Below are 57671 nucleotides of genomic sequence, written 5' to 3'. Positions count from 1 at the left end.
CCTAAAATACTGCGCACCGCTTGCTCGTCATCCCCTTCATTTTTCCACTGACTCATCCAGTCAAACACGGTTAAATCTGTTTCAAAATCTTCTGCGTGGTCTTGGGCATAGTAACCAATGTTACTGTTTTCTGACCATTTAACCATTCCGCTAGTTGCAGGCTGCTCGCCCACCAACGTTTTTAAGAATGTCGTTTTACCGATACCATTAGCACCAATAACCGCCATTTTTTCGCCAACTTCCAGTAATAAATTGATGTTTTTGAATAATGGCCCTTGATCATAACCATTGGTCACTGCTTCTAATTCAAGTGCATTTCGGAACAATTTTTTCTCTTGTTCAAAACGAATGAATGGGTTTTGACGGCTAGACGCTTTCACCTCATCCAATTGAATTTTATCAATTTGACGTGCACGAGAAGTCGCTTGTTTCGACTTAGAGGCATTCGCGCTAAAGCGGCTAACGAAAGACTGTAACTCAGCAATTTGCGCTTTTTTCTTCGCGTTATCCGATAATAGTCGCTCACGCGCTTGGGTTGCCGCAATCATATATTCATCATAGTTACCTGTGAATAAACGCAATTCACCGTAATCTAGGTCAGCCATGTGCGTACATACGGTATTCAAAAAGTGCCTATCATGGGAAATAATGATCATCGTGCAGTTACGATCGTTCAGCACTTGCTCTAACCAACGAATAGTATCGATATCCAAGTTATTCGTCGGCTCATCGAGTAATAAGATATCTGGGTCAGAAAATAGGGCTTGTGCCAACAGCACACGCAGTTTCCAGCCTGGTGCAACTTCACTCATCGGCCCATAGTGTTGTTCGACAGGAATACCTACACCCAACAATAATTCACCGGCACGAGCTTCCGCGCTATAACCGTCCATTTCACCATAAGCGACCTCTAGATCAGCCACGCGGTAGCCGTCTTCTTCGCTCATTTCAGGTAAGGCGTAGATTCTATCGCGCTCTTGTTTGACGTCCCACAGCTCGCTATGACCCATAATCACGGTATCAAGTACGGTAAATTCTTCAAATGCGAACTGATCTTGGCGAAGTTTACCAATACGCTCATTTGGATCGGTCGTACTCACATTTCCAGCTGTAGGGGTTAAATCGCCCCCTAAGATCTTCATAAATGTCGATTTACCCGCGCCATTTGCGCCGATCAAACCATAACGGTTGCCTGTGCCAAATTTAACTGAAATGTTTTCAAACAGTGGCTTACTGCCAAACTGCATAGTGATATTGTTCGTTGTTAACACTGCTATGCCTTAAATTAAACGGTGTAAAATAGCCTGCGATGATTAGAGGCCCATGACTGCGGCGTGCAAAATAACCCAAAATAATGATTTGAGCAGTAAAATGCATTCCATGCATGGTCATTAGAGTACGGCAGGTATAAATAGCGGCGCATTATGCCATATTACGCCGCTTAGATCTTGTGCTGTTTTCAGCAAATTGATTAACACGAAAGGAAAGACCGATTATATTGCCAAACTATAGTGTGATCCCCATAGTACGACTGATTTCAGTAAGCCCTTCTCGTTCATAAAACTTAATCGCTTTATGATTTTGCGCTAATACTGACAGCTCCAAGTGGCTTAGTTGTCGACTTTTCGCCCACGCTTTCATCGCAGTTAGTAATTTTTGCCCTGCTTTTTCACCACGGAAATTAGGATCAACCACTAGGTCAAAAATATAACCAAAATTTCGAGGAACAATGCAGCTATAAGGGTCAGCGATTTGCTGTTGTGCAATACAAAACCCTTTAATCTCACCGTTGAATTCAGCAACTAACACATAAAATTTATCGTCAATAATTGCATTTTCAATAAATTCCTTAGCCTGTTCAGCGGGTTGTAAGCGCTCAGGGTCAAGTAATGCCATCTCCGAAAACAAAATTTGGTAAAGTGAAAGAATAGAGTCCACATCATTTTTGATAGCTTCCCTTATCATGCATTCCTCTCTGTTATTTCAGTATTGATGCTAGTCGTAGGTTTTAATTGATGGGGCAATATAAGATTCAAAACTTTCTAATAATTCAGCAGGTGAATCATTCACAATCGCCATATGACGATATTTTTCATGCAGGAAACCTTCATCTGCCATTTTATTTGTCATATCAATCAATGGCTGCCAATAATTATTAATATTAAACAAGGCACACGGCTTAGCATGTAAACCAATTTGGCTCCAAGTAAATACTTCTGCGTACTCTTCAAGTGTGCCATAACCGCCAGGTAAAGCGACAAAGGCATCAGCAAGTTCGATCATTTTACTTTTACGCTGATGCATCGTTTCAACTTTATATAGCTCGGTTAAATTTTTATGAGAAATTTCGCGTTCTTCTAGCAATGATGGGATAACTCCAATCGCTTTTCCCCCTAATGACAAAACGGTATCAGCAATTGTCCCCATAATTCCCACACTAGCACCGCCATAAACTAATGTAATATCACGCTTAACCATTTCTTTAGCAAATTCAATGGCTTTTTGCTGATAGACCTCATTATTTCCCATACTGGAACCACAATACACTGCAATACTTTTAATCTTTCCCATCTGTTCCTCATTTTCCATTTTTATTGTGACTTTTTAGAGAATTGAATTATACGAGCCTAATGCAGAAGCTCAAGCTTCGCCCTCTGTCATAATAAAATGAGACTAATTCATGTTTATAGCACTACAATTCACCTAAACCAATATATTGACAGCCAATAGAGCACATTTCCCCCCTTATGAGCGATAGCTAAACCACAAAGAAATATAAAGCCGTGCCGTTTTATGAGATAATCTTTAAGAAATTATTTTTCACCACTAAATACCTATTTTCTAAATATTTATTATCAATTAAGTTACGTTTTCCGAGGTTTACTTATTTATGTCTGCCGATACTAAAAAGAGCGCATTTCCGCTATTGCCTATAGGGTTATTACTGCTTGCAATGACCTCTATTCAAAGCGGGGCTTCTTTAGCTAAAACTTTATTTCCCGTTATCGGCGCTCCCGGTGTTACTGGTTTACGTTTATTGCTTGCTACGATTATATTATTTGTTATTTTTAAGCCTTGGCGTTTAAAATTCAGAAGAAATTCACTGGTTCCATTGTTAACTTATGGCTTGTCCTTAGGAACCATGAATTATTTATTTTACCTGTCTCTTGAGCGTATTCCATTAGGGATAGCCGTTGCATTAGAGTTTACAGGGCCATTAGCCGTTGCAATGTTTTCTTCTCGTCGCCCTATTGATTTTCTGTGGATAGCGCTGGTTATTGTTGGGTTGTTATTTTTACTCCCTATTGGCGATAATATCGATTCCATTGACCCACTCGGCGCCATTTATGCACTTGGAGCAGGGGTTTGTTGGGGTATTTATATTATTTTCGGACAACGCGCAGGTGCTGGCTACGGTGCAGCAACAGTCGCAATCGGTTCATTTATTTCTGCCTTGATCTTCTTCCCTATTGGCTTAATGCAAACAGGAGTCGAGGTGATGTTTGACCCATCAATTTTACCTCTTGCGCTAGCCGTCGCGATTTTATCAACCGCATTCCCTTATACATTAGAAATGATCGCGCTAACTCGCTTGCCTGCTCGAACTTTTGGTACATTAATGAGCCTTGAACCTTGTATGGGCGCATTTTTGGGGATCGTTTTTCTACATGAACACTTAACGATGACTCAATGGTTGGCATTGTTATGTATTGTCTGTGCTTCTATTGGTTCAACCTCAACAGCGGTACCAAAGTCAAAAATAGAAAAAGTGTCCTAGCTACAAAATTTAATGGCAAACGAAGCCAGTTAAGGTTAATAAATTCAATATGCTGATATTTATTAACCTTTTTTCATGTAAAGATTTATTCATCAATTTGAAATAATCATTTTTTATTTTTATTTTATTATTTAATTGGTGCTATAGCACTTATTGCTAAAAACTATCAGCATTCAAGATCCACAATAAATTAACAGTTAATAAAACCTATCGAATAGGCCTATTAAACTAATCGTTTATTACATTATGACAAAGTCGGTTTATTATTTTATATTTATTGACAGATGAGGTTACTAAACAAATTCATATTTAAGAGAGGATGAATCATGAGTACAGCTAAATTATTTAAAGCATCTTCAAATGAACTTTTATATACACGCAATGATATGGAAGACAGCGTAAAATTGGAAACCATTGGAATACTTAATGTTATGGTAGTCCATTTTACCGATCTCTCTCTAATGACTAAACAAGCCCACTGGAATATGCGTGGTCGCAATTTTATCGCCGTACATGAAATGTTAGATGGTTTTAGAACCACGCTAGTTGAACACTTAGATGAATTCGCTGAACGCGCAGTTCAATTGGGAGGCGTTGCTATTGGTACAACCCAAGAAGTTAGCCGCTTCACTTCGTTAGAGGCTTACCCAATTAATATTCACAGTGTACAAGATCATTTGAAAGCATTAGCAGACCGTTATGCGGTCGTCGCGAATGATATTCGAAAAGCAATTGATGAAGTGGAAGACGAAGATACCGCAGATATGTTTACCGCGGCTTCCCGCGATATGGATAAATTCCTCTGGTTTTTAGAAGCTAATATTGAGTAATGTCGTAAATAGAGTCAATTCAAATTGACCAATGGCCACTGCAAAGTGGCCATTTTATTTACTAACAATTAGCTATATAAATCAAACTATTATTGAAATTTAAATACCTTAAAAAAACACATTAACTTAATGATAATTATTTACTGTTTTTAGATATTTCAGGCTGTTCTATCGGAAATACAGGTAATGCATTTAATAATCTTTTGCCATAATTTTTAGTTAATAACCGTTTATCATAAATAATAATTTCACCATAACATTCATGACTACGAATTAACCTACCTGCTTGCTGTATCAAATTAAATGAAGCACTCGGTAAACTTTGAACTTCAAACGGGTATCGCTTCAACGACTTCAACCAATCACCTTCAGTGATAATCACAGGGTTTGTTACTGGTGGAAATGCAATTTTATGAATATGGACCTGCGTTAAATATTCCCCTTTTAAGTCTAATCCCTCAGCAAACGATTGTAAGCCAATTAAAGCACTAGATTGCCCTTGATTAATTCTTTCACAATGTGTTTCGACTAACCGATAACGTGGTTGATCTCCTTGAACTAAAAGCTGCAAACGCAAATCTTTTACGTGCTCAAGAAAACCTTCCATTGCTCTTTGACTACTAAATAAAACCAACACGCCACGGTGAGTATTTTTAATAAATTGTTCACGAAAAAACACCGCCATTTCCGCTAAGTGTTCCGCTTCATTGTTTATCGTTGGCTCATATTCCATTTTAGGAATAATAATTTTTCCCTGCTCAACATGGTTAAAAGGAGAGGACAATGTCACAAAGCGATCATCACTTTTTTCAGACAGCCCAGTAAGTTCCATAAAACGTGAATAACTGTTCAACGACCTCAGCGTTGCTGATGTAATCACAATATGAGGAATATTTCGCCATAACAAATGTTGTAATTGCTCACTCACCCGGATCCCTGCACAATGCATAAAGAAACGAGATTGGTTTTTCTCATAACGCCGACTTAACCATTTTGACACAGGGGCACCTGAACTTTGCTCTAATGCCGCCAGCCGCCAGAGCTTCGACATATTTTCAAAGTATCCCATAGCCCTACTAGTCACAATAATCGACCGATGTAAGCGAACAATATCTTGCTTCGCAGTTTGTTCCGTCAAATCATTTAAGATAGCTTCCGCTAACCCCTGTAGGGCATCTGTCTGCTTAAATAGCACCTGACAGCTTAATTGCATTGCTTCAGGCAATACACCTAGCGGAAATAAATACTCAGTTTCTTTTGACGTTTCTGGCAATAAGGCATTTGCTAGTAATGAAAAATCACGAAATGTTTCACGCAATTTTTCTGCATGTTGCTGTAATCGTTCAGGGTTAGCTAACTTTGGTGGCTTTGCTGGACGAAATTGCCCCATATATTGCCCAACATGCTGAATAAAGCTATCAAGCTGTGCCGTTAATTGAACTAACGTAATTTCGCCTTCAACTTCAAGGGCATCCCTTGCAACGTCTGGAACATGGTGACCTTCATCAAGCACTAATAATAAATTTTTCGGGTCAGGTAATACCGACTCACTCTCCATAGCTGCCATTACCAACGCGTGGTTAGCAACCACTACATCTGCATCTTCGATTTCTCGCCTAGCAATAAAAAATGGACACCGCTGATAAAATTGGCAATTACGGCCTAAACAGTTCATTTTATCTGTGCTGACTTTACGCCATAAGCTATCGCTAAATGCCCGTTTGTGATGATCCCTTAGCCCATCCCATGCAAAGCTTTGAAAATCATGCCGCAGCTGCTGACAAATTGCCCGTTCTTCACTATTCGCAATTTCCGTTTTGTCTTCCACCAATAACATTAAATCTATTTGCTCACCTTCTGCTGCACAAATAGCTTCTAAATTACGGGGGCAAACATAACGAGCACGCCCAAATGCACCTGTATATTTTAGATCAGGAATAATTTTGCTTAATAACGGTAAATCCTTACTATAAATTTGGTCTTGTAATGCCACATTCGCCGTACTAACCACTAAGGTTTTTCCTTCTTCCCTACCAACCGCTATCCCCGGTATTAAATAAGATAGCGTTTTCCCTACCCCAGTAGGCGCTTCTATGACCAAATGGCGACCGTCATCATCCGCTAAATTTTTCGCGACTTGCGCTATCATCTGCCGCTGCGGGGCTCTTGAAACAAACCCATCAATTTGTACGGACAACCCTTTATACCACTGAGTTATTTGTTCTTTAGTTTTATTCGACAGGGACATAAATTATGCAGGTGACCAAAGTTAAAATGAAAGATAACGAAACTGACAACAATACGAAATATGAAAAAAACTCTTTTGCCAACCGCTTCGCAAAACTACTGTATTAATACCCATTATACATAAAAATTGGGAAGCTTTTTGCAAAACGCCCATTATGCGACAGAAAAAATAGCTTTTAACTTGTTTGCAACACTCATCCGGTTATACTTTGAGTTCTTACACTATTTGGATTTTTATCACTAGGCAGGCTATAGAAAATGAAAAAGGTTGTTATCGCACTTTGCGCATTATGTGCTTTTGGTTCTGTAGGCGGTATTGTTTTAGCTGGTATGAACATTTATACGCGTTCAACAACACCGCTTGAGCAAGGGCAACCGCAATCCCCTTCTGCACTGCCAGCACCAAATCAAATTCAGTAATTTTAAAATAATATATCAACCCAGGATGGAGATAGCTTATGTACAACGATTATTTCGTAACCCCACAATGGTTAAATTCACATCTATTTGATAATAACATCATTGTGCTCGATGCTTCCTCTCCACCACCAACCGCACCTTATGACTACCGCCAACAATATTTAGAAGAACATATTCCTAACGCTCAGTTCTTTCATCAAGATGAAATTGCAGACAAAAGCTGTGATTTACCCCATATGCTGCCAAGTGCTGAAGTTTTTAGCCAAGCAGTTAGTGCCATGGGCATTGGCAATGACACCCAAGTTATTATTTATTCTCAGAATAACTTATTTTCATCCCCAAGAGCATGGTGGACTTTCACCACGATGGGCTGCAAAAACGTTAAAATTTTAGCCGGTGGCATCGATGCTTGGAAAGCTGCTGGGTTTGATGTTCAGTCAGGGGAAGTCACTCCGCCAGCTGCGAAGCAATTCCATGCCACACGTAAAGACAGTAACGCACTGAATCAAGAACAAGTACTTGAGATTGTAAATCAAGGCAAAATTCAAATTATTGATGCTCGCGCAGAGCCACGCTTTCTTGCCCAAGCGCCAGAACCGCGTCCGGGTTTGCGTATGGGGCATATTCCAGGGAGCAAAAACGTCCCATGGGATCTTCTGGTGGAAAATGGTACATTCAAATTACCAGAGCAACTTAAAGCTATCTTTGCTAAGCAAGGTGTAGATATCCATGCACCTTCTGTGACGACCTGTGGTTCAGGAATGACCGCTGCTGTGGTATTAATGGCATTAACATTATTAGGTAACCAAAACGTACGTTTGTATGATGGTTCATGGGCCCAATGGGGGCAAGATAACGGCCTGCCAATCGAATCGTAACTCTCTTCTCCCATAAAAATATAAGCCACTCGATATTTAAGTGGCTTATAGAATGAGCATTTACCAAGTAGAGGAAATGGCTATTTGGCAAATATTCCGGCTAAGAACAGTACGACAATCGCACCGATGACCGCGACAACAAAACTCCCAAAGTTGAAGCCATCAACTTTTCCTTTACCAAAGAAAGTACTGATGTAACCACCCACAACGGCACCAACAATCCCCAGCACGGTGGTCATAATGAACCCCATGTGATAAGTACCTGGCATCAGCCACTTAGCTAAAACACCTGCAATTAGACCAAAAATAATCCAAGCAATTACACCCATCTTACGCCTCCCAGACTAGGTAATTTCACTATAATGTCAAAATGTTCTCATATAATAGTAGAGCTTTAAGTAAATTAAATCGCTCTCCTACTAATTAAGTAAAGACCCTATAAGTTAATTTCGCAACTATAAATTCTTGCTAATTAACATTATTCATAATTAATTGTTCACTATTTCAGTTATCACTTGTGAAATCTGTTGAGCATTTTTTAACGATCTAACTTGAGAAAATAGTTCATCTGCCTGATGATATTCTTTGCGTAAATAGCCTAGCCATTGTTTAATTCGGGCAGCATGGTAATGGCCTGTATCTCCTTGTTTTTCAAGTTCCGTATACTTTAATAGCAACTTGCCAACTTGCTCCCAAGGCATTTTAGACTCATTAAATTTGACTACCCGGCTAAGGTTTGGCGTATTGAGTGCTCCACGGCCAATCATTACGGCATCACATCCTGTGATTTCAAGGCAGCGCTGTGCGCTTGTATAATCCCAAATCTCACCATTAGCAATCACTGGAATCGACAATTTACGACGGATTTCGCCAATGGCAGACCAATTAATGTTCTCTGCTTTATAACCGTCTTCTTTGGTTCTACCGTGAACAGTAAGTTCTGTTGCTCCTGCTTGTTGAACTGCATCTGCAATCTCATAAGCAAATTCAGAACTATCCCACCCTAAACGAACCTTAACCGAAATAGGTAACTCTTTTGGAACTGCTTCTCGCATTGCTTTAGCGGCTCGATAGATTAAATCGGGTTGCTTTAATAAAGTCGCACCACCACCATGACCATTGACTGTTTTTGATGGGCAACCACAATTTAAGTCGACTCCCCAAGATCCTAATTCAGCCGCTCGGTTTGCATTTTCTGCCAACCACTGAGGGTGCTGCCCTAATAGCTGCACACGAACTAATGTCCCTGAAGGGGTGCGGCTTCCATACTTTAGTTCAGGGCATAAACGGTAGAATGTTTTTGCCGGTAAAAGGGTATCAACCACGCGAACAAACTCGGTTATGCACAGGTCATAGTCATTAACTTCACTTAATAAACAACGAACTAGAGGGTCTAAAACTCCTTCCATAGGAGCTAACAAAACGCGCATAAATGGCTCACAAAAAACGTAATAATACCTGCTTATCATACCGTTTATTTAATAGATGAGCAGAAAAACTTCTAAGGTGGGAGATACCAAAAACTAACTTAACGTGACTTTGCAAGTAGCTCTTTTTAATGCTATTAACATTAAAAAGAGCCGAAAGCTTATGAAAGGTTAGCTGTCACTTCGCCCTTGTTTAACTTTTTTCTGTGCGTTTTTCCATGGGGAACCCGCGCCCTTCCCTGAACTCGGCTTTGATGATGGTGCATTGCTACGACGTGGTGCTTTACTTTGATTCCTATCACCTGAACCGCCTGAACGACGTTCATTGCGTTGTGGTGTTTTTTGAATTGGCTCAGCCTTTATGGAAGGGTCGGGCTCATAGCCTTCAATCGCCATCAATGGAATTGATTTTTTCAATAATTTCTCGATATCCTTGAGTAACTTGGCCTCATCGATACACACTAAAGAAACTGCCATTCCAGTAGCTTCTGCGCGGCCTGTACGACCGATACGGTGAACATAGTCTTCGGCAACATTAGGAAGCTCAAAATTCACCACATAAGGAAGCTGTTCAATATCGAGACCACGGGCTGCGATATCCGTTGCCACTAACACACGAATATCTCCAGATTTAAAGTCAGCTAGTGCACGAGTACGAGCCCCTTGGCTTTTGTTGCCATGGATAGCAGCAGCTTTGACACCATCTTTATTTAAATGCTCAGCCAGACGGTTTGCACCATGCTTTGTACGTGTAAAAACAAGGACTTGTTGCCAGTTTTCACGGCCAATCATAAACGAAAGTAATTCCGCTTTTCGTTTTTTATCAACCAAATGCACATATTGAGTCACTTGCTCAGAAGCTGAGTTTCGCGGAGCAACCTCAATAGTCACAGGGTTATTGAGTAATTTATTTGCCAGTTGTTTGATTTCATCTGAAAACGTTGCTGAGAATAATAAGTTTTGGCGCTTTTTGGGTAACTTATTAATCACCCTACGAATATCATGAATGAACCCCATATCTAACATACGGTCAGCTTCATCCAGTACAAAAACTTCGACTTGAGAAAGGTCTACCGCATTCTGGTGTTCTAAATCTAATAAACGCCCCGGAGTCGCAATTAAGATATCAACCCCACCACGCAACTTCATCATTTGTGGGTTAATACTCACCCCACCAAAGACCACAAAAGAACGAATACGTAAATGACGGCTATATTCTTTTACATTTTCAGCAACTTGCGCTGCAAGCTCCCTTGTTGGCGTCAAAATTAACGCACGAATAGGCTTGCGATCCTTTCCTGCACGAGGAGTTGTAATAAGCTTTTGTAAAATTGGTAATGTAAAACCTGCTGTTTTACCCGTACCAGTTTGAGCGCTAGCTAAAAGGTCGTTTCCTGCAAGCACAGCTGGGATAGCCTGTTGTTGAATAGGCGTAGGGCTTTCATAACCTAATTCATTAATGGCAAGCAAAATTTCCTCGTTTAACGCGAGGTCTGAAAAAGTAGTCAAATTAAATTACTCCGGGCTTCACCGCTTCAAATTGAATGTGGCAGTTATGGGGGAAGTGAGTCAGAAGAAAAAGCGCAAACTGCCGTGCGACACTGTGTAAAATTCTAACATTATTTGCAGATGATAAATATATTAATTTAGTTTGCTTAATAAATTAATATAAAATCTCATTCGTATAGTATATATACTTATATGGTACTATGAGATGTCGTTTTTTACTTTTTATTAACATGAAAAGCCATTAAGAGCTAATTAGGTGTTATTTAATTCTGAATTTTTAAAGGAATGGTTATGAATACAAGTTCATCGTCAACGTTGCGAGGAGAAAATGCGAAAATGCAATTGCTTCTCACTGCTGCTGATGTATATGGAGAACAAGGGCTTGATGGCGCTACTACACGCAAAATCGCACAGGCATCAGGGCAAAATATTGCCGCAATTTCTTATTATTTTGGATCAAAAGAAGGGCTTTACTTAGCTGTTGCTCAGCTTATTGCAAAAACAATCAGGGACGATTTCCATGATGTTTTTCAAGCAATTGACAACTTTCTAAATCAACCTTTGTCAGTACAGGTAACTGATGATGCGCTTGATTTACTACAAAAAACAGTCATTGCTTATAATCATTTTCAGTTGGAAAAGAAAAATTTAAGCTTTTCTCGCATATTAGCACGTGAACAACTCAACCCCACCGAAGCCTATACGATAATTCATGAACAGGCTTTAGGCCCAATACATTCGCGCCTAAACCGTTTGATAGCGATTTATATTGGTGCTGACCCCAATCATTTAACAACGCTAATCCACACACACGCAATCCTTGGCGAAACCCTTTCATTTCGTATTGCTCGAGAAACGTTATTACGCCAAACTGGTTGGAAACATATTAATGAAAATGAATTTAAAATTATTAATCAAGTTCTTATTGAACATACAAATATATTATTAGCAGGCTTACGCCATCGCAAACAATATGAAAAGTGATATGATAAAAATATTAAAGTGATTCATTCACATTGATAATAACTAGAGGCTGATGATTTTATTGCAACTTGAGCCACATTTTCCCATTAAAAACAGCGGCCTCTAACAACATAATTTGTTTTCATATCGTGGATTCTTTAAGTAAGGTTAGCTATGAGCAATAAAAGCCGTTCTATTGTTGTTTTCATTATTCTCATATTAATCGGTGCTGCAATTGGCGGTTATTACTACTATCAATCACAGCAAAACAAAATATTAACACTGTACGGCAATGTAGATGTTCGGACAGTGAATCTTGGTTTCCGAGTATCAGGTAAGCTCAAATCCCTAAACGTTGATGAAGGCGCAAAAATTATTGCAGGCGAGCAACTTGGTCAACTGGATGATCGCCCCTACATTAACGCCTTAAATAAAGCCAAAGGGGTACGTGATAGCGCCAAAGCTCAACTTGCTTTGAAAGAAAGTGGTTACCGAACTCAAGAGATTGCACAGGTTGAAGCTGAAGTAGCGCAAAAACAAGCCGCTTGGCAGTATGCCGATAACTTTTATAAACGTCAGCAAGGGCTTGCTGCGTCTCGCGTTATTTCAGCTAATGACTTAGACAACGCGAAGAACAATCGAAACCAAGCATTTGCCGCCCTTCAAGCAGCACAAGATAAGCTGAATCAATACCAAAGTGGCTTTCGCCAAGAGGAGATAGCGGCTGCGCGAGGCGAATGGCTACAAGCCGAGGCAGCTGTCGCTCAAGCTGAACTTGACTTACAAGATACCGTTTTAACTGCGCCTTCCCCTGGAACTGTTTTAACCCGAGCAATAGAGCCAGGCACGATCATCGGTGCAGGTAATACCGTTTTTAGCGTCACTTTAACAAATCCAGTTTGGGTTCGAGCCTATGTGAGTGAACCGCACCTTGGTGATGCCATCCCCGGTAAAGAAGTCTTACTGTATACGGATAGCCGCCCAAACCAGCCTTACCATGGCACCATCGGTTTTGTTTCCCCTACTGCCGAATTTACCCCTAAAAGCGTACAAACACCGGATTTAAGAACCGACTTAGTCTATCGACTACGTATCGTCGTCAATGATGCTGATGATGCTTTACGTCAAGGAATGCCAGTGACTATTCAATTTGCTGATAATAAACAGTAAGAGTTTGCTATGAGTGATGATTACAGTATCCGCCTATCCAAAGTCGAGAAAACATTTGTTGGCTTGGATACTCCAGCCGTTGAAAGTTTAACAATCGAAATTCATGGGGGTTCTGTAACAGGCCTTGTCGGCCCTGATGGTGCAGGAAAGACAACCTTAATGCGTATGATTGCAGGACTATTAAAGCCAGATGCAGGGAAAATTAGCGTGATGGGGCTCGACCCTATCGACGACAGCATTGCTATGCGAGCCAGCCTAGGCTATATGCCCCAAAAATTTGGTTTATATGAAGACCTGACCGTACAAGAAAATTTAAATTTGTATGCAGATTTGCGTGGGGTACTCGGCGAAGAGCGGCAAAAAACCTACCAACAACTGCTTTCTTTCACCAGCCTAGCTCCTTTTACCGATAGGCTAGCCGGTAAGTTATCGGGAGGAATGAAGCAAAAACTCGGATTAGCCTGTACATTATTAGGAAAACCCAAAGTTCTTTTACTCGACGAACCCGGTGTTGGTGTTGATCCCATCGCTCGACGCGAATTATGGCAAATGGTTCATACTCTTGCCGATGATGGAATGCTAATTCTTTGGAGTACCTCCTATTTAGATGAAGCTCAGCTATGTAAAAATGTGCTACTGTTAAATAAAGGCAAACAGCTTTATGCAGGAAAACCCGAATTATTGACTCAAAAAATGGCAGGACGTTCGTTTTTACTTGATGTACCTGCCTCACAAAAACGCACGGTATTGCAAAATGCACTCGTATTACCTGAAACCACCGATGGCGTGATCCAAGGCCGCTATATTCGCTTAATTTTGAAACCTAATGCGTCACAAGCGAATTTATTAACTGCATTAAATATGGCAGATGGAAAACTCATTGAGGCGCAGCCGCGTTTTGAAGATGCGTTTATTGACTTATTAGGTGGGGGTCCATCTCATCGTTCAGAATTAGCCGCTATCGTACCGCAAATTCCGCCTAATCCTGAAGAAACCGTCATAGAAGCGCGTAACTTAACCAAAAAATTTGGCCAATTTGCGGCAACTGATACCGTAAATTTCCAAGTTAAACGTGGAGAAATTTTTGGTTTATTGGGGCCAAATGGCGCAGGGAAATCGACGACTTTTAAAATGATGTGTGCGTTAATGAAGCCAACAGATGGGCAAGCACTCGTTCTTGGAATGGATTTAAAAACAAGTTCAAACAAAGTCAGACAGCACCTTGGTTATATGGCACAAAAGTTCTCGCTGTATGGCAACCTAAAAGTAGGGCAAAACCTGAAATTTTTTTCAGGTGTTTATGGTTTGCATCATCAACAACAAGCAAAAAAAATCCAAGAAATGGTTGAGGCTTTTAACTTCAAACCGATTATCAATCAGGTTACTGAATCCCTCCCTTTGGGTTATAAACAACGTTTAGCCCTCGCCTGCTCATTGATGCATGAGCCTGATATCTTATTTTTAGATGAGCCGACCTCAGGAGTTGACCCACTAACTCGTAGGGAATTTTGGTTACATATCAATGGGATGGTTGATAAAGGCGTTACCGTTATGGTTACGACCCACTTTATGGATGAGGCAGAGTATTGTGACCGTATCGGGTTGGTTTACCATGGAAAAATTATTGCAGCAGGAACCCCTGATGAACTGAAACAGCAAATCGCCAGTACTGAAAACCCTGATCCTTCCATGGAAGATGCATTTATTGAGCTTATCATGAATTATGATAAGCAACAGGAGGCTCAATGACTCACACCGCTTCCCATTTTTCATGGCGTAGGCTTAAAGCGCTATGCTGGAAAGAAAGTAAACAAATTGTGCGGGATCCTAGCAGCGCCCTTATAGCTGTACTTATCCCATTGATGTTATTATTTATTTTTGGTTACGGTATCAATTTAGACTCAAGTAAATTACGTGTCGGTATTTTACTTGAGCAACAAAGTTCGCAAGCACGTGAATTGGTTGATACCTTCACGGGCTCACCATTTATTGATGCCACCATTAGTAATAACCGCCATTTATTAATCGATAAAATGCAAGCAGGAGAAATTCGCGGCATTATCGTCATCCCAGTGAATTTCGCAGCCGAATTGTTGAAAAAACAAGGCAATGCTGCAATTCAAGTCATTACTGATGGTAGCGAACCAAATACCGCTAACTTTGTACAAGCTTATACTCAAGGCGTGTGGCAAACGTGGCTAATTCAACAAGGGGAAAATAAAGGCTACCCAACAGAACCCTTAATTGAGCTCAATATGCGCTATTGGTTTAATGAAGCTGCAATTAGTCAGCATTTTATTATTCCAGGTGCAATTAGTATCATTATTACCGTAGTTGGTGCCATTTTGACCTCTTTAGTTATCGCAAGAGAATGGGAACGTGGCACGATGGAAGCATTACTTTCAACTCAGATTACTAAAACTGAATTATTGCTTTCAAAATTATTGCCTTACCAAGTTCTCGGTACTTTTGTGATGGTGTTATGCATGTTTGTTACCACATTTATCTTAGGGGTACCCTATCGCGGTTCTCTATTGGTCTTATTTGTCATTACCAGTCTTTATTTGGCAACCGCACTGGGAATGGGGTTATTGATTTCAACAATTACTCGTAACCAATTTAATGCAGCGATGGTCGCTCTGAATGCCGCCTTCTTACCTGCTATTATGTTATCTGGGTTTATTTTTGAAATTGATAGCATGCCAGCCATTATTCAGGCTGTGACTTATTTTATCCCTGCTCGGTATTTTGTCAGTAGCTTACAAACACTCTTTCTTGCCGGTGATATCTATATCGTTTTATTGATAGATTTTCTGCTATTAATCGCATCTGCAATACTATTTATTGGACTAACGGCGCTAAAAACTCGCCGTCGTTTGGATTGAGGTGAAGTTATGTTTTATCGTCTATACACCTTAATTATGAAAGAACTTCAATCATTACTTCAAGAACCGCAAACACGGGTTATCCTCATTTTACCCGTAATATTTCAGATGATTTTATTTCCTCTGGCCGCCACACTTGAGGTGACTAACACAACTATTGCTATCTTTGACCAAGACAATGGTGAGCATTCTATCGAGCTGACGCAACGTCTCGCTAAAGCCAGTGCGTTTTCTCAAGTTTTATTATTGAAGAATGAACACGATATTCGTGAAACGCTTGATAACCGCAAGGCGCTGCTGGTTGTCCGTTTTGGGCAAAATTTTAGTGCTGATATTGCAAGTCACCATAATGCTAATATGCTGTTACTCCTTGATGGACGTAATTCAAATAGTGCGCAAATTGCAGCAAACTATGTTGCACAAATTGTCACTCAATACCAACATGAGCTAACTCAATCACAACCCGTACCAAACAACAGTAAATTAATCGTTCGAAATTGGTACAACCCAAATTTAGATTATAAATGGTTTATTGTACCTTCATTGGTAGCTTTAATAACGACGATTGGGGTATTGATTGTGACATCTCTTTCTATCGCGAGGGAAAGAGAACAAGGCACCCTTGACCAATTACTCGTTTCTCCCCTGACCACTTGGCAAATATTTATTGGTAAGGCGGTGCCTGCATTGATCGTTGCGACTGCACAGGCGAGCTTAGTCCTAGTTATTGGGATCTTTTGCTATCAAATTCCTTTTGCTGGCTCCCTGCTCCTGTTTTATGCCACCATGTTATTTTACGGATTGTCATTGGTGGGATTTGGTTTACTTATTTCAGCACTGTGTTCAACTCAGCAACAAGCGTTCATTGGGGTATTTGTATTTATGATGCCAGCGGTGTTGTTATCAGGTTATATTTCCCCAGTCGAGAACATGCCAGTTTGGCTGCAACAAATTACTTGGATTAACCCAATTCGCCACTTTACTGAAATCACTAAGCAGATATACCTAAAAAATGCTGATTTTTCAGTTATCTTCCATAGTTTATGGCCATTATTTATCATTGCGATAATCACCAGTTCAGTGGCTTATTATTTATTTAGGAAGAAAATAGCGTGATCATAAAGAAACAACATTACGCTTTGAAAGTACAACTAAAAGTGCTGGAACTACCATTAACATCTTGAATTACAAATGAGCTAATAATATTCAAATCATATTTTACGATAGTATTTAGATCAAAAAACCCTTGTTACCAAAGTAACAAGGGTTTTCAATTTTAACGACTGCTATCCCCTCATTTCACTGAGTAATGAGGAATGCCAACCAAATTAGCGACGGTCGCCAAAGATACGCAGTAACATTAAGAACAGGTTAATGAAGTCTAAATACAGAGATAATGCACCCATGATAGAGTATTTACGCATTGTTTCTCTGTCGTTTTCATCAATTTGTGAACCCATTTCTTTCAGTTTTTGTGTGTCATACGCGGTTAAAGCAGCAAACAGTAAAACACCACCGTATGTGATCACCCAATACATCATGGTGCTTTGCAGCCAGATGTTAACCAAAGAAGCAACAACAATACCAATCAGCGCCATAAACAGGAAGTTACCCATACCTGTTAAGCTACGTTTAGTGGTATAGCCGTAGAAGCTTAATGCACCAAACATTACCGCGGTAATGACAAATGTGCCCGCAACAGACTCACCTGTATACGCAGCAAGAATAACTGAAATCGTTAAGCCTGTGAGCAATGAATAGAGCATAAACATGCCCGTTGCTGCCATGCCACTAATTTTTTGCAGTAGGAATGAAATTCCCATCACTAAACCGAGCTCAGCAATAATCATTCCAAAAAAGAGAATTTTATTGGTTGCAATGGTGTAGTACAAACCGCTGCTAACTGAATACCATGCAACAAAAGCTGTCAGCAGTAGACCGACTGTCATCCAGCCGTATACTTGCGACATAAATGCCTGAACGCCAGTATTGGCACCCTGGACAAGAGAATCATTACGTTGATCAAACTGACCCATGATGGTTACCCTTTCGCTAAAAGAAAAATCGACCCAGTAAAAATACTGTAATCGGAGAAATTAACCAAAGTCTAACACATTCTTTTGACAATACCATTCAGCAAATTCGTATTTTTCAGAGGAAAAAGTGCGATTACCAGCGGTTTGCAGACGCCTCGTCGGTTTCTTTCGCTTCCACCCATCGCTCATTTTCAGGTAATGTTTCTTTTTTCCAAAATGGTGCTTTAGTTTTTAAGTAATCCATAATAAATTCAGCAGCTTGAAATGCTGCATTTCGATGGGCACTCGTCACCCCAACAAAAACAATTTCTTCGCCAGGTTGTAAGGTACCAATACGGTGGATCACACTGACTCGCTGCAATGGCCAACGTTCTTTTGCTTCTACAACTATATTTGTTAACGCTTTTTCTGTCATTCCCGGGTAGTGTTCGAGTGTTAATGCCGCAACACTGTCACCTAAATTATGGTTACGCACTTTCCCCGTAAAAGTCACGACTGCGCCATCACTATCGCATTGAGCAAGCCATTGATATTGCTCGCCAACACTAAAATTTTCTGTTTGTACTGCAATATGGGTGTTTTCCATATCACCCCCCAGTGACTGGTGGGAAAAAGGCCACTTCGTCCCCTTCTGAGAGTGGGTGGTCTAGTGAAACAAATGATTGATTAACAGCGGCAAGTAATTTGCCATCTTCAAGTGCCAACGCCCAGCGATCGCCTTTTTGTGAAAGCGCTTGACGTAAATCTTCAACTTTTTGGTAAGTGTCAGTGAGTTCTAAGCGTTCTGTTCCGACTAGCTCACGTACTTGAGCAAAAAATAATACTGTGATCATTATTCCACCTTAAAATGTCCAGACTTACCGCCTGTTTTTTCTAATAAACGAACAGGGCCAATCACCATATCTTTTTGCACTGCTTTACACATGTCATAAATCGTCAAAGCAGCAACGGATGCAGCAGTTAATGCTTCCATTTCAACCCCTGTTTTCCCTGTTAATCGGCAACAAGTTTCAATACGAACTCGGTTATGCTCAGGTTCCGCTTTGAGTATCACTTCAACTTTGGTTAACAGCAGTGGGTGGCATAATGGGATAAGCTGCCAGGTATTTTTTGCCGCTTGAATACCCGCAATACGCGCCGTGGCAAACACATCGCCTTTATGATGGCTACCGTCAACAATCATCGTTAGAGTTGCTGGATTCATAGTGACATAAGCTTCTGCGCGAGCTTCACGAACAGTTTCAGCTTTGGCTGAAACATCAACCATATGCGCCTCGCCCGACGCATTGAGGTGAGTCAGTTGGGACATATCTTCTCCTGAAATAAAAAAGAGTTAACCGCCGATTACAGATAAATTAGGTGTAATTCCGCTATCACCCATATGCAGAAAATGGGTTTCTCGTTTATGGTGTAAGCCTCGCTGAATGCGGGCTTTTAACGCTTCGTTTTGGTCATCTGCACCCAATAAATCACGCAGCGGAATGCCATTTTCACCAAATAAACATAAATGTAGGTTTCCTAGTGAGGAAACACGTAAGCGGTTACAGCTTTGGCAAAAATCTTTTTCATACGGCATGATAAGCCCGATTTCGCCTTGGTAATCTGGGTGACTAAAGACTTGAGCAGGGCCGTCGCTTCGGGAACGTGGAAGCATATACCAGCCTTCTTCAATTAAACGCTCGCGAATAGTTTCACCCGAAATATGAAAACGTTGGAAAATATCGCTGCCGTCGCCGGTTTCCATTAACTCAATAAAACGTAATTGAATAGGACGATGTTTGATCCAGTTTAGGAATGACTTCAAAGCGATATCGTTGACATTTTTCATTAATACCGCGTTCACTTTGACTTTTTCAAAGCCAGCTTCAAAAGCAGCATCAATACCTTTCATCACCTGAAAGAATTTGTCTTGTCCCGTGATCGCCGCAAATTGACGTGGATCGAGGCTATCAACACTCACGTTGATCGCGTTCAGTCCAGCATCTTTCCACTCTTTTACGTCTCTGGCCATACGATAGCCATTGGTGGTCACGGCGATTTTTTTGATCGATTCATTTTCATTGATGGCAGCAATAATATCACTGAAATCTTTGCGCATGGTCGGTTCACCGCCCGTAATACGCACTTTTTCTGTGCCTAATTCTGCGAATGCCGTACTAATACGACGAATTTCATCTAATGTTAAGAATTCATGACGACCGCTTGGCTTGTAGCCATCGGGTAGACAGTATGTGCAACGAAAGTTGCAAACATCTGTTATAGAAAGCCGGAGATAGTAAAATTTCCGGTCAAATTGATCGACAAGTTGCTGCATAATCACACCTTTCCAAGTACGGGAGATGCAGACATTTCTATCTTGCACCCTGGTGGCTCTAGGCCACGGCCAGTGCATCATATTCAGTCATTCAAACTTAGACGCAAAGGCTAGGAGTTTTATTTGGAACCGAGTCACTGATTTTAAACTGTAAAATGCGTCACTCTGTTCACTTAATTTATGTAAGGATTCTAGCCGATAGAAATTGAAAAAGCGAATTGCAATTCGATATATACTATTATATACAGCGACTTACAAAAGATATTATAGAATCACCGAAGCTATTATTATCACTGATAATTTTCCATTTTAGATGGCTTTAAAAAGCATAATTTCATACTAATTGATTAACATCTCTAACTATTTAATTAAACATTTATTGATATAGATCTAAAATGGGGAGCAAGCTCCCCATCTAATTGTTTACGTTATAAATATCAACACTCAACGCTTATCAAAACCGATATTTCAAATTGAATAATTGGCATATCAATTAAAAATAAATAGTAAGGTGCAAAATTTATTAACCAATAACACGACAGCGTAAAGTATGACGTGTATTTAGAAACGGTATTCTATCCCGCCCGACACCGTTCGCCCTCTACCTAACGTATTGGCCAAGCTTTCCCCATAACTAACCACGTACGCCCGATTAGTCAAGTTTTCGACATTTCCTCGAATAGTTAAATTATCGGTTAATGCATAACTTGCATATAAATCAATCAATGTATATTTAGGCCAGTCAGCTAAGTAAGGGGAATTTGATTGTACTGAGTAGTCTTGAAAACCTGGCGTGAAGCGAACGACTACACCACCATCGAGTTTTCTATCAAACGCTCGCCCACCTAATGTAAAGGAACCACGGTCACCGGGTAAGTTCGCTGCACTGCTGAAAATGGCGCTGCTGTCACAATCCACATGGTTATTTGATGCCTCATTTGGCTCAACATACCAGTTACCTGGGCCAACGTCTTCGCCATACTTCAATACACCACCTAGCCATGCAGGATGTGAACAAAATTTATTTTTGCCAATCATATGGGTAAAGGTCAGGTCTGCATACACAAAACCTGCGTCGTAATTTAGTTGATATTCAACCCCTCTAAAACGGGTCGCAACCAAGTTGTTGCTATAAGCAGCATTTCCAATATTAGGGCTAACCATCCCTGGTTTCTTACGGTCAATCGCTAAGTTAATGTAGTTATCTACACGTGTATCAAAATAGGCAACTTTTGCCACAAATCGGTCTTCTTCGATAAACAATTGCGGATAATTGATGTTCATCCCCACTTCCCAAGCATTTGAACGCTCAGGTTTTAAATACGGATTGGGAAATTGAGTCGAACTACTGTGAGCACTTCCTGTGGTTAACGTTTCTGTAATCGCTGGCGGGCGCCATGACCGCCCATAACTGGTAAACAATTCCATCCATTCAAGATTAGGACGCACCGCTAAACGAATATGGGGTGAAAATGCCCCTTCTGAGTTATCAACATCCCAATTTTCCGTCGTCATAACAACCTTGCAATCACGTAACCTTCTTCCTGTACATGGATTGTCTTTGGTATAAGGAAGTACTGCATAACTCATACTCGTTTGGCCTTTGAGAGAATAATAGTCATAACGCATTCCCCCTTCTAATGTTAACCAATCATCGTATTCATAAGTCAAATTAGTGAAAAGTGAGCTCAATGAACGTTTTCCGTCCGGTGTCACTCCACTCGCCGCTTCACGTGTCGAACTACTACTCGCTTTGTCTTGGAAAGTTTCCAAACCATAATGCGCTTTTAATACATTGTTATGGTTAAATTCAATTTCTGAATGATTTTCAAGCTGTATCCCTACCGTTTTGACTCGAGTGTCCATCTGGTAGCCATTATTATAAATTTGGCTAGTGGAATAGGTATCTGTATTGTCTTTGGTATCAACAAAATACACTTTTCCTTTTAGCTCGGTGCTCCATGGGTTATCGCTAAATTGAGTGTAATCAAGGGAATAATTCTTGGCTGTTACATCACTGAAACCGCTACTTTTCCACCCTAGCTTATAAGGCCACGAGCTACCTAAATTCGTTAGCGTTCCTGCATTTGGCGTTGCCACTTTGGTTTCTAAGTAATTAAATTGTAAACGCTGTTCGTCACTTATATTCCAACCGGCTTTTGCCAAATAAGAGGTCATTCGGTAATTACTGTCATTAATACGAGTGTGTTTTAATTGGTGCGCAAGTTCATCATAATGCCCTGCCCCATTATTGACTCGAATATTACCGATATTACCGTGAGTTCCTGGTTTATAATCCCCAAGACGTCGTTCACTGGCCGCAAATAACAAATCCGCGTTTTCATTCCCTAATGCCAGCACACTACTGCCAATAAAATGAGTATTATTTGACCCCGTACTCGCATGTAATTTTCCACCAAAAGTTTTATCTTTTGATAAAAAATCAGACGCGTTGACTGTATTGAAGGTCGCCACACCACCTAAGGTTCCACCGCTCCCCATCCCACTTGTATTGCCCTTTTGTATTTCCACCCCAGAAAGCAGTTCTGAGTCGATATACATAGAACCATTGCGCTGCCCATGTCCGCTTTTTTGAAAGTTTTGCCGCATACCATCGATATTCATATTCACACGGCCATAATCCTGTATCCCACGGATATTCACAGATAAAGAAGGGTCTTGCTGGCTAACACTCGAATAGACACCTGTCGTTAGCTCTAACACATCAGCTATGTGCTTTGGTGGGCGGTCATCAATTTGTTTTTTACTAATCACACTGACAGATGATGGACTGTTATATACCCAATCCCCTTGTTGGATCTGGCTTGCTGTGACGGTAATGTTATCTAGCTTAATCACCGAATCACCGGTAGTAGGCGTGATACGCTCAATAGTTATTCGGTTATTTTGTAATTGATATTGCACAGGGTTTGAACCAATTAATCGACGTAATCCCTCCTGTAGCGTAAAGCTTCCTTTCAAGCCTTGGCTTTGTAACTCATTAATTTCTCGGCTCTGAATGATAATTTCTACCTTTGCTTGCCGAGCGAATTGCAGCAAAGCATTTTCAAGTGAGCCTGCCTCAACAGAAAATGTTATTTCCTGCTGTGCGGATGCTACCGCTGAGTTAGCCTGTGCTAGATTGAAAAATGAAAATGCTGGTAACGTAAATAATGCAAGGTGAACACAGAGTGTTGCTTTTTTATAGTGGTGCTTTTTTTGAGCCATTTCCCATCCCTAAAATGATAATGGTAATAAAAATCATAATCACTTAGATCAAGACGCAGGAATTAGGAAAACCCGTAAATAAATTTTAAAAAAATAATTTATTATTATTCGATATCTATATTAATTATTAATAATCAATATATTAAAGTGAAAAATGGAGTTTCATAAACGGATAAGCCATACGATGACACCAAATGCGTTAGCCCACTATCAAGTGTGTTAATTTGTAATACACCACTAATGTGCCCGACTCGCTCCTCAGTCAATAAAATAATTTGCTTGTCACGGTATCGATTTATTTCAGCAATAACCTCCGGAAAGGTTTGCTGCTGAAAAATAATTTGTCCTTCTCGCCATACCGTAGAATGTGAGTTGACCATGGAAGTCATAGGCGTTATATCTGATTGATATTGAGTGAAATTTCCTGCTGGAATGACCATTTCTTGCCCTGATAATAGTGACACCTTTACACTGTGTTGATAAACACTGACTGCTACTTTGCTATTTTCATTATCAACTGAAAATTCAGTGCCAAGTGCCTGAGTTATCCCATTTTTCGCCATAACCTGAAAAGGCCTTGGTTCCGTATCCGTTTTTGGTGCAACAGTAAAATAAGCACGCCCTCGTAATAAATTAACTTGCCGATACTGCGGGCTAAACGCTAATTGCAATTGCGCACCACTGTCGAGGTCAACACGGCTACCATCAGGTAAGGTAATATGCTGTATTTCACCGGTTTTCGCATAGTAATCCACTGGCTGTGTATATTGAAAATACCAAATTGACATGGATAACACACTCACTAGCACAACCGCCGCTATTGATAAACCAATATAGCGAGGCCGCCTCTTTTTATTCATTCCCTGTTGGTTATCTACTGTTTGTTGTCGCGGTTTATTGGCTGTTAATGCCCATAATTGCCGTGCACGATAGTATGTAGACTTATGTAACTCTGACGCATTGAGCCAAGACTGGAAATCTTCATTTTCTTGCGACGTCAGCTCTCGTTGCGTTGTTTTAACAACCCACATTGCGGCTTTGTTTTCAATTTCAGATGGACTATCAGATGGCTTCATGACTAGTCTCTCCATTTATGAATTAGCATTGCCAATGCATTGGCTAAATGTTTTTCGACTGTGCTTAATGAAATATTTAAGCGCTGCGCCACTTCCGTTTGAGCTAATCCTTCTTCTCGATGCAAGCGAAATATCTCCTGAGTCCTGGACGGCAAAGATTGAATAATTTTCTGAATTTGTGCGAGTTGTTGGTCATGAATAACCGTGGCTTCAAGGCCTTTTACCCGTGATGGGATCTCTTGCCAGTGTTGGTCACTGATCGCCATTAATTGTTGTTTTTTCTGTAGCCGGAAATGGTCAACCATCAGGTTTTTCGCAATGCGATACAAATACGCATCAAAATCTTGAATAGTTGATGTTTTCATTAACTCTGCCATTCGAGCAAAGCTTTCCTGTGTGATATCCATACTTAAATTATGGTCTTTAAGGTACATATTCAGATAACGGCATAACGACGATGAATGGCGAGCAAACAGGCGCTGTAATTCTGAATCAGACATATTGATCCATAAAATAAATAATGAAAATGAGAATTATTTACATAATATAGATAATAATTTAAAATGAAAACTCCCTAGCGCATTTTTCCTTCTAAGACTCACATCAATACAGAATCGTCTCTTTTATTGTTTTTTGTCACAGTACTTAAGCTAAGAATGATGTTTTATGATAGATTAACGCCCAATTTATTTTAGTCGCCATAAAACGGGCTTAGCGTAAAAAACGCATTTCGTAACTCGCTGGTTTACTTGCTTTTATAAGTACTGAAAATTAACTGATATAGGAACACTATGCCGAATTGCAGTCTGGCGGATCTCAGGCATGTTGTCGCTCTAGGTGGCGGGCATGGACTTGGTCGCGTGATGTCTTCACTTTCTTCTTTAGGTTCTCGTTTAACGGGTATTGTTACCACAACCGATAATGGGGGCTCAACAGGCCGTATTCGCCGCTCTGAAGGCGGGATCGCTTGGGGAGATATGCGTAACTGTTTAAATCAGCTAATTACTGAGCCATCTATTGCTTCTGCGATGTTTGAATACCGTTTCAGCGGTAATGGTGAACTTTCAGGCCATAATTTAGGTAATTTAATGTTAAAATCATTAGACCACCTAAGTGTTCGTCCGTTAGAAGCCATAAATCTTATCCGTAATATGCTAAAAGTTGATGCGCAGTTGATCCCGATGTCGGAATCCCCTGTTGATTTAATGGCTATCGATGAAATGGGCAATGAAGTATACGGTGAGGTGAATGTTGATGCCTTACATGAAATCCCGCAAGAATTACGCTTATACCCGACAGTAAAGGCAACGAAAGAAGCCTTACAGGCTATCCACCAAGCAGACTTAATTATTATCGGCCCCGGCAGCTTTTTTACCAGTTTAATGCCATTATTGCTTTTGGATGAAATTGCAGCTGCACTGCGCGAATGTAAAGCCCCGATGATTTATATTGGTAACTTAGCGAAAGAAATTAGCTCCCCAGCAGCAAACCTGTCTTTGCCTGACAAGCTAAAAATGATGGAGCATTATATTGGTTGCCAAAAAATTGATGCGTTAATCCTTGGCCCTCGCACACAAACCAGCAATATCAGCCCTGAACGCAAAATAATTCAACGGGTACTCGAAGCTGACGATATTCCCTATCGCCATGATAGAAAGCTGTTACTGCAAGCCATCGAAGAAACCATCAACTTGTTATAACCCCCTAACCGCCATTCCGCTGCTAAATACCCGCAGCGGAAAACCTTCCCTAAAATTAGCCCTTTGTTTCCTGTATTTCCACAAAATCTATTTTCAAAATACTTTGCGTTGTGGGTAGGCGGCAAGTGAAGGCAGCTCGGGGAGCATACATAAATATGTGACCCGAGTGACTAAACGTAGCCAACACCCCCACAGCGTGAGGTATGAGGAAAATTACGAATTAGCGATAAACTGAGAGCGTATCTCCTGCAATTCGTCTCGGACTCGCGCAGCCGCTTCAAATTCAAGATCTTGAGCATGCTTATACATTTGCGCTTCAAGTTGTGAAATCCGTTGCTCCAACTCTTTTGTCGACATCGATTGGATATCAACCGAATTATTATTTTTACCATTGTCTTTCGTACGGTTTTTTCCTTTACCACCCACTTTGTGGCCAATTTGCAGGATATCACCGATTTTCTTATTCAAACCTTGTGGTACGATTCCATGTTCTTCGTTGAACGCCATTTGTTTAGCACGGCGACGCTCTGTTTCTGCAATCGCTTTTTGCATGGAGTTGGTGATCCTGTCTCCATAAAGGATTGCCTTACCATTTAAGTTACGAGCCGCACGCCCTATGGTTTGAATAAGCGAACGCTCTGAGCGCAAGAAACCTTCTTTGTCCGCGTCCAAAATAGCCACCAGAGAGACCTCTGGCATGTCCAAGCCTTCTCTTAATAAGTTGATCCCAACCAGTACATCAAACTCACCAAGTCGCAGGTCTCGAATAATTTCCACACGCTCGACTGTATCGATATCTGAGTGAAGATAACGCACTCGCTCACCGTGCTCTTCGAGATATTCCGTTAAATCCTCTGCCATACGTTTTGTTAAAGTAGTGACTAATACACGTTCATTTTTCTGTACACGGATACGGATTTCAGACAGTAAATCATCCACTTGGGTAGTAACTGGGCGGACTTCAATAATCGGGTCAAGTAGGCCAGTAGGCCTAACAACTTGCTCAATCACTTCATTGCCTGATTTATCAAGCTCGTAGTTACCCGGCGTTGCCGACACATAAATAGTTTGAGGAGCTAAGGCTTCAAATTCTTCAAAGCGCATTGGGCGGTTATCTAATGCAGAAGGGAGACGAAACCCATATTCAACTAAGGTTTCTTTTCTTGAGCGATCCCCTTTGTACATCGCACCGATTTGCGGGATGGTAACGTGAGATTCATCCACCACCAGCAAGCCATCTGCGGGTAAGTAATCAAATAGTGTCGGCGGCGGCTCGCCAGGAGCACGACCCGATAAGTAGCGTGAATAGTTTTCAATACCTGAACAATAACCGAGCTCATTCATCATTTCTAAGTCGAATTGCGTTCGTTGAGTAATACGTTGCTCTTCAAGTAATTTATTGTTTTCTAGTAATACTTTTCGTCTATCCGCTAATTCAACCTTAATTTGTTCCATTGCTTCGAGAATACGCTCTCTCGGTGTGACATAGTGCGTTTTTGGATAAACGGTGAAACGAGGAACACGATGTTGTATTTGCCCTGTCAATGGGTCAAATAATGACAACCGTTCAACTTCGTCATCAAACAACTCAACACGTAAGGCATACTCGTCTGATTCCGCAGGAAAAATATCGATAACCTCACCACGAACTCGGAAAGTCCCCCGCGTAAAAGCTTGGTCATTCCGCGTATATTGCAAGTCCGCTAAACGCCTTAAAATTGAGCGTTGGTCGATGATCATGCCATCCGTTAGGTGCAACATCATTTTTAAGTAGCTGTCAGGGTCACCCAAACCGTAAATAGCCGACACAGAAGCCACCACAATCACATCGCGACGTTCGAGTAAGGCCTTGGTCGCAGATAACCGCATTTGCTCAATGTGTTCGTTTACAGACGCATCTTTTTCAATGAAAGTATCGGAGCTTGGGACGTAAGCTTCAGGCTGATAATAGTCATAGTAAGAAACGAAATATTCCACAGCGTTGTCTGGGAAGAAGGCTTTCATTTCGCTATAAAGCTGTGCCGCTAAGGTTTTATTATGCGCCATTAACATGGTAGGCCGGTTCTCTTGCGCAATAACGTTGGCAATAGTGAACGTCTTACCAGACCCCGTTACCCCTAATAGGGTTTGATGAGCAAGTCCATCTTGTAGCCCTTCCCTTAACTTATGGATGGCTTCGGGTTGGTCCCCTCCCGGCTGAAAATCAGAATACAGCTTAAAATCCTTACTCATATTAACGCCCCTTAACTAGTTTCTCCCATTATGATACTGGATAAAAAACCAGCTTCAAGTATTGAAGCTAAATTTTCTGTTATTCTCCGTTCTAATATGTTTATAAAAATGTTATCCCCAAAAAAGTGCTTGACCTTTTTGAAACTTTATATTTTATGCTATTGCATTTTTATGCCGTATCTCAAATGCAAATTGAAGGCTTGATTTTATTTAACCATTTGTATTTATTAAAAATTAATTTAAAGTCCAGAATCACATCAAATAAAGTCAAAGCCGCTTGTCGCCTAGCGTAGAACTTGTTTTATAACGTTAATACACAAGGTTATCCACAGAAATGGTGGATAACTCTTGAAGCCCTTTAGGCTCATGGATTCACAAGATCCCTAAGATTTGTTCAATGGAGGCTAAATGACAAAAAGATGGCAGTTTAATGAAAAAATTTTTACGTAGTAACTGCGATGAAAAACAGATTTTATCTTTTTTATTAAGATCTGAGTGGTATTTTTACTGAAATACTTGACAGTATTTCAGTTGAGAACGTTAAAAAAGATCGGATCTCTATTTAACAATTGATCAGCCCCAAGCACTTGACTTACTTGGGGTAAAATATTTATAAATTTTATATAATCAAAGAGTTAATAAAGAAAGATCTAAATAGCTGCCTAATTCACCGTTAAGAGTGTCTTGATGTGGGATCACACCTAAACAAGGTGCCTTAATCATTCGATTAAGTGTCAGCAAATATTGTGCTTGGAAACGACCAGCAGGTTCAACTTCATTGGCGACCCAGCCAGCCACAGGCAAACCTGAAGCCTCGATAGATTCCATGGTTAACAATGCATGGTTTATACAACCTAACTTAACACCAACCACTAAAATAACGGGTAACTGCTGTTCAATCACCCAATCTGCATACGTTTTTTCTACGGATAACGGGGTATACCAGCCACCAGCACCTTCCACTAATAACCAATCAGCTTGAGATTTCAAATAAGCCAACCCTTGATTGATTATTGAAAATTCAATAGGTTGATTTAATTCTTCACTGATAATATGTGGCGAAGTGGGTGCTTCAAACACAATCGGGTTAATCACCTGATAAGGTAATTTTACTCGGCTATTGGCTTGTAATAATAACGCATCGCTATTACGCAACCCGTCTACCGTGAGTTCACTTCCAGATGCAACGGGCTTAAAGCCCACCGTGTTCAAACCTTGATAACCTGCGGCTTGCAGTAAAGCACAACTTACAACGGTTTTCCCTACTTCTGTATCCGTTCCTGTTACAAAATACACTTTAGTCACGGAAAATCACTCCAAACACCGTATGATAAGTTAAAGGTAGGCCTTGCTCTGTCATTGGATAGAGCAAAGCAAGTTGCTGCAAATGCTGGCGAGTCACTAGCCCAGCTTTACGCCCAGTGGTCAAATGTGTCGCGCCAATCCCTTTCAATGAATGGAGCAACGCTATTAACTCAGGAAAATAGAGTGTATCCTTCTGAAAAATAAGTTTATGTCTCCATGACTGACAACTATTTCGTATCTGTTGAACACTGAGAAAGGAATTCACATGCGAATAGCCATCAAGTGAATGCCAAGCTGAAGATAATTCTGTGAGAGAATGCTCTGCAAGCGTAGTGAACACCACAACTCCACCCGGTTTTGTCACCCGATACAATTCGCTTAATGCTTTACTCAGATCTTGGCACCATTGGACCGATAAACTTGAAAAAACCACATCAAAGGTTTGTGAATCTAATGGAATGGATTCTATATCAGCACATAAATAGTGATCGGCCACGGCTTTCGTTTGTGCCATTTCAAGCATTCCCACAGAAAGGTCTAATGCAGTGACGCGATGCCCTTGGTTTTTCAATTTATAGCTAAAATAGCCCGTACCGCACCCTGCATCTAAAATATGCAATGGCGCCGTTGATTGTGAGTGATTTAAGGCTGAAGTCAGATGATCAAGGAGTTGTGTTCCTGTTGATCGTTGATAACTTGCCACTGCATCATAACTTTTAGCTGCACGGCCAAATGCCGCTGCAATTTTATGCTTTTCACGACTGAGCGATAAAGTCATGTAAAGCCTCCAATAATTGATCGATATCTTGACGTTGGTGTGCAGCACTTAACGTGATCCGTAGCCTAGCACTCCCGGGCGGAACCGTTGGCGGCCTAATCGCTTGCACCCAAATATTTTTGTTGCGTAAAAAATTGGCTAACTGTTGGCTAGCTTGGTTTTCGCCAACAATTAATGGCTGAATAGCCGTCGTTGAATCAGTCAGTTGCATGCCATGAAAATCAGCATTATGTCTAAAATATTCAATATGTTGCTTAAGATTTTCTCGTGCCTGATCCGCAAGCTGAATTTGCTCAACGGCCGCCAGAAGAGCAACGGCCTGAGCCGGAGGCATCGAAGTGCTATAAATTAAATGGCGTGCAGATTGGATGAAAAATTCAGCCGTTGGCTCATCACACAGCACCGCTGCGCCACTTAAACCAAATGCTTTACCAAATGTCACGACTAAAATTTCAGGTTTAACCCCACTCGCAAAGCAGCTACCACGACCTTGTTCTCCGATAACGCCAATACCATGTGCATCATCAACCATCAACCAAGCATGCTGATTTCTTGCTATTTCCTGTAATTGTTGAAGGGGAGCACTATCACCATCCATACTAAAAACGCCTTCCGTCACAACAAGCGTTTTTCCCGAAATAGGCTTGTGGATTAAGTTTTCGAGTGATAATGGATTATTATGCTGAAAGCGCCTTAATTGAGCCCCCGAATGAATCGAGGCTTCCATGATCGATGCATGGCTGAGCTTATCCGCTAAGATACGATCTTTTTCCGTCATTAATGCGGTGATCACCGCATGGTTCGCAGCAAATCCAGAAATAAACAATAAGGCTTTTGGGTAGCCTAGCCAACCAGCGAGCGCTTGCTCTAATTTATTATGCGCTTTGGTGAACCCTGTGATATGTCCCGATCCCCCACTCCCCACGCCATATTTATCGGCACCACGTTGCCAAGCGGCAACCACTTGGGGATGGTGAGATAACCCCAAATAGTCATTGGATGAAAAGTTGAGATATTCTTTTCCGGAAAAATAAAGAGACCTACCATTCGCATGATCAATGCACTGACGTTGACGCCAGATAGACGCCTGCTTACGCTGCGCTATCTGGTTTTGTATAAATGATTGCCAAGTCATTATACTGCAGCGTTATAAAATTGAGCGTTATCAGCAGTTAACAACGTTTCGGCTAACTTAGCAGCTTGATGGTTATCCCCTTCGTCGGTTTCAAAACGCTCAGGGTTAATATTCAGTTTTCTGAATAGCGCCAAGTCTTTGTTTTCGTCAGGGTTTGGCGTCGTTAATAATTTACACCCATAGAATACGGAGTTTGCACCGGCCATAAAACATAATGCCTGGGTTTGCTCATTCATGTATTCACGGCCTGCAGACAGCCTAACGTATGACGTTGGCATCATGATGCGTGCAACGGCAATAGTACGAATAAAATCAAATGCATCGACATCTTCGTTATCTGCCATTGGGGTGCCTTCAACTTTCATCAACATGTTGATCGGCACACTTTCTGGCGGTTTCGGTAAATTGGCTAATTGGACTAATAAGGCCGCTCGGTCACTAACTTTTTCACCTAAGCCTAAAATCCCACCCGAGCAGACTTTGATCCCTGCATCTCGTACATTTTCGAGTGTATTTAAGCGATCTTGATAACTGCGAGTCGTAATAATATTGCCGTAGTATTCTGGAGAGGTATCAAGGTTATGGTTATAATAATCTAATCCTGCTTCTGCTAAGCGTTGAGCTTGGGAATTATCAATCATCCCTAAAGTCATACAGGTTTCCATGCCGAGTGACTTCACTTCTTTTACCATCATTTCAAGGTAAGGCATATCGCGTTCTTTCGGGTTACGCCATGCCGCGCCCATACAAAAACGGGTTGAACCTGCTTGTTTTGCTTTTTTCGCCGATTCCAGAACTTGCTGAACTTCCATTAATTTTTCAGTTTCTAGTCCTGTTTTATAGCGGGCGCTTTGCGCGCAATACTTACAATCTTCAGGGCAAGCCCCAGTTTTAATCGATAACAAAGTGCTGACTTGCACTTGCTGGGGGTCGAAATGTTGGCGATGAATTTGCTGTGCCTGAAATAATAGTTCAAAAAAAGGCATTGAAAACAGTTCATTAGCTTGTTTTATTGTCCACTGTTTTAATTGGCTCACGGAAACGCTCCAGTTGAAAAAGTTGTTGCCAGTTTAAATATTGTGATTATCATGTCAACTAAAATGAGATAAAAAAGTTGACGATGATAGCAAATGAATAACGTAGATATTCAATTTGATGCCAAACATATTTGGCACCCTTATACCTCGATGAGCCAGCCAATTCCGGCTTATCCGATTGTTGAAGCCCATGGAGCTGAGCTAATCATGGCCGATGGGAAAAAATTAATTGATGGGATGTCTTCATGGTGGGCAGCCATTCATGGTTATAATCACCCTGTATTAAACCAAGCGGTCACAACGCAATTAGCAAAAATGTCCCATGTGATGTTTGGCGGAATTACGCACCCACCCGCAGTGAACCTATGCAAGCAGTTGGTTGCAATCACACCAGAGCCACTCGAATGTGTCTTTCTTGCCGATTCAGGGTCAGTGGCGGTTGAAGTTGCTCTGAAAATGGCATTGCAATATTGGCAAGCCAAAGGGGAAAAACGTCAACGTATCCTCACGTTACGCCATGGATATCATGGAGATACCTTCGGTGCAATGGCCGTATGCGATCCTGATAATTCAATGCATGGCCTGTATAAGGGGTATTTACCTCCGCATATTTTTGTGGAAGCTCCTCAATGCGGTTTTTACGATGAATGGAACAGTGCAGATTTACACCCTCTTGAAGTACAACTTGCCGAAAATAGCCATGAAATTGCAGCGATCATCCTTGAACCGATTGTTCAAGGCGCTGGTGGAATGCGCATCTATCACCCTGAATATTTAAAGGGAGTTCGCCATTTATGCGATCAATATGGTCTATTATTAATTGCCGATGAAATCGCTACGGGGTTTGGTCGTACGGGCAAATTGTTTGCTTGCCACCATGCAAATATATCACCGGATATTATGTGTTTAGGAAAGGCATTAACCGGTGGTTATATGACCCTTTCGGCAACGATCACAACCCGCCACGTTGCAGAAACTATTAGCAATGGGGAAGCGGGTTGTTTTATGCATGGCCCGACCTTTATGGGCAACCCACTTGCCTGTGCCGTTGCAGATGCTAGCCTGACTTTGCTGCTCAATAGCCCTTGGCAAACAACAATTACCACTATTGAACAACAACTTAAGGCTGAGCTAACACCATTAGCATCCCATCCTAGCGTAGCAGATGTGAGAGTTCTCGGTGCAATTGGCGTGATTGAAATGAAGAAACCTGTAAACACAGCGGCTTTGCAAAAAGTATTTGTGGAAAATGGTGTTTGGGTTCGCCCATTCGGCAAACTGATTTATGTAATGCCACCGTACATCATCACCCCAGAGCAACTGAGCAAAGTGACGAATACGATGGCAAAAGTGTTGGGATAACTCAATAAATTCAATCTTAATCGAAGTCGATTTTTACTGGATTTTTAACTGGATTTTTAACTAGATTTTTAACTAGATTTTTAACTAGATAATCTTCTAAATAATTCGAGTTATAGCAAGGCGGCAATCGAGGATATCTTGGGGAGCATACACCAGTATGTGACCCAAGTAGCCGAGTGAAGCCAACACCGCTATAGCTCGAAGTATGACGAAGATTAAAGGATAGTGACCCACATAGGTCCTTTCCCTACCCCATAGCGTGATAATAAACGCAATTTCCCCGTAATCGGGTCAATTTCAGAAACTGAAATGTGGTCTGATTTTTGCCCGCTGGAAATTAAAAAACGACCTGTCGCATCAATATTAAAGCCCCTTGGGTGCGTCTCTGTTGGGTAACGTGCTTCTAATGTTAGCTCGCAACCGTCATCAGAAACCAGATAGTGGCTGAGGTAGCTTTCAGAACGTTCACTAACATACAAATGGCGGCCATCTGGCGTAATATGGATATCGGCAGCCCAGCGCTGGCTTTCGTTACCTAATGGGTAATTTGCCAAGGTTTGCATGTTACGATAGCGAGTGAATTTACGATATACGCCTACCGTTGAATCTAACTCATTCACACAATAAATGACCTTTTCAGTCGGATGGAAGGCCAGATGACGAGGGCCAGATTTTTCAGCCGTAGTAATTTGGTCTGCAGTTGCTTCGGTTAAATAACCATTTTCATGTAAATCGAATAAACGGATATGGTCTTCACCTAAGCAAGGCACCCAAAGCTGTTGATTATCAACATCAACATGAGACGAATGTGGATTTTGCAATCCTTCAATCACTTGAACGACTTGGTTTGGTACACCTTCATCATTGATAGTCAGAACTGATAGATTATGTTGATGATATGAAGGAACAAATAAATATTTGCCCGTGTTATCCAATGATAAGTGAACTGGCGTTCCTGGAACGGATGTTTCTGCTTTTAAACGCAGTGTCCCTTTGCCTTCAATTTCATAGGTTACAACACGAAAATTCGGGCGCACACCAATATAAAGGTATTTTTTATCATGGCTTAATACCATAGGTTGCACTTGGCCCGGTGTTTTTACTGTTTGTAAAAGAGTAAGTTCCCCAACCTCATTCATCAACCATACGTGAATTTGCTGACTCTCGGGGCTCGCAATATAAACAACCTGATTCATCCTGACTCCTTAATTCATGATAAAAATACAAAACCGCATCTATAGTCCACTACATTGGCTTCACTATACCCTATATTATGCAAATCACAGTGAGTAAATAGCGCCAAAGTTCAGCGTCATGAATTTAAAGCTACAATTAATTCATCCAATAACTCAGAGGAGGATGCTGACACCAAACTTCCCCCATTGATCACGTTTGTTTTATTACCATTAATGTTTGCATAATAAACTCCAGCTTCAGTAAGGCAAGGTAAAATAGCCGCGATATCCCATGGTTTCATTAACGTATCAATAGCACAATCGATCCTTCCTGCTGCTACCATTAAATGCTGATAACAATCATTTATAAAAACCATATCTTGAGCAGAATTAACGACATTTGATAGATTGTAAGCTTTGTTACCTTCTCTGTTATCAAAATTGGTACTGTGTATACCTGATATCGAAACAACAGCTTCGCCTAATTTTTTCGTTTTTTTTATCTGAGTGCATATCCGTTTTGGTGCAAGATCACCTTTTTTAGACCAACACCCGTTCCCTAACGATGCATAATATATAGAATCAATAGCGGAAAATGATATAACTCCGACAAGGGGAATGCCACTTTCAACATAAGCAATTAACGTACTAAATAATGGAACGCCATACAAAAATGCTCGTGTTCCATCAATAGGATCTATTATCCATCCGGTAGAAAATTCACCTTCAATATTTGTTCCGAACTCCTCCCCTAAAATAGGAATATGTGGAGTTCTCGCCTGAAGTACTTCTCTTATCACATTTTCTACTTTAAGATCTGTAGCGGTAACAATGGTGTTATCTATTTTTCTGGTAAATGTACCAGCTTCGTAAAAACCTTTTAGTAAATATTTACTAGCAGTATTCGCGGCTTCTAAAGCAATATTTAACACTGTAGAACTCCTTAACTAGCTTTTTGGTAACTCATTGCAACCCTAACGTTCTCAACATAAAACGATCAAGATTTCCCTTGAATGATTCAACAGTAGACCATGCAAAATCTGAGTGCTCAGAGCTTAAACAAACATGACCAGAGCATGAAACATTAAAGTTTAATTGGATACAACGTTGGCCCATTGCTTGGTACTCAACCGCACCGGAAAACCCAGAAATTTCAATAATTATCATTCCGGTTTCTTCTGCGATTTCACGACTAAGCGCTGTCTGCATATCTTCATCACACTCCATGCCACCAGAAGGAATTTCCCATACATTTGGCATGAACTCGCCTTCTGAACGCTTCAAAAAAAGAATTTTTGAATCATGTCCAGCTTTGATTAAACCGCCTACAACAACACGATCATAGTTTTTAAGTTTGGACATGACTGAATGGGGGATATATTTTTCTATCATCTTCGATACTTCTCTGTAACAGATGAAATGATTGATAAATAATTATCAATAAAATTGAAACGCTCTTCTCCGTACCAAATATCCAACTTAAACATACTATTGTGAAATTTTATAGCATTTCCGAAATAAGCTTTATTAATTCGAATTTTCTCACCATAGTCACGAGAGATTTTATTTGGTGAGTGAAAGAGAGAATATTCATTGATAGGGCACGTTGAGCCAGGTATATCAGCCTCAAGTGCACCAGCTTGGTTTAATATATCTACGAATTCATGCAGACCAATTGAAAATTTAGACTTATCAAACATAACTGGCATGGCATACCAAGCTGGGTTCGCTTTTTTAGGAATGCGAACTATCTTTAAACCATCGATCTGCTCAATTCCAGTTTTCAATAAATGAGCAGTTTCCCTTTTTTCTTGCATCATCTGCTCAAAGTTTAGCATCTGAGGCATAACAACCGAAGCACCAAGTGGGTGCATTCGTAAATTAAGGCCAGTCCCTGTAATAGCAAAATCTCTTAAACTATCAGTGTTCACTTCCTTTTTTGCACGCTTATTAAAATGCCCGACTAACACAGCTCGTTCGTAGAATTCACGATGCTTAGTGGCAAAGAAGCCACCTTCGCCTGAAGTTAGTATTTTCTTACCCTGAAAACTCCAAGCAGAACCATCAGAAAAACTCCCAATCATTTTGCCATCCCAAGTTGCTCCATGTGCATGAGAACTATCTTCTAATAAAAGAATTTCGTGTCGTTCGCATATATCTATCAGTTCATCCATATCACACGGTATCCCCCACATATGTGTAATAATCACCGCTTTTGTTTTATCGCTAATCAGGGCTTCTACGGATTTTGGATCTACATTGCCATTATCCCCACAGTCTGCAAATTTTAGCTCAGCGCCTAGCTGGTGGAGTGGAGAGCATGTAGCAAAGAATGTATAGCTAGGGACTATTACTTCATCCCCTCGGCCTATACCAGCACCATAAAACATGGAAAATAATGCTGTAGTACCAGAATTAACAGCAATTGCATTTTCTACATCAAAAATTTCTTTAAATGTACTTTCTAGGCGCTCGTAAATTCCACCATTATCATAAATTGAGATATCTTCAAAAAGTTGCCTATTAACACTATCTTTAATTTCATCTGTAATAATTGGATGACTAAACTTACAGTATTTTGATTTCATCATACTTCCATTCCTTTTTATTTTATCGCTTTATAACCACTTTCTTTGAAAGCAATTTCTAAAATATCGGTCACGGCAAGTGAACTGACTAAGTTACTATTGAAACTGTCTTGAGAATCACTGAAAAAAAGCTCTCGATACATACGAACAAATGGTGACTCAAGTGCATTAATAAAATTAAATTCATTTATTATTTTTTGTTTCTTTGACTTAACCTGAACTATATTTTCATTTCCATAAATAATACAATTATTACTTATTAACGTTACATCTTCATGTTTCTTATATCCTACGCATGATATATATAAAAATAATTGTATCTCTGCATTGTAACTCTACAAAAGCAACATCATCAACATCATATTCACCAGAAGAAGTATTTATTAACCTAGAGTAATTAACATTAATTTCATCTCCATCAAATAAATAGTTTACTAAATTTACAATGTGATAGCCCATATCCAACCAAACACCACCACCAGAACTCGCATGACTGCTTCTCCAGTCACTATTTGGATTTTTACTAGGAATAGTGTATCTTATTTCTATTTGGGAGACTTTTTCTTCTGTTGAGATTAAATATTCTTTCAGTTTTTCATAAGCTAACGTATATCTCTTTTGACAAACAGTAAAAAATCTCATATCATTTTTAATTATTAAATTCTTTAATTTTTTCGCCTGCATGACATTTAAAGCAAATGGCTTCTCTTTTATTATTGTTATATTATTTTTACAGCAATAAAAAATTACATTTTCATATAACTCATGAGGAAGAGCAATAATAATTGTATCTGGCTCAATTTCATCGAACATTTTACGATAACATAAATAAGTAGGAGGACTGTAATTTAATAATAATTTTGTTTTATAAATATTACTTATCGATATATCACACAGCGCACTAATACTCACCCCCAAACTACATAATGCAGGTATGTGTTCCTTTCTTACAATATTCCCACATCCAATTATCGCCAACCTCATATAATTAAATCCCCATATTAATGGCCCAACTATTTCGCATGGATTTTATTTTCAATTTAAAACGACATGCATATTAGTTAATGTTTTACAAAGAAAACAATCTAAGAAAATTACTTTTTATATTATGCTTGTTTATTTTTAATAAATAACGAAGTATATTATTTCAACTTGATTTTTTAATGTAACATCAAAGTTTTATTGGCTACCACAATAAACCCTTTATTCTTACTAGCAAGATGCTAAATACTATCTAAATAACCTTCGCCACAAATCACTTCAATGTAGTATGAGTCCATGCTAACAACTTTTTGAGCGTTCGAAATTTCAATTCTGCAATTTACTAAAAAAACGCCTCATTATCTTAAAATTTTAAAATCATAGTCGATATTGAGCTTTTCACATCAAAAGTATCTACCTAAACAATATGGAATATCTGTCTCTGACAGACAACCTCAACAACAGCTAGATTTAACAATGCCAATTAATATTATCTACAATTTATCGCAGCTATTAGTTTAATTTCGCTTTAACTGTAAAAAATGACACCAACACCACTATATATATCGTGCCAAGAACAAATAATAGTGATACTAAAACGGTTCAGTTCGTTACTATTATCCGCTATGATGATAAAACAACCTTAGCTTACTAACATGAATATGATAGTTTATAGCTGTGCTCAATATATCCTCATCTCCTATACTGATGCTGCCAATCATCGTATAGATAACTCTAAAATCACGTGGAGCCGTTTATGTCATACCGCGTTATTGCGCTCGATCTTGATGGAACACTACTTGATCACCAAAAGAAAATTCTACCGGAATCTCTAGCTGTCTTACAGGAAGCCCGTCGCCAAGGCGTTAAGGTCATCATTGTGACAGGTCGTCATCATGTCGCTATTCATCCGTTTTATCAAACCTTAGATCTTGATACGCCAGCGATCTGCTGCAACGGAACTTATCTATACGATTATTTAGGCAAAAAAGTCCTAAAATCTAATCCGATGACCCTCGATTCAGTCACGCAAATGATCGACAAATTGCGGGGCACTGATATTCAACATTTGATGTATGTTGATAATGCGATGCTCTATAACGCACAAACAGAAGGCATTAAACGTACATTAAATTGGGCCGAATCCTTACCTGTTGCACAGCGTCCAACCATTGAATTTGTTGAAGATTACGCTGATGTGATGCATAACTATGATTCTATTTGGAAATTTGCTGTTAGCTCACCAAATACAGATCAACTTCATCAAGTCGTTAGTGAAATTGAAAATGACTTTGGTTTAGATTGTGAATGGTCTTGGATGGATCAGGTGGATGTCGGCCGTAAAGGTAATAGTAAAGGCCAACGCTTAAAGGAATGGGTTGAATCCCAAGGGATGACAATGAATGATGTTGTCGCTTTTGGTGATAATTTCAATGATTTAAGTATGCTGACAACCGCAGGTTTAGGTGTCGCGATGGGTAATGCGGTTGATGAAATCAAGCAACAAGCTAAGCTCGTGACTCGAGTTAATACTGAACCGGGTATTGCTGAAGTTATCCGTAAGTACGTTCTGTAACGTCCAATTATTTTATTAATTCAAGGAAAGCTCAGCTTTCCTTTTCTTATTTTCTATTGTCACAGCGCCAAGAACGACGAGTGATTATAGATGACGAGATAGCGATACAGCCTTCACTTGCGCATACACTTTTCTACCTTTACGAATAGACAGCTCATCCCTTGCCCAGCGGGTAATACGTGCCCATAAATAATGTTCTTCGCCTAAATCTAGCTTCACATCCACTTGTTCGCCATCTTCAATCCATTCAACCACTTCTGCGGCCAAAATATTTCGAATACTGCTCACTTGTGGTTTTTCAAGCACCAAAGATACATCCGATGCATCAATACGTATCCGAACGTTAGTGCCTTGTGGTGCGTTAACACGTGGGATCCACAGTTTTTGACTCCCCACAATCACCGCTGTCATTTCATAATCAGGGTGTTGACTATGTACAGTTGCACTGACCACACTGCTTAACGTTTCTTGCTGTAGCCAAGGACGCAAAGCACTGCTTGCCCAAACATCTTCCAAGGCGCCAAAGGCTTTAACTTTACCTTGTGCCATCACGATGACTTTATCTGCTAAACGCAAAATTTCATCCAAACTATGGCTGACATATAAAATCGGAATTTTAACGTCTTGAGAAAGCTTTTCTAAATACGGCAGCAATTCCCGTTTTCGGGGCAAATCCAAAGAGGCTAACGGCTCATCCATCAGGAGAATTTCAGGGGCTGTAAGCAATGCACGACCTATGGCAACTCGTTGTTTTTCACCACCAGAAAGGGTTATCGGGTAGCGATTGAGTAATTTTTCAATACCAAGCAGCCCGACAATATCGTCGAAGCGGGCTTTCATTTCAGGCGCCATGCCATAACGCAAATTGCTTTTCACCCGATAATGAGGAAACAACCGTGCATCTTGAAATACATAACCGATATGGCGTTGTTCGGGCGGTAAGCAAATCCCTTTTTCTACATCCACCAATGTACGACCATTGAGTACAACACGCCCTTTATTGGGTTTAGTTAACCCGCCAATTACATTGATAAGCGAGGTTTTTCCTGCGCCAGAAAGCCCAAAAACCGCGGTAATACTTTCCGTTGGCAATTGCGTTTTAACTTCTAACTGTAAGTCGCCTAATTTTTGTGAAAAATCGAGTTCTAACATATTAGGCCACTCCCAAACGCTTTTTACCCCAGCGGGTTAGCCACTCTGAGATCAATAATGAAATCAAGGCTAAAATAATCGCAATGACACATAACCGCGCAGCATCTACTTCTGCCCCCGGCGTTTCAATTAAGGTGTACATCGCTAATGGGATGGTTTGTGTTTCACCTGGTATATTCGAAACAAAAGTAATTGTGGCGCCAAATTCACCAAGCGAACGTGCAAAGGCTAACACTGTTCCGACAATAATGCCGGGAAGAGAGAGCGGAATGGTTATCGTGAAAAATACACGTAATGGTGTCGCACCTAATGTCCTCGCTGCTAGCTCCAATTTTTGGTCAACCGCTTCAAGCGCTAAACGAATTGCACGCACCATTAGTGGAAATGCAACCACGGCAGACGCAAGCGCTGCGCCCCGCCAACTAAAGGTAAAACTAAAGCCAAACCAGTTATATAACCATTCACCGATAAAACCGCGTTTACCCATACTGATCAACAGTAAGTACCCCACTACCACTGGCGGCAATACCAGTGGTAGGTGGATAATACTATCAAGCAGTGTTTTTCCAGGAAAATTACAGCGAACCAATACCCATGCCATTAAAATACCTAATGGTAAACTGAAAATTACAGCTACACTGGATACTTTTAGACTTAGGTAAATCGCTTCCCATTCATAAGGACTTAACATCTGCAAAAAAATACTCTCTTAACGTTTATTTAGTTCGAGGTTCAAAACCGTAACGTTTGAATACTTCTGAAGCCGCAGGGGTTTTCAAGTATTCATAGTAATCACGCGTTGCTTGGTTATCTTGATCTTTAACAATTGCCATTGGGTATTCAACAGGTTTATGTGTATCTGCTGGGAACACACCGACCACTTTGACTTTTTGGCTAGCGACAGCATCAGAACCATAAACAATCCCTAAAGGGGCTTCTTGGCGTTCAACTAATGCCATACCACTACGCACATTATTCGTACGCGCTAATAGTGGATTAACCGTTTCCCATGCGCCTAAATTGCTTAACGCTTCTTTGGCATAAATACCAACAGGGACATGATCAGGATCACCAACAGCTAAACGGCCACCATCTAGCAATTTTTTCCAATCCGTTTGTTTATTGATTTCGACTTTATCAATTTTTGCATCTTTCGGTGCGATTAACACCAATTCATTACCTAATAATGTATAGCGTGTATCTTCGACCATCAACTTTTTATCAATAGCGTAATCCATCCACTGTTGGTCAGCAGAAATGAATAAATTAGCGGGAGCACCTTGCTCAATTTGACGAGCTAGAGTCGAAGAAGATGCATAAGAAGCAACAACTTCAACTTGGGTGTCTTTCTTATATTGTTCTGAGATTTCATTTAATGCATTAGTCAGTGATGCAGCGGCAAAAACCGTAATTTTATCAGCTGCAAAACTGTGGCTAGCCATCGTTAATGTCAATGTTGCGCCCGCGAGAAGTGATACCAAACCTTTTTTCATTTTTATCTACCCTAGTATTTATCGACACGTTATATATAACAGGATACAGCGATAACTTAAAGTCAAACTCGCGATAAAAGTGTGCTGGCGCAAGAAATGATGCAATTTTGTTGCATGTTTTCCCTAAAGGATAAATTAGCTGATGAAAAAACACACAAGTACTCAAATCGTTTTTCTATAGAAAACTTTCTATTGCCCTTATAACTTTATCGGCACAAGTTGTGCACATTTCAGTATTCCATTCCACTTTTACAAATGACATAGCAAAGGTAATTATATGGTGGCCTTTTCGACAAAGCTTAGTACGTACTTTATTGCAGAATTAACAGTCGAACAGTTTAATGGACTGTTTGATAAAGAAATAGCATCTGAAACCTTATCTTCTTTAGCAAAATCGGCTAGTAATGGGAACTTAGAGAGTATCGATTTATTACACAATATCGCTCTACGGCAAGACAGTGAGGGAAGAAAAGCAGAAAATATTCTGTTTGATTTATTTAGCGGAAAGCTGCCTGCAAAGAAAGGTATAGATAAAGAAATACAAGAAACTAGCAAAAAATTATATCAATTACACCTTAATACAAAAACCAAAAAACACCTAAAAGACTCGAAACTAACGACCCCTTCTAAGCTCCTTTATATTGTCGGATCTGCAATAGAAAAAGTTATTGATAGACTTGGTTTAACAAAACTATTGATGAAAAATGAACCTACGGAATCCACTCTTTGGGATAATAACAGGATGACAACAAGTGATGAGATTGATGCAAGCAATAAAAATAACCCAACTTTGCCATCAAATATGACGGTCAATGACTCAATAGGCCTCATCCAAAGCGGGTACAATTTATTAGCAGAAATAATTGAACAAAAAGTCTTGAATAGCAACACATTAAACCAATTCGAATTATTCCCTATCAATGTTAATGATAACCATTGGATCTTATTTGTGCTCTATCAGGCAGATCCAATACATCAATCAGCGAATAATAAAAGAAAATGCATTCTATTTAATTCATACGATAACGTGAGTACCGATATTCGAAAAGAAATAACAGTGGCAGCCAAAAAGGGCGGTGTTACTGAAGAAGATATCACTTACATAGAAGGAAACATCCAACAGAACGTACCTAATGGCTGTGGATTATTTGTTATTGCAGCAATGAAGCAATTAACTGAAAATATTCAGCAAGATCCTGATAAAACGCTCAAACAATTCCACCAAGATTTCTTAAATAAAACAATTTATGAACAAGAGCAATTTAATCTTCATGAACGTCGGCAATTATTTTCTACTTACTACGATAACGAATACCGACCATCATGAAATTCCTCTCCAATATGAAAAACCCCCTGACTGCATTTACAGTCAGGGGGTCTATAATCAGCCACATAAGAAATTTTGTTAAAAATTACTTGTTTTCAGTGTTGTGATGATGAGGTACATGTGCTTTAGACAGTAAGTTAAAGAACGCGCCCAAGCCATAGATCAAACCCATGATCAAAAACATAACGACTGGAACCATCATCAGGGCAAAACCCAAACTTTTAATTAGTTCAAACATAGGAAAAAACCTCTTCAGTGATACTGTGCCCACCAGCCTACAAGATACGCCGACGAGGGAAAACTTGACTCTCAGTACATTGAGTATAAATCAAATCAAAATAATAACGCACAATTACGTTATAATGGAGACTATTTTAGACAAAATATTATACTAACGACATACTAAACGTGCTTTTTACGTCTGTCATCACCAGCCACGCCGGAAGGGAGAAATTTATGCAGGCCGAAATTTTACTCACACTGAAACTACAGGGCAGTTTATTTGCTGATCCTCGCCGTATCGCGCTACTAAAACAAATTAAAGCGACAGGGTCAATCAGCCAAGGCGCTAAACTCGCAGGGATCAGCTATAAAAGTGCTTGGGATGCCATCAATGAAATGAATCAACTCACTGATGATATCCTTGTTGATAGAGCAACAGGTGGCAAAGGCGGTGGCGGCACAACACTCACCCACTATGGTGAAAGATTACTTCAACTTTATGATTTACTGGCGCAAATTCAACAAAAAGCCTTTGATGTACTCAAAGAAGATAATCTCCCTTTAGACAGCTTATTAGCTGCTATTTCACGGTTTTCATTGCAAACCAGTGCCCGTAACCAATTTTTTGGTACTTTAATTTCCCGTGACCATATGCAAGTTCAACAACATGTACAAATTCGCTTAGCCGATAACAGCACTGTGATTAATGCCGCACTAACAGAGCAAAGCGCTAACCGTTTAGGGTTAACCGAAGGTAAAGAAGTTCTCGCATTGATTAAAGCACCTTGGGTAAAAATAACTAAACAACCTAACCCAACAGGCTTTGATAACTACCTTGCAGGGAAAATTACCACTTTAGAGAGAGGTGATGAGAACAGCGAAGTGATAGTGACACTCACAGGCGGTGAAACTTTATGTTCAACCATGCCAAACAGTGAAATTGATAGCCAATCTTTGAAAATTAATAATAGCGTTACTGCACTATTCAATGCTGACCAAGTGATTATTGCCACCCTGTGTTAATTTGTCCTGCTTACTTACTATAAAAGTAAGTAAGCATTCACCTTTTTTTTCCTGCCATACCGTTCAGTTGTTGACTTTATCTTCAATCCTGATTATTTGTGATAGATGACAAGGTAAATAATCATGATAAGGAAGCTTGATGAGCACAATAACAATACAACATGGCAACTTTAAGCTCAGCGAAATCCAGACTTTATACATTCAACAACTTAACATCGAAAAAGGGGAAAGTTGGGCTTTTATTGGTGCTAATGGCAGCGGTAAATCTTCACTCGCTCGAGTACTTTCCAATGAGCTCCCTCCACTTTCGGGTGTCGTAAAAAATACATTCACCTCTCCAGTTCGTTCATCATTTGAACAATTACAAAAAATCATCAATGAAGAATGGCAGCGCAACAATACAGATATGCTCAGTGATGATGAAGATGACACGGGGTATACCGCTGCTGAAATCATTCAATTTAACCATAAAGACAATGAATATTGTCTCGAACTGGCCGCTCGCTTTGGTATCAGTGACTTACTTTCGCGTCGCTTTAAATACCTTTCTACGGGTGAAACTCGTAAAGTTTTGTTATGCCAAGCATTAATGGGCAACCCTGACCTGTTGATCCTTGATGAGCCATTTGATGGTTTAGATGTCTATTCGAGAAGTAACCTTAGCGAACTGCTTTCAAGTTTGTCTGAAAAAGGCTTAACTTTAGTATTAGTGCTAAACCGCTTTGATGAGCTCCCTGACTTTATTGAAAATATGGGTGTTGTCGCAGGCTGCAAGCTAACGATGGCAGGAAATAGAGAGTCAGTACTCGCTAACACGCTAATCACACAATTACAGCACAGCGAGAAAATTAAACAACTTTCCATCCCTGAAACCGAAGACCCAACCGCAGACGAAAAACTGGATGATACGACGCCTCGTATTATTTTAAAAAATGGGACCGTTAGCTACAATGACAAACCGATACTGCACGGTTTAAATTGGCAGGTAAATCCAAACGAACACTGGCAAATTATCGGCGAAAATGGAGCAGGAAAATCAACGTTACTGAGCTTGATTACAGGAGATCACCCTCAGGGGTACAGTAATGACTTAACCTTATTTGGCTTCCGTCGTGGGTCAGGAGAAACCATATGGGATATTAAGCGCCATATTGGGTATGTCAGCAATAGCATTCACCAAGAATACCGAGTCGCAACCAGTGTACTCAATGTCATTATTTCCGGTTTTCATGATTCTATTGGCTTGTACCAAACACCATCTGACCGTCAAATACAATTAGCACATGAATGGTTAGCTTTGTTAGGTTTTTCAACACAAACAGCTCAGCAACCTTTCCATAGTCTTTCGTGGGGGCAGCAGCGCTTAGTTTTGATTGCTCGAGCGCTAGTTAAACACCCTGCCATGCTGATTTTAGATGAGCCATTACAAGGCTTAGATGGTCTTAACCGATTATTAGTACTGCGGTTTATTGATGTAATGCTAAGCCAAGGTAACACACAACTCCTGTTCGTTACCCATCATCATGAAGATACCCCTGCTTGTATTACGCATCGGCTCACTTTTGTCCCTGATAATGGGAAATACCGTTACGATATTGAAACCCTCTAATTTTTGACTTATTTGCCAATAGATACGATGAAACTATTGGCAAATTTAATCTAATGTTTAATAGATGATAACTAAATTATCTAATTACAACCATTTGATTTTGTTTAATTTATTATTATTCAGTTATTTTCAATTAGAAAAATCACACAAAATCATTACACTGCGCCTCTTCTAATAATTTAGACATTATAATGGATATTCTTTATGGCTTGGTTAATGTTAGCCTCTTCACTTGCTACACTTGCAACACATCGTTTAATTGCTCTTTTTTTACTCATCTGCACAATCATTACTGCTGCATTCACATACATTATTGATTGGCAAGCGATTCTACTCTTAGCTTGTATTACGTTAATTGCCATTATTCGTTTGCGTTTCCAACACTACCTACCCATAAAAGTTATCAGTGAAATCACCTTACTAATCTGTGCGATCGGGTTATTTATTCACTTATTTCCTGGTTTTAATAACCTAAAATATCTAGATAAAGTCACAGTAGGAACACATAGCGCTCCATTCACAATGTATTTTAATTTTGATAAGGCACTCGTCCCTTTTATTTTACTTGCCTGCTTACCAACATTATTTATTTGCCGTCCAGCCAAACATGCAACTAAAGTTCAATGGGCACTATTAGTTAGTTTTGTTCCACTTTTATTGCTAATTGCGACTGCTGCTGGTGGGTTAGCCTTTGAATGGCATTTTCCTAGTTGGTTACCTGCTTTTATGCTCTGTAATCTATTTTTTGTTTCATTAGCAGAAGAAGCGCTATTTCGTGGCTATTTACAGCAACGCCTAACCCTTTGGTTAAAATCACCTTACCTCGCATTAGTTATTACTTCACTGTTATTTGGTGCAGTGCATTTTGCTGGTGGGCCGTTGTTAATTCTCTTTGCTACGTTAGCTGGTTTGATTTATGGCTTAGCTTGGATGTGGAGTGGTAAATTATGGCTGGCGGTATCAATTCATTTCGGGCTGAATTTAGGGCATCTATTATTTTTTACTTACCCATTTAAGTTGGTTACTAGTTAATATTAGCGAATTGAAAATTCATAATCCCCCATAAACTGAATGATTTTTATCATAAAAAATCACTAACACAAGTGATGTTAGTGATTTTTCATTATTATAGCCATGTTATCTATCGTTAATCTAATTACTAGCTTGATTAACATTCATTGGTTTAATTTCACCAGACTCAATATTAAGATAAAAATCTCGACTCGGATTTCCTTGTAGATATTTATCAATTACAGTGAAAATACTGCCAAAACGTAATTTAAAAATATTTTCAAATGAACTACCCGCATTAATTTTGTCAGTCTCAGTTGGTAATGACGATAACAAGGTTCCTGTGAGGAATCGATACTGATTTAATCTTTCTACAGGTATATCTTGTAACGCAAGCTCGTCTGCATTACGTAAACGATAAAAATCCACAGCAAGATCAAAACCATTCCATTTTGCAAAGTCCTTTAACTGATACCCTGTATTTTTAGCAAGAATAGCGGCTTTATCACTGGCTTTTTTCCATGCCTCAGAGTCTTTCTTCAAATAGATTTCGGTGACATTAACAGTCCCAGGGTCCTTTGCACAGATTTCATGATTTTGGCTCAATGGTGCCGTTAATACTTCATTATAAGCTTTCTTTGTATCTAATTGGCTTAAAATAAGCATCTCTTCACCATTCAAACTAAATAACATTTGACGAATTTCACATGGCCATTCCTCTGGAATAAAACGTAAACGTGTCAGTTCAGTAATATGCCAATTAGTGAAGTCATAATAATTATTTGCGCTTAAGATATCTTTATTCCAAAGATGCGACGAGTTGGTATTTTTGAGGTGATCCCATTCTTGCTGATAGTGCTCAAATAACTCATCAAACCGAGGTACATCTTCTATTATAATAGTTTGCACATCAATTTCATTGGCATTTCTAAAATTCAATATTTTATAAGCAGGGACATATGCTGCCATTGAGGGAGCTTGAATATTAAAAAGTAAGCTGCCATCCGAATACTTACGTACACCTGTATCATTAAAATGCATATGACCGCCAACATGAACACCGATGCCTGTTTTTGCCATTGCATGGCTCGTGTCTTCTTTTGGAGCCCTTTCTAACTGAAATTTACCTTTACCAAAAATGGTTTCAAGGTCATCCGCTGCGCCATTATCAAATTCAACCATCGGAAAATGGCTAAACGTGATTAATGTTTTATTTTGTTCTTTCGCGCGCTTTGCAACATCCGCCATCCACTCAACAGTCTGCTGTTTGTGTGTCAACATTTTGTTGTAACCCGCATTCCCCGACCCCGCAAAGTTTTTAGCCGCCTTAGGGTGGTTAATATCTGCTTTTTCAGAAGGAACATAGACATTGGCATCAACGGCCATTAACCACAAACCAGGAGTAGGCTCAACAAGGTAACTACTGTCTGCAACATTAAAACAAGGCCCATACCCCTCCTGCTTATATTTACCGCCTGTTCCTTGAGTACAAATTTCATACTGTCTTTGGTTAAAATCACTGGATTTTAAAGCTGCTTCATAGCTGTAACCTTGAGAATCATAGTTTGAGTATGGCGTTTCCCAATAAATATCTTCTGGTAGTGGATTAATACCAAACGATTTCATTGCATCCATCACTCGACCATAACCATTATATACCATTTCTTCGGTACAAATTGTCGGTAACTCAGCGCCCGTTTCTATAACGGCCGTTTTTCCTTTATATCCCGTACACTCATTAGCCCCTAAACTAAAGATACGTTGAGTTTTACCATCAATTCCAAGAAAATCTTCCTTTCCTGCTGGCATATCAAATGGGCGGTTCGGATCATGATTTCCTGGCGTTGCAAAGAAACGCATACCATATTTTTGCTCGTACTCTTGCAAGACTTTCACTAGTCCACGTAAATGAATAGGTTGGCCGTCATCGGTAAAATCGCCAGGTAATGCAATGAGTTTAATACCTTTCTTACCTGCATCATCAAGTGCAGCACGTAGAGCAAAATAATTTTCATTAAATAAACGCGTAGAGGTTAATTGCGCATACATAGAACGAATAACGGCATTTTGACCACTTTTACTATTTTTTAATCCTTCAAATGCATTATCAGCAAACTGCCCATAAACATCATGAAAATGGATGTCGGGCATAAACGCGACGCGATAATTATAAGATTGAGCCGTAGGGTCATTTGCCATTGCGACAGTTCCAACGGACATTAATGCAAGGGCAAAACCATATTTTAATTTATTGTTCATATTTGTTCCCTTTAGATAATTAACTATTTCTATCAGAAGTTATATGCAATGCCAACACGATAACGCCACTGCCATGCATCACGGTAAGTTTGTCCATTTTTGACGTATGAACCGTCATCATAGGAAACATAGCCTAATTCAATATAAGGAACCCATGTCTTATTACCAATCCAAGACACATTCAGATTATGTGCATAATCCTTTTCTTTACCTTTATATGCGGGATAATCAGTATCAAATTTATATTCAAAGTCATAACTTAATGAGAAATCTTGCAACTTATAACCTAAATAAAAATTACTCTGCCAATAATGTTGATTATCTTTTTTAGGCTTATTAGAGTTATCATAATGCCTTACGCCATAACGTAAACGAGTTCCAATATTAAAATCATCCGTTAAATTATAAGCTGCTTTGACACTGAATTTATAAGCTGTATCTTTATCTCCGGAATCTAGCGCAAAAGAAGGAGTTAAAACAAAATCTTTTGTGGCTTTATATTTATAACCGACTTCAACCTCATTTCCTTTTGATGATAGGTTTTCACCGAAACCGCCATCTCGGCTTCTCCATTTTCCTTCAAGGCTAAAATAAGTTCCATTTTGCATGCTATGGCCAATTTTGACACGATCTTCATGACGATGCTCATCCCCTAACCATTCATGACGATAGTCAATATATGTCGCATTCGCTGCTGTGCAAAATAATAACGTAGAGATACCTAGAGTTAAGTTTTTCATAAACTGATTCCTATAATTAATATTTATTTTTTATTTAACGATTAAAACAATGAGTTATTAGTTATCTTTTATGTATATACACTCCTTATTTTTTTGAAAAAACCATCCCATCCCTTTAAGTAACTTAAAAGAAAATTAACCTTATTAAAATTTTAAAATTATTTTATATTCTTATCTCACATCCCTAATTCCAACTTTAATAAATCAACAATATATTTTGATTTTTTCGCATTTAATATTTCATTTCTAAAAGACTCATGCATTAATTTACGTGCGAGAACAGAAAAGATTCGCATATGCTGATTTTCATCTGAATCATTAATTGTTAGCATAATTACCAATTTAACATCAACATTGTCTCCCCACGCTAGCTCATTCGGTAAACGCAATACTGAAATACTACTATGTTTAACAAAAGGTGATTTACAGTGCGGTATTGCAATTGAGAAACCTAATGCCGTACTAAAAATCTCTTCTCTCTGCCATATTGCTTGTTCAACTTGTGCCCCTGAATCAGCTCGATGATTAATCTCTAAATTATCAGTTAATCGTTTAATGACTTCCTCTTTACTTTCCATTCTTTCATCAAGAAAAATTAAAGACGGGTCCAATACTGAATAATCAATTTTTGGTTTATTCGTAGAAATAGCCAAATGAGATAATTTATCTTTTTCAAACTTGAACCAATTATCTGCATATACATCAGGTTCAATAATTAATAAATCGTATTGCGTGTCTACCAATAAAACATGAGCAGATTGGATTGATTCAATCATAGAGGATGAAAGGCATATTAAAGGAAGAGAGAAAGATTGCGCTAAAATAACGGTATGTGATATTTCTGCGCCTGTAGCCATCACAATACCTTGCAAATATTCACCTCTCAATGCCAATAATTCGCTTGGTGTTAGTAATCCTTGACAAATAATAATCGAATCTTCTGTTAATTTAGGAAGTTGTATTTTAGATTGAATACCAAGATGCCTCGCTATACGCAATCCCAAATCCTTAATATCTAACTCACGTTGGCGTAAATATTCATTACTACTGCTTCGAAATGGCAAGCTGAGTTCCTCAATTGCCATTGATAACGCCGCAATCGCATTACGCGCCTCTCTTGGTTCAAGCAAACACGCTTCAATATCCTCATCATCCAATAATTGGCTTTGTGCCTCTAGAATATCAACCGCTGCTTTATCAGCTTGCTGAATGTCTAGACTAAATTGCTGACGAGCTCTTTGTAACGCAAGTTTTAGTATTTCACATTGCTCTGATTGCGAACTTGATGGCTCTGATAATGAAATCTGTTGTAAATCAAAAGATTTCATATAGATAGCCCTACCTTTTGCAATACCTTTGCTAACACCGTCACCCTGAATAATTTGGGATAGTGTCCGGCTCAGATATATCGGGATCATTCCTTGTTCTGGTTTATCTTTTTTCGGCATTAATCCATCACAATGAATAAACTCTTGCTCAATAAATACCTTTAGTTTTTCATAAGCCAGATTTTCATCATTTCCACTGATTGTAAAATAACATTCGTCACCAACAGTGACATCTGCACCAACAAGAGCTAGCACACTTTTCGCATTGGCTTGGCGTTGTTTGGTTTTATTAAAAAGTAAAATATCTGATTGAAAACAAGCTGTTTTTTGCTCAATTGTACTCGCTGGCCTTGCATGAATACCATTTGGTAACTCACAACGAAATGTAAGTACTTTCATTACTTTTCCTTATTAATTAATCAACCAAGACACAGGCGTACAAGGAGCTGCTTTATCTGTATTTATGCATGGAGACTCCGATAAAGTAACTTGGTGTATCTGTGTATTCGACTTAGGCTCTGAATAAGTTTTGGTTTCACTACTTGGGTTCCACCCTCGTAAAATAAGTGATTCTTGGTTCTGTGCTTTTTTCAAAGTGCTGAAATGCAGCTCGCTATCCCACGTCAGTAAACTATAAATATCAGGAAAAACAATATAATGAGGATTAGTTTTAAATTGAGACCAACCAGAGTCTAGGTAACCAAACGCAGGTAAACGCCAATGCTCAATATCACGCCAAAGTTGGGCACTTTGACCATTGTCTATCGGCAGTATGGCAAAATGGAAATGATGGAGCCCCTGAATTTGTGACTCTGGTGATGGAAGAACCATACCCGATGCACGTCCCGGCCGCCAAGTAAGATTGGCTTGGCCTAACCAACCCACACAACGCAGTAGGGTTACGCGAATAATATCGGTTTGGTTTGCTGGTATCTCATACTCTCTGAGCCCTTTAGTAACAACACACATACCTTTTTTATCATCATATTGCATTACCAAACTTTGCATTGGATAGAGTGCCGTTGGTGCTTCCGTCCAGTTTTCGTCTCGCCATATTTTCATGGCAGCTGGCTGATTTTCTCGTTGGATCAAACCAAAAGGTTGGTCTGCGAAATGAAACACCTGTTGAACTACCGTAGGGATCTCTACCTGGATTCGATGGTCTTCGACTGTATTATTGATCGTGATTTCGACATCTAACCATGCCTTATCATGAGGCAAAGAAAGTTTCATGATGGCAGTTAAATGCGCATTAGCTTGCTTTTCTTGGCGGGCCATCGCATTTTGAGGAACGGGTATCAGCCAATTAAGCATAAGCGAATCCATTAAAGGCGCCCTGATACAATCAAATTGCTCTAAATGGCCATCACTACTGATTAACCAATCATTTTCAGGTGGCGAATAGTTATAATTATCCCCTGCGTCCCCACCATCAATTAACCGAAGAATGTTCGGATAATGCTGTTGACTGCGTTTATCGGTTAGCGTCAACTGCCCTTGATGTATTTCGAGCTTCAACCATTCATTTTCTAATATATTCTCAGCCTGAATATAGGTAGGAGTGTCAAAGCCCGCATTTTCACCTTCAAGTAAATAAAAAGTCCGATAACCACAGGAAGGCAGGTCTTTCGCTTCAAGTAATATTTCACACTTCCGATACCATGTCGTTGTCGTACTATTTGCCAGTTCCTGTACGATCAATGACATATCTTGTTTTTCTTCGCGAATAAGTTGCCAGCGGCAAGGTCTTCCTGCATCGTCCTTAATACAAAATTGTTTTTCAGGTGTATAAAGTGTAATGCGAACCTGCGCATCTCTTTTATGTGGCAATGAATTGAAGATAATCACTTTTTTACCTTCTTGTGTCGCCTCTATCCCACGAGCAAGCATTTTCATATTCAGATCAAACAGTTGATTCGCACTTTCTAAGCCGTCTTTTAAGCGCGCTTTTACCATGCTATTAACACGGTCAGAGTTACACCCACCAATACTGTCGTGGGCGTGCGACTGCATCGCTTTGCGCCAAATATTATCAATCGCGGTTTGTGGATAAGGCAAACCAAGCCGCCAATTAATCGCTAAAAGTGGCTCGAGTTGTTGGCTAACAAATTGCTCTAACTGCGCATTTAATAATTTGATATCCACCCGTGTGGAAAAAATACCGCGGTGGACACGCATATATTTCGAGCTCAGTAATTCACCTTCGAATTCAGGTAATCCCGAACTATTAGCTTGAAGCGCATCAAAAAATGCACTAAAGCTACTTTTGACAAAATAATAGTCATTTTGTACTTTATTTAGCTGCTCAAGCATTCTAGGAACGGCATACTCAAATGGCGACTGGTCATTACCATTAGGTAACAATATCTGGTCCGAATGAGCAAACCGAGCCTGTTTTTCTAGGATTGCAGGCAAAACAGCTGACGCTTTTTCTGGGTTATCAGGCAGCCATTTCGCACAACCATACCCCCAAGGTAATACCGCCGTAGTGACTCGATGGCCTGACTGCGATTTCCAAATAAATTCACTACTGGCAACATCATGTTCACACCAGCCGCGCCATACCACCGCATGGTTAATGCCAAACTCTTGTAAAAACATTGGAAGTTGCGAACTTTGTCCAAATGAATCAGGCACATAACCTATTGGCATATAATTTTCCCATTGATCACAATCGGCTTTGCCCAATAATAAATTACGCGTAATGGATTCAGCTCCCACCACTAAAAAATCCGTTTGTGTATACCAAGGCCCAATAAGAATTCGACCTTGTTTAATTAATTTCTGTAAACAATCACGCCTTTCTGGTGCAACCTGTAAATAATCTTCCAACACTACAGTCTGTCCATCTAAGACAAATGGGCCAAGAGAAGGGTCTTCTTCTAAATGTTTTATTAAATCATTCATGAAATAATAAAGAACAATTTTTGAATCATTCTCAGTGAAATACCATTCACGATCCCAGTGCGTATGTTGAATTAAATGTACCGTTTTCATTTTATGACCTTAAAATATTTTTAGCAGAACAAACCCGCACGTTATTCACGCTAATTAACACAGCATAAGATTATTAAGATAAAGTTCTAATTAACGTCCGACTTTAAATTTAGGAATCGCCGTTTCTATTTTTTTAGTTTCTATCGTTTTATTTCCACGAAATATTAATAAAGAACCAACAGTGATAATTCCAGATCCTACAGCAACCGATAATATATATATCGGCCATTTATCTACGGCCAACCAGCCATAAAACCCTGAAATAGGCGCATGGTTTATCGCACCTAAACCAACTGCCATCGCCGCACCTGTTGCTGCACCAACTATATTAATAATAATAATTTTTGGATTTGCCAACGCAAATGGAATTGCACCCTCTGAAACACCAATTAACCCCATTAATGTCGACGCTTTGCCAGCCTCTCGTAATGACTCAGGAAAACGTTTTGCCCAAATTAACGTTGCTAAGCCAATGCCAATTGGGGGAATAATAATAGCCACTTGAGCCGCAGTATTTGGCTCATAAATTTCCGATGCTAATAATGCCATTGCAGTAGTTACAGCCGCTTTATTAACTGGCCCCCCAAGGTCAAATCCAACCATGGCACCAATAACGGCAGCAAGAATAATTTTGTTAGACCCCGACATTGATAAAAGCCATTGTTCCATACCATGATTAAGTGCCGCTAAAGGTGCACCAATCACAAATGCCATAATAATACAGGTGAGTAATGTACCCCCGACTGGTAAAATAAAAATAGGTCCTGCTGATGCAAGTGATTTGGGTAATTTCGTATATTTCGCTAATAAACGAACAATGTAACCCGCAATAAATCCTGCCGCTAATGCACCTAAAAACCCCGTCCCTAAATTGCTAGCCAATAGGCCGCCAACCATGCCTGGCGCTAGTCCGGGTTTATTCGCAATCGCAAAACTGATATAACCCGCAACAATGGGTAACATGAGTGATAACGCTAACCCACCAAAACCATCAAATTTATGAAGCATTTGCACCACAAAATTTGTCGCATCCTGATGGCTTGCATCCCAAATATTATCAATGCCATATAAAGATGCACCAATACGCGCTATCCCCATAATTACCGCACCAGCAATAACAAATGGCAGCATCCATGACACACCAGTCATAATGGCATTTTTAATTTCCGTACCAATACCTAATTTAGACGCACCATTAAACTGCCCCATTCTTCATTTCCTCCTCGATGGCATCAATAATTGCATCGCCATACTTAATTGGATCAGCAACGCTACATTCAAGCTTAATCATTCCATCAAATCGTTCCTTATTAATAACGGCGACATCAGCAGCCAAAATGACTGCATCTGCTCTTGCTAAGTCGTCACTGGTAATTTCATTTTCAATTCCCATACTCCCTTGGGTCTCAACTTTGATTTCATGACCGCGTTTTTTCCCTACGATATCCAATGCTTCCGCTGCCATGTAAGTATGAGCAACACCAGTAGGACAAGCAGCGACACAGATAATAAACATAACAACTCCTTAAAAATTTAATTCAGGTAATAAAAAAAGCACAATGGCGAAAACGCGCATTGTGCTTTTGAAAGACAATTAAAGTTAAATTAGCTATATTTCCAGGCGCACCACTAGAATGACGGCAAGTCATCATGTGACGTAAACTAGAAACAAGGAACAAAAATAGCAATTCGTAACGCTTACGAATATTCAGTGATATTAATGGCTTTACGTAATACTTTCTTTCTACTTTAACCGCACCGCTAGCAAATAATTCGGTATAAAGCGTCTGTGCACTCAGCCATAATTGCGACCAATTAACTGAAAAATCATTTTCTAATTGGTTAGGGTATTCGGATTCGTCTTTTTCTAAAGAGGTAAC

Annotated in this window: 52 protein-coding genes and 1 riboswitch (2 of these 53 cut by a window edge); of the genes, 16 read left to right on the top strand and 36 right to left on the bottom strand. The window is 39.7% G+C overall.

Translation table 11 applies throughout. The features are described from left to right. The 3 genes from PSE72_RS05035 to PSE72_RS05025 form a co-directional block, all read right to left on the bottom strand. Positions 1–1271, bottom strand: the 5' portion of a protein-coding gene (locus tag PSE72_RS05035) for an ABC-F family ATPase (protein ID WP_115167701.1). 328 nt of this gene lie to the left of the window's left edge; 1271 of the gene's 1599 nt are visible here — the first part of the coding sequence; the start codon lies at positions 1269–1271; its stop codon lies off the left edge, out of view. A gap of 235 nt (positions 1272–1506) precedes the next feature. Continuing rightward, the gene (locus tag PSE72_RS05030) at positions 1507–1965 is read right to left on the bottom strand and encodes a GNAT family N-acetyltransferase (RefSeq protein WP_004909204.1); all 459 of its coding nucleotides are present in this window, start codon (positions 1963–1965) and stop codon (positions 1507–1509) included. 30 nt (positions 1966–1995) lie between these two features. After that, complete coding sequence (locus PSE72_RS05025) at positions 1996–2571, bottom strand: TIGR00730 family Rossman fold protein (RefSeq protein WP_109910982.1); 576 nt, start codon at positions 2569–2571, stop codon at positions 1996–1998. Positions 2572–2890: 319 nt separating this feature from the next. On the opposite strand from PSE72_RS05025, the gene rhtA reads away from it, so the two are divergent. Continuing rightward, positions 2891–3778: a threonine/homoserine exporter RhtA gene (gene rhtA, locus PSE72_RS05020; RefSeq protein ID WP_004909200.1), complete on the top strand. Its 888-nt coding sequence runs from the start codon at positions 2891–2893 to the stop codon at positions 3776–3778. A 326-nt stretch (positions 3779–4104) separates the two neighbouring features. Next, positions 4105–4608 (top strand): DNA starvation/stationary phase protection protein Dps, encoded by a 504-nt coding sequence (dps, locus tag PSE72_RS05015; protein ID WP_004909197.1) that lies wholly within the window; start codon positions 4105–4107, stop codon positions 4606–4608. A gap of 136 nt (positions 4609–4744) precedes the next feature. On the opposite strand, the gene dinG is transcribed toward dps, so the two are convergent. Beyond that, complete coding sequence (gene dinG, locus PSE72_RS05010; protein WP_004909193.1) at positions 4745–6856, bottom strand: ATP-dependent DNA helicase DinG; 2112 nt, start codon at positions 6854–6856, stop codon at positions 4745–4747. A gap of 257 nt (positions 6857–7113) precedes the next feature. Here dinG and PSE72_RS05005 point away from each other — a divergent pair, with 257 nt between their 5' ends. Together PSE72_RS05005 and sseA are read left to right on the top strand one after the other, a co-directional pair. Beyond that, the gene (locus PSE72_RS05005; protein WP_004256593.1) at positions 7114–7275 is read left to right on the top strand and encodes a hypothetical protein; all 162 of its coding nucleotides are present in this window, start codon (positions 7114–7116) and stop codon (positions 7273–7275) included. 38 nt (positions 7276–7313) lie between these two features. Continuing rightward, positions 7314–8153 (top strand): 3-mercaptopyruvate sulfurtransferase, encoded by an 840-nt coding sequence (gene sseA, locus PSE72_RS05000; protein WP_115167702.1) that lies wholly within the window; start codon positions 7314–7316, stop codon positions 8151–8153. A gap of 80 nt (positions 8154–8233) precedes the next feature. Here sseA and PSE72_RS04995 read toward each other — a convergent pair whose 3' ends face one another. From PSE72_RS04995 to rhlE, 3 genes are all read right to left on the bottom strand, one after another. Further along, positions 8234–8482, bottom strand: a complete 249-nt coding sequence (locus tag PSE72_RS04995; RefSeq protein ID WP_004256598.1) for a GlsB/YeaQ/YmgE family stress response membrane protein — start codon at positions 8480–8482, stop codon at positions 8234–8236. A gap of 159 nt (positions 8483–8641) precedes the next feature. Then, positions 8642–9583: a tRNA dihydrouridine(16) synthase DusC gene (gene dusC / locus PSE72_RS04990; protein WP_115167703.1), complete on the bottom strand. Its 942-nt coding sequence runs from the start codon at positions 9581–9583 to the stop codon at positions 8642–8644. A 168-nt stretch (positions 9584–9751) separates the two neighbouring features. Continuing rightward, complete coding sequence (gene rhlE, locus PSE72_RS04985) at positions 9752–11089, bottom strand: ATP-dependent RNA helicase RhlE (RefSeq protein ID WP_109910979.1); 1338 nt, start codon at positions 11087–11089, stop codon at positions 9752–9754. 285 nt (positions 11090–11374) lie between these two features. Between rhlE and cecR the strand changes: the two genes are divergently transcribed. From cecR to PSE72_RS04960, 5 genes are all read left to right on the top strand, one after another. Next, positions 11375–12073 carry a transcriptional regulator CecR gene (cecR, locus tag PSE72_RS04980; RefSeq protein WP_109910978.1) on the top strand — a complete coding sequence of 233 codons (699 nt, stop codon included), beginning with the start codon at positions 11375–11377 and terminating at the stop codon, positions 12071–12073. 153 nt (positions 12074–12226) lie between these two features. Then, positions 12227–13222 carry a secretion protein HlyD gene (gene hlyD, locus PSE72_RS04975; RefSeq protein WP_115167704.1) on the top strand — a complete coding sequence of 332 codons (996 nt, stop codon included), beginning with the start codon at positions 12227–12229 and terminating at the stop codon, positions 13220–13222. Positions 13223–13231: 9 nt separating this feature from the next. Further along, on the top strand, positions 13232–14971 hold the full coding sequence (locus PSE72_RS04970; RefSeq protein ID WP_115167705.1) for an ATP-binding cassette domain-containing protein: 1740 nt from the start codon (positions 13232–13234) through the stop codon (positions 14969–14971). Further along, a complete protein-coding gene (locus PSE72_RS04965; protein ID WP_110731799.1) occupies positions 14968–16107 on the top strand; it encodes an ABC transporter permease in 1140 nt (379 codons plus the stop codon). Before PSE72_RS04970 ends, PSE72_RS04965 begins: the two co-directional genes overlap by 4 nt. A 9-nt stretch (positions 16108–16116) precedes the next feature. Then, entirely contained in the window at positions 16117–17223 is a 1107-nt protein-coding gene (locus tag PSE72_RS04960; RefSeq protein WP_109910976.1) for an ABC transporter permease, read from the top strand. Between the two features lie 212 nt (positions 17224–17435). Here PSE72_RS04960 and PSE72_RS04955 read toward each other — a convergent pair whose 3' ends face one another. The 8 genes from PSE72_RS04955 to PSE72_RS04920 form a co-directional block, all read right to left on the bottom strand. After that, a complete protein-coding gene (locus PSE72_RS04955) occupies positions 17436–18143 on the bottom strand; it encodes a Bax inhibitor-1/YccA family protein (RefSeq protein WP_109910975.1) in 708 nt (235 codons plus the stop codon). Positions 18144–18276: 133 nt separating this feature from the next. After that, on the bottom strand, positions 18277–18729 hold the full coding sequence (gene moaE, locus PSE72_RS04950; protein WP_004909169.1) for a molybdopterin synthase catalytic subunit MoaE: 453 nt from the start codon (positions 18727–18729) through the stop codon (positions 18277–18279). A gap of 1 nt (position 18730) precedes the next feature. Further along, a complete protein-coding gene (moaD, locus tag PSE72_RS04945; RefSeq protein WP_004909166.1) occupies positions 18731–18976 on the bottom strand; it encodes a molybdopterin synthase sulfur carrier subunit in 246 nt (81 codons plus the stop codon). Then, complete coding sequence (gene moaC, locus PSE72_RS04940; protein WP_109910974.1) at positions 18976–19452, bottom strand: cyclic pyranopterin monophosphate synthase MoaC; 477 nt, start codon at positions 19450–19452, stop codon at positions 18976–18978. Before moaC ends, moaD begins: the two co-directional genes overlap by 1 nt. 24 nt (positions 19453–19476) lie before the next feature. Then, positions 19477–20457 (bottom strand): GTP 3',8-cyclase MoaA, encoded by a 981-nt coding sequence (gene moaA, locus PSE72_RS04935; RefSeq protein ID WP_109910973.1) that lies wholly within the window; start codon positions 20455–20457, stop codon positions 19477–19479. Next, positions 20447–20586, bottom strand: a riboswitch (molybdenum cofactor riboswitch). Its footprint overlaps the gene before it by 11 nt. 432 nt (positions 20587–21018) lie before the next feature. Next, positions 21019–23685 carry a TonB-dependent hemoglobin/transferrin/lactoferrin family receptor gene (locus tag PSE72_RS04930; protein WP_115167706.1) on the bottom strand — a complete coding sequence of 889 codons (2667 nt, stop codon included), beginning with the start codon at positions 23683–23685 and terminating at the stop codon, positions 21019–21021. Positions 23686–23819: 134 nt separating this feature from the next. After that, the gene (locus tag PSE72_RS04925; protein ID WP_198641793.1) at positions 23820–24761 is read right to left on the bottom strand and encodes a FecR family protein; all 942 of its coding nucleotides are present in this window, start codon (positions 24759–24761) and stop codon (positions 23820–23822) included. Between the two features lie 2 nt (positions 24762–24763). Further along, a complete protein-coding gene (locus PSE72_RS04920) occupies positions 24764–25261 on the bottom strand; it encodes an RNA polymerase sigma factor (RefSeq protein WP_115167708.1) in 498 nt (165 codons plus the stop codon). 291 nt (positions 25262–25552) lie between these two features. Here PSE72_RS04920 and PSE72_RS04915 point away from each other — a divergent pair, with 291 nt between their 5' ends. Further along, positions 25553–26461: a gluconeogenesis factor YvcK family protein gene (locus PSE72_RS04915; RefSeq protein ID WP_004909155.1), complete on the top strand. Its 909-nt coding sequence runs from the start codon at positions 25553–25555 to the stop codon at positions 26459–26461. Between the two features lie 213 nt (positions 26462–26674). Here the strand turns inward: PSE72_RS04915 and uvrB are convergent, their stop codons facing one another. From uvrB to bioB, 5 genes are all read right to left on the bottom strand, one after another. Continuing rightward, on the bottom strand, positions 26675–28693 hold the full coding sequence (uvrB, locus tag PSE72_RS04910) for an excinuclease ABC subunit UvrB (protein ID WP_115167709.1): 2019 nt from the start codon (positions 28691–28693) through the stop codon (positions 26675–26677). Between the two features lie 627 nt (positions 28694–29320). Next, positions 29321–29998 (bottom strand): dethiobiotin synthase, encoded by a 678-nt coding sequence (gene bioD / locus PSE72_RS04905; RefSeq protein WP_109910969.1) that lies wholly within the window; start codon positions 29996–29998, stop codon positions 29321–29323. Then, positions 29991–30776 carry a malonyl-ACP O-methyltransferase BioC gene (bioC, locus tag PSE72_RS04900; protein ID WP_115167710.1) on the bottom strand — a complete coding sequence of 262 codons (786 nt, stop codon included), beginning with the start codon at positions 30774–30776 and terminating at the stop codon, positions 29991–29993. Before bioC ends, bioD begins: the two co-directional genes overlap by 8 nt. Next, positions 30754–31911: an 8-amino-7-oxononanoate synthase gene (gene bioF / locus PSE72_RS04895; protein WP_115167711.1), complete on the bottom strand. Its 1158-nt coding sequence runs from the start codon at positions 31909–31911 to the stop codon at positions 30754–30756. Before bioF ends, bioC begins: the two co-directional genes overlap by 23 nt. Further along, positions 31911–32948 carry a biotin synthase BioB gene (gene bioB, locus PSE72_RS04890; protein ID WP_109910966.1) on the bottom strand — a complete coding sequence of 346 codons (1038 nt, stop codon included), beginning with the start codon at positions 32946–32948 and terminating at the stop codon, positions 31911–31913. The genes bioF and bioB overlap by 1 nt, the downstream gene beginning before the upstream one ends. A 93-nt stretch (positions 32949–33041) precedes the next feature. On the opposite strand from bioB, the gene bioA reads away from it, so the two are divergent. Further along, positions 33042–34310: an adenosylmethionine--8-amino-7-oxononanoate transaminase gene (gene bioA, locus PSE72_RS04885; protein WP_115167712.1), complete on the top strand. Its 1269-nt coding sequence runs from the start codon at positions 33042–33044 to the stop codon at positions 34308–34310. Between the two features lie 215 nt (positions 34311–34525). On the opposite strand, the gene pgl is transcribed toward bioA, so the two are convergent. From pgl to PSE72_RS04860, 5 genes are all read right to left on the bottom strand, one after another. Further along, complete coding sequence (pgl, locus tag PSE72_RS04880; RefSeq protein WP_115167713.1) at positions 34526–35506, bottom strand: 6-phosphogluconolactonase; 981 nt, start codon at positions 35504–35506, stop codon at positions 34526–34528. A gap of 116 nt (positions 35507–35622) precedes the next feature. Further along, positions 35623–36417: an inositol monophosphatase family protein gene (locus PSE72_RS04875; protein ID WP_109910963.1), complete on the bottom strand. Its 795-nt coding sequence runs from the start codon at positions 36415–36417 to the stop codon at positions 35623–35625. Between the two features lie 31 nt (positions 36418–36448). Then, on the bottom strand, positions 36449–36847 hold the full coding sequence (locus PSE72_RS04870) for an NUDIX domain-containing protein (RefSeq protein ID WP_226537876.1): 399 nt from the start codon (positions 36845–36847) through the stop codon (positions 36449–36451). 26 nt (positions 36848–36873) lie between these two features. Beyond that, entirely contained in the window at positions 36874–38076 is a 1203-nt protein-coding gene (locus PSE72_RS04865) for a DegT/DnrJ/EryC1/StrS family aminotransferase (RefSeq protein ID WP_115167714.1), read from the bottom strand. Between the two features lie 279 nt (positions 38077–38355). Next, complete coding sequence (locus tag PSE72_RS04860; RefSeq protein ID WP_115167715.1) at positions 38356–39057, bottom strand: Gfo/Idh/MocA family protein; 702 nt, start codon at positions 39055–39057, stop codon at positions 38356–38358. A 754-nt stretch (positions 39058–39811) separates the two neighbouring features. On the opposite strand from PSE72_RS04860, the gene PSE72_RS04855 reads away from it, so the two are divergent. Continuing rightward, on the top strand, positions 39812–40630 hold the full coding sequence (locus tag PSE72_RS04855) for a pyridoxal phosphatase (protein ID WP_109910960.1): 819 nt from the start codon (positions 39812–39814) through the stop codon (positions 40628–40630). An 84-nt stretch (positions 40631–40714) separates the two neighbouring features. On the opposite strand, the gene modC is transcribed toward PSE72_RS04855, so the two are convergent. From modC to modA, 3 genes are read right to left on the bottom strand one after another with little or no spacing between them, the layout of a single operon-like run. Continuing rightward, a complete protein-coding gene (modC, locus tag PSE72_RS04850; protein WP_198641788.1) occupies positions 40715–41782 on the bottom strand; it encodes a molybdenum ABC transporter ATP-binding protein ModC in 1068 nt (355 codons plus the stop codon). Position 41783: 1 nt separating this feature from the next. Then, positions 41784–42473: a molybdate ABC transporter permease subunit gene (modB, locus tag PSE72_RS04845; RefSeq protein WP_094962413.1), complete on the bottom strand. Its 690-nt coding sequence runs from the start codon at positions 42471–42473 to the stop codon at positions 41784–41786. Positions 42474–42498: 25 nt separating this feature from the next. Next, entirely contained in the window at positions 42499–43275 is a 777-nt protein-coding gene (gene modA / locus PSE72_RS04840; protein ID WP_109910958.1) for a molybdate ABC transporter substrate-binding protein, read from the bottom strand. 277 nt (positions 43276–43552) lie between these two features. Here modA and PSE72_RS04835 point away from each other — a divergent pair, with 277 nt between their 5' ends. Beyond that, positions 43553–44602 carry an ElaD/SseL family deubiquitinase gene (locus tag PSE72_RS04835; RefSeq protein ID WP_115167717.1) on the top strand — a complete coding sequence of 350 codons (1050 nt, stop codon included), beginning with the start codon at positions 43553–43555 and terminating at the stop codon, positions 44600–44602. Positions 44603–44687: 85 nt separating this feature from the next. Here the strand turns inward: PSE72_RS04835 and PSE72_RS04830 are convergent, their stop codons facing one another. Next, on the bottom strand, positions 44688–44840 hold the full coding sequence (locus PSE72_RS04830) for an AcrZ family multidrug efflux pump-associated protein (RefSeq protein ID WP_004909125.1): 153 nt from the start codon (positions 44838–44840) through the stop codon (positions 44688–44690). 218 nt (positions 44841–45058) lie between these two features. Between PSE72_RS04830 and modE the strand changes: the two genes are divergently transcribed. The 3 genes from modE to PSE72_RS04815 all read left to right on the top strand — a co-directional run bounded on the left by modE (position 45059) and on the right by PSE72_RS04815 (position 48488). After that, positions 45059–45847, top strand: a complete 789-nt coding sequence (gene modE, locus PSE72_RS04825) for a molybdenum-dependent transcriptional regulator (RefSeq protein WP_004909124.1) — start codon at positions 45059–45061, stop codon at positions 45845–45847. Positions 45848–45986: 139 nt separating this feature from the next. Beyond that, the gene (gene modF / locus PSE72_RS04820) at positions 45987–47456 is read left to right on the top strand and encodes a molybdate ABC transporter ATP-binding protein ModF (protein ID WP_272690914.1); all 1470 of its coding nucleotides are present in this window, start codon (positions 45987–45989) and stop codon (positions 47454–47456) included. 204 nt (positions 47457–47660) lie between these two features. Further along, positions 47661–48488, top strand: a complete 828-nt coding sequence (locus PSE72_RS04815) for a CPBP family intramembrane glutamic endopeptidase (protein ID WP_198641785.1) — start codon at positions 47661–47663, stop codon at positions 48486–48488. Positions 48489–48608: 120 nt separating this feature from the next. Here PSE72_RS04815 and PSE72_RS04810 read toward each other — a convergent pair whose 3' ends face one another. The 7 genes from PSE72_RS04810 to PSE72_RS04780 all read right to left on the bottom strand — a co-directional run. Continuing rightward, positions 48609–50726, bottom strand: coding sequence for a metallophosphoesterase family protein (locus tag PSE72_RS04810; RefSeq protein WP_115167719.1), 2118 nt, complete (start codon positions 50724–50726; stop codon positions 48609–48611). Between the two features lie 32 nt (positions 50727–50758). Further along, positions 50759–51466, bottom strand: a complete 708-nt coding sequence (locus tag PSE72_RS04805) for an oligogalacturonate-specific porin KdgM family protein (RefSeq protein ID WP_109910953.1) — start codon at positions 51464–51466, stop codon at positions 50759–50761. Positions 51467–51642: 176 nt separating this feature from the next. Beyond that, on the bottom strand, positions 51643–53193 hold the full coding sequence (locus PSE72_RS04800) for a fructose PTS transporter subunit IIA (protein WP_115167720.1): 1551 nt from the start codon (positions 53191–53193) through the stop codon (positions 51643–51645). A gap of 12 nt (positions 53194–53205) precedes the next feature. Beyond that, positions 53206–55791, bottom strand: a complete 2586-nt coding sequence (locus tag PSE72_RS04795; protein WP_217007781.1) for a glycoside hydrolase family 38 C-terminal domain-containing protein — start codon at positions 55789–55791, stop codon at positions 53206–53208. Between the two features lie 90 nt (positions 55792–55881). Further along, positions 55882–57000 carry a PTS fructose transporter subunit IIC gene (locus tag PSE72_RS04790; RefSeq protein ID WP_110731791.1) on the bottom strand — a complete coding sequence of 373 codons (1119 nt, stop codon included), beginning with the start codon at positions 56998–57000 and terminating at the stop codon, positions 55882–55884. Then, on the bottom strand, positions 56987–57307 hold the full coding sequence (locus PSE72_RS04785) for a PTS fructose transporter subunit IIB (protein WP_004909112.1): 321 nt from the start codon (positions 57305–57307) through the stop codon (positions 56987–56989). Before PSE72_RS04785 ends, PSE72_RS04790 begins: the two co-directional genes overlap by 14 nt. A 22-nt stretch (positions 57308–57329) precedes the next feature. After that, positions 57330–57671 carry the 3' portion of a hypothetical protein gene (locus tag PSE72_RS04780; protein WP_115167721.1) on the bottom strand. Its footprint extends 105 nt past the window's final position, so only the last 342 of its 447 coding nucleotides appear in the window; its start codon lies beyond the right edge, outside the window; its stop codon occupies positions 57330–57332.

The organism is Providencia sp. PROV116, assembly GCF_028482485.1.
Classification (GTDB): Bacteria; Pseudomonadota; Gammaproteobacteria; order Enterobacterales; family Enterobacteriaceae; genus Providencia; species Providencia rettgeri.
The sequence above is the reverse complement of the archived record's forward strand: the minus strand, read 5'-3'. Positions and strand labels throughout refer to the sequence as shown.

Excerpts from the sequence above, each read along its gene's own strand:
- PSE72_RS04795 (WP_217007781.1), bottom strand. The coding sequence starts at position 55,791 with ATGAAAACGGTACATTTAATTCAACATACGCACTGGGATCGTGAATGG.
- PSE72_RS04960 (WP_109910976.1), top strand. The coding sequence starts at position 16,117 with ATGTTTTATCGTCTATACACCTTAATTATGAAAGAACTTCAATCATTA.
- PSE72_RS04925 (WP_198641793.1), bottom strand. The coding sequence starts at position 24,761 with ATGAAGCCATCTGATAGTCCATCTGAAATTGAAAACAAAGCCGCAATG.
- PSE72_RS04800 (WP_115167720.1), bottom strand. The coding sequence starts at position 53,193 with ATGAAAGTACTTACATTTCGTTGTGAGTTACCAAATGGTATTCATGCA.
- modE (WP_004909124.1), top strand. The coding sequence starts at position 45,059 with ATGCAGGCCGAAATTTTACTCACACTGAAACTACAGGGCAGTTTATTT.
- PSE72_RS04860 (WP_115167715.1), bottom strand. The coding sequence starts at position 39,057 with ATGAGGTTGGCGATAATTGGATGTGGGAATATTGTAAGAAAGGAACAC.
- moaD (WP_004909166.1), bottom strand. The coding sequence starts at position 18,976 with ATGATCACAGTATTATTTTTTGCTCAAGTACGTGAGCTAGTCGGAACA.
- PSE72_RS04810 (WP_115167719.1), bottom strand. The coding sequence starts at position 50,726 with ATGAACAATAAATTAAAATATGGTTTTGCCCTTGCATTAATGTCCGTT.
- PSE72_RS04865 (WP_115167714.1), bottom strand. The coding sequence starts at position 38,076 with ATGATGAAATCAAAATACTGTAAGTTTAGTCATCCAATTATTACAGAT.
- PSE72_RS04920 (WP_115167708.1), bottom strand. The coding sequence starts at position 25,261 with ATGTCTGATTCAGAATTACAGCGCCTGTTTGCTCGCCATTCATCGTCG.
- modA (WP_109910958.1), bottom strand. The coding sequence starts at position 43,275 with ATGAAAAAAGGTTTGGTATCACTTCTCGCGGGCGCAACATTGACATTA.
- bioF (WP_115167711.1), bottom strand. The coding sequence starts at position 31,911 with ATGACTTGGCAATCATTTATACAAAACCAGATAGCGCAGCGTAAGCAG.
- PSE72_RS04930 (WP_115167706.1), bottom strand. The coding sequence starts at position 23,685 with ATGGCTCAAAAAAAGCACCACTATAAAAAAGCAACACTCTGTGTTCAC.
- PSE72_RS04955 (WP_109910975.1), bottom strand. The coding sequence starts at position 18,143 with ATGGGTCAGTTTGATCAACGTAATGATTCTCTTGTCCAGGGTGCCAAT.
- bioA (WP_115167712.1), top strand. The coding sequence starts at position 33,042 with ATGAATAACGTAGATATTCAATTTGATGCCAAACATATTTGGCACCCT.
- PSE72_RS05030 (WP_004909204.1), bottom strand. The coding sequence starts at position 1,965 with ATGATAAGGGAAGCTATCAAAAATGATGTGGACTCTATTCTTTCACTT.
- PSE72_RS04855 (WP_109910960.1), top strand. The coding sequence starts at position 39,812 with ATGTCATACCGCGTTATTGCGCTCGATCTTGATGGAACACTACTTGAT.
- sseA (WP_115167702.1), top strand. The coding sequence starts at position 7,314 with ATGTACAACGATTATTTCGTAACCCCACAATGGTTAAATTCACATCTA.
- PSE72_RS04995 (WP_004256598.1), bottom strand. The coding sequence starts at position 8,482 with ATGGGTGTAATTGCTTGGATTATTTTTGGTCTAATTGCAGGTGTTTTA.
- uvrB (WP_115167709.1), bottom strand. The coding sequence starts at position 28,693 with ATGAGTAAGGATTTTAAGCTGTATTCTGATTTTCAGCCGGGAGGGGAC.
- dps (WP_004909197.1), top strand. The coding sequence starts at position 4,105 with ATGAGTACAGCTAAATTATTTAAAGCATCTTCAAATGAACTTTTATAT.
- moaC (WP_109910974.1), bottom strand. The coding sequence starts at position 19,452 with ATGTCCCAACTGACTCACCTCAATGCGTCGGGCGAGGCGCATATGGTT.
- dinG (WP_004909193.1), bottom strand. The coding sequence starts at position 6,856 with ATGTCCCTGTCGAATAAAACTAAAGAACAAATAACTCAGTGGTATAAA.
- pgl (WP_115167713.1), bottom strand. The coding sequence starts at position 35,506 with ATGAATCAGGTTGTTTATATTGCGAGCCCCGAGAGTCAGCAAATTCAC.
- PSE72_RS04790 (WP_110731791.1), bottom strand. The coding sequence starts at position 57,000 with ATGGGGCAGTTTAATGGTGCGTCTAAATTAGGTATTGGTACGGAAATT.
- dusC (WP_115167703.1), bottom strand. The coding sequence starts at position 9,583 with ATGCGCGTTTTGTTAGCTCCTATGGAAGGAGTTTTAGACCCTCTAGTT.
- modB (WP_094962413.1), bottom strand. The coding sequence starts at position 42,473 with ATGTTAAGTCCTTATGAATGGGAAGCGATTTACCTAAGTCTAAAAGTA.
- PSE72_RS05025 (WP_109910982.1), bottom strand. The coding sequence starts at position 2,571 with ATGGGAAAGATTAAAAGTATTGCAGTGTATTGTGGTTCCAGTATGGGA.
- rhtA (WP_004909200.1), top strand. The coding sequence starts at position 2,891 with ATGTCTGCCGATACTAAAAAGAGCGCATTTCCGCTATTGCCTATAGGG.
- PSE72_RS04815 (WP_198641785.1), top strand. The coding sequence starts at position 47,661 with ATGGCTTGGTTAATGTTAGCCTCTTCACTTGCTACACTTGCAACACAT.
- moaE (WP_004909169.1), bottom strand. The coding sequence starts at position 18,729 with ATGGAAAACACCCATATTGCAGTACAAACAGAAAATTTTAGTGTTGGC.
- modF (WP_272690914.1), top strand. The coding sequence starts at position 45,987 with ATGAGCACAATAACAATACAACATGGCAACTTTAAGCTCAGCGAAATC.
- moaA (WP_109910973.1), bottom strand. The coding sequence starts at position 20,457 with ATGCAGCAACTTGTCGATCAATTTGACCGGAAATTTTACTATCTCCGG.
- PSE72_RS05005 (WP_004256593.1), top strand. The coding sequence starts at position 7,114 with ATGAAAAAGGTTGTTATCGCACTTTGCGCATTATGTGCTTTTGGTTCT.
- PSE72_RS04835 (WP_115167717.1), top strand. The coding sequence starts at position 43,553 with ATGGTGGCCTTTTCGACAAAGCTTAGTACGTACTTTATTGCAGAATTA.
- PSE72_RS04965 (WP_110731799.1), top strand. The coding sequence starts at position 14,968 with ATGACTCACACCGCTTCCCATTTTTCATGGCGTAGGCTTAAAGCGCTA.
- cecR (WP_109910978.1), top strand. The coding sequence starts at position 11,375 with ATGGTTATGAATACAAGTTCATCGTCAACGTTGCGAGGAGAAAATGCG.
- PSE72_RS04830 (WP_004909125.1), bottom strand. The coding sequence starts at position 44,840 with ATGTTTGAACTAATTAAAAGTTTGGGTTTTGCCCTGATGATGGTTCCA.
- PSE72_RS04785 (WP_004909112.1), bottom strand. The coding sequence starts at position 57,307 with ATGTTTATTATCTGTGTCGCTGCTTGTCCTACTGGTGTTGCTCATACT.
- bioC (WP_115167710.1), bottom strand. The coding sequence starts at position 30,776 with ATGACTTTATCGCTCAGTCGTGAAAAGCATAAAATTGCAGCGGCATTT.
- hlyD (WP_115167704.1), top strand. The coding sequence starts at position 12,227 with ATGAGCAATAAAAGCCGTTCTATTGTTGTTTTCATTATTCTCATATTA.
- PSE72_RS04970 (WP_115167705.1), top strand. The coding sequence starts at position 13,232 with ATGAGTGATGATTACAGTATCCGCCTATCCAAAGTCGAGAAAACATTT.
- PSE72_RS04805 (WP_109910953.1), bottom strand. The coding sequence starts at position 51,466 with ATGAAAAACTTAACTCTAGGTATCTCTACGTTATTATTTTGCACAGCA.
- modC (WP_198641788.1), bottom strand. The coding sequence starts at position 41,782 with ATGTTAGAACTCGATTTTTCACAAAAATTAGGCGACTTACAGTTAGAA.
- PSE72_RS04870 (WP_226537876.1), bottom strand. The coding sequence starts at position 36,847 with ATGTCCAAACTTAAAAACTATGATCGTGTTGTTGTAGGCGGTTTAATC.
- PSE72_RS04915 (WP_004909155.1), top strand. The coding sequence starts at position 25,553 with ATGCCGAATTGCAGTCTGGCGGATCTCAGGCATGTTGTCGCTCTAGGT.